The sequence below is a fragment of the Vibrio ulleungensis genome (genome assembly GCF_016900875.1).
Taxonomy (GTDB): Bacteria; Pseudomonadota; Gammaproteobacteria; order Enterobacterales; family Vibrionaceae; genus Vibrio; species Vibrio ulleungensis.
Map to the genome: position 1 here is coordinate 1 of NZ_JAFEUM010000007.1, position 57,671 is coordinate 57,671.

At 46.8% G+C, this 57,671-nt stretch carries 41 protein-coding genes (1 of these 41 running past the window's edge); 23 read left to right on the forward strand and 18 right to left on the reverse strand.

Annotation, left to right across the window (positions count from 1 at the left end; genetic code table 11):
• Positions 1-151: 151 nt before the first annotated feature.
• The 3 genes from JQC93_RS15505 to erpA all read right to left on the reverse strand — a co-directional run bounded on the left by JQC93_RS15505 (position 152) and on the right by erpA (position 4,871).
• Positions 152-3,322 (reverse strand): efflux RND transporter permease subunit, encoded by a 3,171-nt coding sequence (locus JQC93_RS15505; protein WP_205159324.1) that lies wholly within the window; start codon positions 3,320-3,322, stop codon positions 152-154.
• A 12-nt stretch (positions 3,323-3,334) separates the two neighbouring features.
• Positions 3,335-4,426, reverse strand: a complete 1,092-nt coding sequence (locus tag JQC93_RS15510) for an efflux RND transporter periplasmic adaptor subunit (RefSeq protein WP_205159325.1) — start codon at positions 4,424-4,426, stop codon at positions 3,335-3,337.
• A gap of 103 nt (positions 4,427-4,529) precedes the next feature.
• Positions 4,530-4,871, reverse strand: a complete 342-nt coding sequence (gene erpA, locus JQC93_RS15515; protein ID WP_084888303.1) for an iron-sulfur cluster insertion protein ErpA — start codon at positions 4,869-4,871, stop codon at positions 4,530-4,532.
• Between the two features lie 230 nt (positions 4,872-5,101).
• Here erpA and hemL point away from each other — a divergent pair, with 230 nt between their 5' ends.
• The 14 genes from hemL to JQC93_RS15585 all read left to right on the forward strand — a co-directional run bounded on the left by hemL (position 5,102) and on the right by JQC93_RS15585 (position 27,608).
• Positions 5,102-6,388: a glutamate-1-semialdehyde 2,1-aminomutase gene (hemL, locus tag JQC93_RS15520; RefSeq protein WP_205159326.1), complete on the forward strand. Its 1,287-nt coding sequence runs from the start codon at positions 5,102-5,104 to the stop codon at positions 6,386-6,388.
• Positions 6,389-6,658: 270 nt separating this feature from the next.
• The gene (locus tag JQC93_RS15525) at positions 6,659-7,705 is read left to right on the forward strand and encodes an AI-2E family transporter (RefSeq protein WP_328836999.1); all 1,047 of its coding nucleotides are present in this window, start codon (positions 6,659-6,661) and stop codon (positions 7,703-7,705) included.
• Positions 7,706-7,831: 126 nt separating this feature from the next.
• Positions 7,832-8,851: a 16S rRNA (guanine(1207)-N(2))-methyltransferase RsmC gene (rsmC, locus tag JQC93_RS15530; protein WP_205159328.1), complete on the forward strand. Its 1,020-nt coding sequence runs from the start codon at positions 7,832-7,834 to the stop codon at positions 8,849-8,851.
• Positions 8,852-9,028: 177 nt separating this feature from the next.
• Positions 9,029-12,412, forward strand: a complete 3,384-nt coding sequence (locus JQC93_RS15535) for an ATP-binding protein (RefSeq protein ID WP_205159329.1) — start codon at positions 9,029-9,031, stop codon at positions 12,410-12,412.
• Between the two features lie 712 nt (positions 12,413-13,124).
• Complete coding sequence (locus JQC93_RS15540) at positions 13,125-14,798, forward strand: ABC transporter substrate-binding protein (protein ID WP_205159330.1); 1,674 nt, start codon at positions 13,125-13,127, stop codon at positions 14,796-14,798.
• Positions 14,799-14,968: 170 nt separating this feature from the next.
• The gene (locus JQC93_RS15545; protein ID WP_084888290.1) at positions 14,969-15,955 is read left to right on the forward strand and encodes an ABC transporter permease; all 987 of its coding nucleotides are present in this window, start codon (positions 14,969-14,971) and stop codon (positions 15,953-15,955) included.
• 2 nt (positions 15,956-15,957) lie between these two features.
• Entirely contained in the window at positions 15,958-16,986 is a 1,029-nt protein-coding gene (locus JQC93_RS15550) for an ABC transporter permease (protein ID WP_205159331.1), read from the forward strand.
• Between the two features lie 4 nt (positions 16,987-16,990).
• A complete protein-coding gene (locus JQC93_RS15555) occupies positions 16,991-17,974 on the forward strand; it encodes an ABC transporter ATP-binding protein (RefSeq protein ID WP_205159332.1) in 984 nt (327 codons plus the stop codon).
• 21 nt (positions 17,975-17,995) lie between these two features.
• Positions 17,996-18,991, forward strand: a complete 996-nt coding sequence (locus JQC93_RS15560) for an ABC transporter ATP-binding protein (RefSeq protein ID WP_205159333.1) — start codon at positions 17,996-17,998, stop codon at positions 18,989-18,991.
• 120 nt (positions 18,992-19,111) lie between these two features.
• Entirely contained in the window at positions 19,112-20,845 is a 1,734-nt protein-coding gene (locus JQC93_RS15565) for a glycoside hydrolase family 9 protein (RefSeq protein ID WP_205159334.1), read from the forward strand.
• 1 nt (position 20,846) lies between these two features.
• The gene (locus JQC93_RS15570) at positions 20,847-21,731 is read left to right on the forward strand and encodes an N-acetylglucosamine kinase (RefSeq protein ID WP_205159335.1); all 885 of its coding nucleotides are present in this window, start codon (positions 20,847-20,849) and stop codon (positions 21,729-21,731) included.
• Complete coding sequence (locus JQC93_RS15575) at positions 21,728-23,665, forward strand: beta-N-acetylhexosaminidase (protein WP_205159336.1); 1,938 nt, start codon at positions 21,728-21,730, stop codon at positions 23,663-23,665. Before JQC93_RS15570 ends, JQC93_RS15575 begins: the two co-directional genes overlap by 4 nt.
• Before the next feature lie 69 nt (positions 23,666-23,734).
• Entirely contained in the window at positions 23,735-26,140 is a 2,406-nt protein-coding gene (locus tag JQC93_RS15580; RefSeq protein WP_205159337.1) for a GH36-type glycosyl hydrolase domain-containing protein, read from the forward strand.
• A gap of 55 nt (positions 26,141-26,195) precedes the next feature.
• The gene (locus JQC93_RS15585) at positions 26,196-27,608 is read left to right on the forward strand and encodes a phosphoglucomutase/phosphomannomutase family protein (RefSeq protein ID WP_205159338.1); all 1,413 of its coding nucleotides are present in this window, start codon (positions 26,196-26,198) and stop codon (positions 27,606-27,608) included.
• A gap of 67 nt (positions 27,609-27,675) precedes the next feature.
• Here the strand turns inward: JQC93_RS15585 and JQC93_RS15590 are convergent, their stop codons facing one another.
• From JQC93_RS15590 to hrpB, 10 genes are all read right to left on the reverse strand, one after another.
• Complete coding sequence (locus JQC93_RS15590; protein WP_205159339.1) at positions 27,676-28,707, reverse strand: ABC transporter ATP-binding protein; 1,032 nt, start codon at positions 28,705-28,707, stop codon at positions 27,676-27,678.
• On the reverse strand, positions 28,707-30,332 hold the full coding sequence (locus JQC93_RS15595; protein WP_205159340.1) for an ABC transporter permease: 1,626 nt from the start codon (positions 30,330-30,332) through the stop codon (positions 28,707-28,709). Before JQC93_RS15595 ends, JQC93_RS15590 begins: the two co-directional genes overlap by 1 nt.
• A gap of 109 nt (positions 30,333-30,441) precedes the next feature.
• Positions 30,442-31,455: a Fe(3+) ABC transporter substrate-binding protein gene (locus tag JQC93_RS15600; RefSeq protein WP_205159341.1), complete on the reverse strand. Its 1,014-nt coding sequence runs from the start codon at positions 31,453-31,455 to the stop codon at positions 30,442-30,444.
• A gap of 277 nt (positions 31,456-31,732) precedes the next feature.
• Positions 31,733-32,962 (reverse strand): ammonium transporter, encoded by a 1,230-nt coding sequence (locus JQC93_RS15605; protein WP_205159342.1) that lies wholly within the window; start codon positions 32,960-32,962, stop codon positions 31,733-31,735.
• Positions 32,963-32,980: 18 nt separating this feature from the next.
• Positions 32,981-33,319 carry a P-II family nitrogen regulator gene (glnK, locus tag JQC93_RS15610; protein ID WP_084888256.1) on the reverse strand — a complete coding sequence of 113 codons (339 nt, stop codon included), beginning with the start codon at positions 33,317-33,319 and terminating at the stop codon, positions 32,981-32,983.
• 188 nt (positions 33,320-33,507) lie between these two features.
• A complete protein-coding gene (locus JQC93_RS15615) occupies positions 33,508-33,873 on the reverse strand; it encodes a YacL family protein (RefSeq protein WP_205159343.1) in 366 nt (121 codons plus the stop codon).
• A gap of 182 nt (positions 33,874-34,055) precedes the next feature.
• Positions 34,056-36,653 carry a bifunctional aconitate hydratase 2/2-methylisocitrate dehydratase gene (gene acnB / locus JQC93_RS15620; RefSeq protein ID WP_205159344.1) on the reverse strand — a complete coding sequence of 866 codons (2,598 nt, stop codon included), beginning with the start codon at positions 36,651-36,653 and terminating at the stop codon, positions 34,056-34,058.
• Between the two features lie 314 nt (positions 36,654-36,967).
• Positions 36,968-39,235, reverse strand: coding sequence for a patatin-like phospholipase family protein (locus tag JQC93_RS15625; protein WP_205159345.1), 2,268 nt, complete (start codon positions 39,233-39,235; stop codon positions 36,968-36,970).
• A 58-nt stretch (positions 39,236-39,293) separates the two neighbouring features.
• Positions 39,294-41,657 (reverse strand): penicillin-binding protein 1B, encoded by a 2,364-nt coding sequence (gene mrcB, locus JQC93_RS15630; RefSeq protein WP_205159346.1) that lies wholly within the window; start codon positions 41,655-41,657, stop codon positions 39,294-39,296.
• The gene (gene hrpB / locus JQC93_RS15635; RefSeq protein ID WP_236009609.1) at positions 41,654-44,188 is read right to left on the reverse strand and encodes an ATP-dependent helicase HrpB; all 2,535 of its coding nucleotides are present in this window, start codon (positions 44,186-44,188) and stop codon (positions 41,654-41,656) included. The genes mrcB and hrpB overlap by 4 nt, the downstream gene beginning before the upstream one ends.
• Positions 44,189-44,283: 95 nt before the next feature.
• On the opposite strand from hrpB, the gene sfsA reads away from it, so the two are divergent.
• The 7 genes from sfsA (at position 44,284) to panC (ending at position 50,251) form a co-directional block, all read left to right on the forward strand.
• Positions 44,284-44,991, forward strand: coding sequence for a DNA/RNA nuclease SfsA (sfsA, locus tag JQC93_RS15640; RefSeq protein ID WP_205159347.1), 708 nt, complete (start codon positions 44,284-44,286; stop codon positions 44,989-44,991).
• 150 nt (positions 44,992-45,141) lie between these two features.
• Positions 45,142-45,585, forward strand: a complete 444-nt coding sequence (gene dksA, locus JQC93_RS15645) for an RNA polymerase-binding protein DksA (protein WP_205159348.1) — start codon at positions 45,142-45,144, stop codon at positions 45,583-45,585.
• 99 nt (positions 45,586-45,684) lie between these two features.
• Positions 45,685-46,575, forward strand: coding sequence for a tRNA glutamyl-Q(34) synthetase GluQRS (gluQRS, locus tag JQC93_RS15650; RefSeq protein WP_205159349.1), 891 nt, complete (start codon positions 45,685-45,687; stop codon positions 46,573-46,575).
• A gap of 85 nt (positions 46,576-46,660) precedes the next feature.
• Positions 46,661-48,007 (forward strand): polynucleotide adenylyltransferase PcnB, encoded by a 1,347-nt coding sequence (pcnB, locus tag JQC93_RS15655; RefSeq protein ID WP_205159350.1) that lies wholly within the window; start codon positions 46,661-46,663, stop codon positions 48,005-48,007.
• Positions 48,007-48,495 (forward strand): 2-amino-4-hydroxy-6-hydroxymethyldihydropteridine diphosphokinase, encoded by a 489-nt coding sequence (folK, locus tag JQC93_RS15660; protein WP_205159351.1) that lies wholly within the window; start codon positions 48,007-48,009, stop codon positions 48,493-48,495. Before pcnB ends, folK begins: the two co-directional genes overlap by 1 nt.
• 38 nt (positions 48,496-48,533) lie before the next feature.
• Positions 48,534-49,328, forward strand: a complete 795-nt coding sequence (gene panB / locus JQC93_RS15665) for a 3-methyl-2-oxobutanoate hydroxymethyltransferase (protein WP_205159352.1) — start codon at positions 48,534-48,536, stop codon at positions 49,326-49,328.
• Between the two features lie 71 nt (positions 49,329-49,399).
• Complete coding sequence (gene panC, locus JQC93_RS15670; RefSeq protein ID WP_205159353.1) at positions 49,400-50,251, forward strand: pantoate--beta-alanine ligase; 852 nt, start codon at positions 49,400-49,402, stop codon at positions 50,249-50,251.
• 69 nt (positions 50,252-50,320) lie between these two features.
• On the opposite strand, the gene JQC93_RS15675 is transcribed toward panC, so the two are convergent.
• The 3 genes from JQC93_RS15675 to JQC93_RS15685 form a co-directional block, all read right to left on the reverse strand.
• Positions 50,321-51,091, reverse strand: a complete 771-nt coding sequence (locus JQC93_RS15675) for an ABC transporter permease (protein WP_205159354.1) — start codon at positions 51,089-51,091, stop codon at positions 50,321-50,323.
• On the reverse strand, positions 51,091-52,020 hold the full coding sequence (locus JQC93_RS15680; protein ID WP_205159355.1) for an ABC transporter ATP-binding protein: 930 nt from the start codon (positions 52,018-52,020) through the stop codon (positions 51,091-51,093). The genes JQC93_RS15675 and JQC93_RS15680 overlap by 1 nt, the downstream gene beginning before the upstream one ends.
• Before the next feature lie 116 nt (positions 52,021-52,136).
• Complete coding sequence (locus tag JQC93_RS15685; RefSeq protein ID WP_408068613.1) at positions 52,137-53,831, reverse strand: SulP family inorganic anion transporter; 1,695 nt, start codon at positions 53,829-53,831, stop codon at positions 52,137-52,139.
• A 211-nt stretch (positions 53,832-54,042) separates the two neighbouring features.
• Between JQC93_RS15685 and can the strand changes: the two genes are divergently transcribed.
• Positions 54,043-54,702 carry a carbonate dehydratase gene (gene can, locus JQC93_RS15690; protein ID WP_205159356.1) on the forward strand — a complete coding sequence of 220 codons (660 nt, stop codon included), beginning with the start codon at positions 54,043-54,045 and terminating at the stop codon, positions 54,700-54,702.
• A gap of 67 nt (positions 54,703-54,769) precedes the next feature.
• Here the strand turns inward: can and hpt are convergent, their stop codons facing one another.
• Positions 54,770-55,300 carry a hypoxanthine phosphoribosyltransferase gene (hpt, locus tag JQC93_RS15695; protein ID WP_205159357.1) on the reverse strand — a complete coding sequence of 177 codons (531 nt, stop codon included), beginning with the start codon at positions 55,298-55,300 and terminating at the stop codon, positions 54,770-54,772.
• Positions 55,301-55,598: 298 nt separating this feature from the next.
• Here hpt and JQC93_RS15700 point away from each other — a divergent pair, with 298 nt between their 5' ends.
• Positions 55,599-56,240 (forward strand): TetR/AcrR family transcriptional regulator, encoded by a 642-nt coding sequence (locus JQC93_RS15700; RefSeq protein WP_205159358.1) that lies wholly within the window; start codon positions 55,599-55,601, stop codon positions 56,238-56,240.
• 82 nt (positions 56,241-56,322) lie between these two features.
• On the opposite strand, the gene lpdA is transcribed toward JQC93_RS15700, so the two are convergent.
• A protein-coding gene (gene lpdA, locus JQC93_RS15705) for a dihydrolipoyl dehydrogenase (RefSeq protein ID WP_205159359.1) crosses the window boundary here: on the reverse strand, positions 56,323-57,671 show its 3' portion. It continues 76 nt past the right edge of the window; 1,349 of the gene's 1,425 nt are visible here — the last part of the coding sequence; the start codon falls outside the window, past its right edge; it ends in the stop codon at positions 56,323-56,325.

A 57,671-nucleotide genomic window follows, 5' to 3' on the forward strand; every position in this document is an offset into this window, starting at 1 on the left:
AGCTCTTCAGATGAACCTTCGCCTTGTAGATATTGTTTAGCTATAGAGCATTTTAATGCTCTGCTGTATTTGGACATAAAAAGACCCCCAATAATTGGTGTCCAACTATTGGGGGTCAGTTCAGTTAGCCGGTTTTTTTATTACGATGTCGCTATGCCGCCTTTGGGTCGGTCTCTACCTCTTGCGCTTTTTTGCGAAACAGGCGAAAACGCTTTGGCTTTCGTTTAGCGGCTTCTTTTTCTTCCGGCGTTCGTCGACTGTACATCAACAAACACGGCGTCAATACCAAGGTCAATACCGTTGCAAAGGCCAACCCACCGGCAACCGCGGTGGCTAACTGACTCCACCACTGAGTACTTGGCGCACCCACCTGGATGTTTTGGTTAATCAGATCAACGTTGGTCTCTAATACCATTGGCATCAAACCTAAGATCGTCGTCACTGTGGTTAGCATTACTGGACGTAAACGCTGCACACCGGTACGAAGAATCGCATCTTCACGACTTAAACCGCGAGCACGAAGTTTGTTAAAGGTATCGATAAGTACAATGTTGTTGTTTACCACAATACCCGCCAGTGCAATGACCCCAATCCCTGACATAACGATGCCAAAAGGACGCTGGAAGATCAGCAGTCCAGCAAATACGCCAACGGTTGAGAACAACACCGCACTTAGGATCAAAAACGCTTGATAGAAGCTGTTGAACTGCGTGATCAAAATCATCGCCATAACAGCCAGCGCCGCACCAAAGGCATTAACCAAGAAGGCTTTAGAGTTATCTTGCTCTTCGTTTTGACCTTTGATGGCAAAGTTCACACCATCTGGAAGATCCAGTTTATCCAGTTCTTGCTGAATATTTGGCAATTCCAGCGCCAAGTTATAACCTTCTTGCAAGTCAGCAACCACCTCTATGATACGTTGACCATCTAAACGGTTAATCGTTGCTTGTTTCGGCTCTGGTGTCACTTCTGCAAAGTTGGTGAGCGGTACTAGGCCATTGCGAGTTTTAACGCGCAACTCATCAAAGCGACCGATATCGCGTTTGTCTTCAGGATAGCGAACCAAAATATCCACTTGGTCATCAGTATCATCCGGAAGGTAGTCACCAATACGTAGACCATTGGTCACAAATTGAACCGTATTACCCACAAGCGAAGCATCAGCGCCATAGCGCGCAGCATCGTCACGAGCAATGTCAATAGTCCAATCAATGCCACCCTTATTAGAGTTATCACTGATGTTGGTTAGCATCGAGTACTGATCGGCCCAGGTTCTAACGATTTTAGCACCTTGGTCGAGGTTTTCTGGATTTCTAGAGGTCATCTCGATAACCAGATCGTTATCCACCGGTGGACCTGCATCAGGGAATTTAAACTCAATTTCTACACCCGCAAATTTAGCGGTGTCTTCTCTAAGATCGGCGATGATCTCTTTGATGGGACGACGCAATGTCCAATCTACAGGGGTAATTTGAATAGAGCCAATCTCATCACGACCGCCTGTTTTGGTGTACACACTTTCAAGCTCTGGGTGACCGACTATTTCCATTTCGATTTGACGCATGATCGCGTCTTTTTCTCTAATCGATAGATCGCCATTTGAACGCGCTTTTACCGTGAAGAAAGACGGGTCAACCTCTGGGAAAAACTCCGCCCCTAATTCCGCCTTGTTGTATGCGTAAAATACGCCACCCGCAAACACGATAGCCGATATCAGCACTAAGATCGGTGCTTTGATCGCGATGGCTAAGGTTTTGTAGTAGAGCCAGGTAATGCCTCGAGCTTTTTCAAAGTCGCCTTCATGAAGTGCCAGCATTCGCTCACGTGACTCTTCATTTTGGTATTGAGGTTTACCCATAATACCACCGAGCACAGGGACAAATAACAGCGCCATAACCAATGATGCGGTCAATGTGGCGATTAGCGTTAACGGTAAGTACTTCATAAACTCGCCCGTAACATCGGGCCAGAATAGAAGTGGAGCAAACGCTGCCAAGGTCGTCGCAGTTGATGCGGTAATTGGCCACGCCATACGTTTGGCTGCGTCTCGGTATGCCTCTTTACGCGGCATCCCTTCTTGCATACGTCTGTCGGCAAACTCGGTTACCACGATCGCGCCATCAACTAACATGCCCACTGCCATAATCAGTGCAAACAGCACAACGATGTTAACGGTTAAGCCAAACAGAGACAGCACTAAAAGGCCGGTTAGGAATGAACCAGGAATAGATATCCCCACCAACAGCGCCGTGCGCACTCCAAGGATCGCGATGATGACAATAACCACTAGAATAATCGCAGACAACACGTTGTTTTGAAGATCCGTCAACATCATATCGACGTCTTCAGAGCCATCATAGGTGTACTTAACTAATAAGTTTGTTGGCCAGTCTTCGCGGGCTTGCGCGGCTTCAATGACGGCTTTAACAATTTCCACCGACTCAATGATGTTTTCACCGGCGCGTTTTTTCACATCCAAAACCACCGAGCTTTCACCGTCTAAGCGAGCAAAGCTTTCAGGGTCGCGAAACGCTCTGCGCACGGTTGCGACATCGCCAAAGGTAATGATCTGTTTGCCATCCACTTTAATGGGTAGCTCTAAGACATCTTGCAGCGATTCGAATACAGACGGCACTTTTACGGAAAAGCGCCCGTAGCCCGTATCGACAAAACCTGCTGCTACCACTCGGTTGTTGGTGGCAACTAGATTGTAGATGTCCCCTTGGTCGAGGCCGTAGCTTTCCATAAGCAGCGGATCAACAATGATCTCGACAATGTCTTCACGGTCGCCAGCAATGTCCACTTCCAGAATCTGCTTAAAGCCTTCCAGCTTATCTTGAAGTTGACGTGCAATTTGAACAATCGAACGCTCTGGGACGGTGCCGTATAGAGCGACAGATAATACTGGTTGCATTGAGGCAAAAGTCACCTCATTAACCGTAGGATCATCGGCATCTGCCGGTAATTTTGACTTAGCCAAATCGACCGCTTCACGTACGTCCGCCATCGCTTTATTTAGGTCAGCACCAGCAACAAACTCTAACGTTACCGAGCCATGTCCTTCGCCCGCACTGGCCGTCATTTTCTTCACACCTTCAATTGAACGAAGTTCTTGCTCAACTGGACGCACCAAAAGTCGCTCCGAGTCACTCGGCGAAATACCTTGCTGGCTGAGCGATACATAGATGATCGGAATGGTAACGTCTGGGCTAGATTCTTTCGGAATCGTAATGTAAGTAGAGATACCTGCGACCAATAACATGATCAGCAGCGTCATCATCGTCCGAGAACGTGACAGAACTGCGTCTATCAAAGTAAGCATAGTCCCGTCTCCCTATTGACGAACTGCGGTGACTTGGTCACCACTGCGAACAAACCCTTGCCCTACCGTGATCACATCCACCTGCTCACCCAAGCCCGACAGCCAAACGCCGTCTTGCTCCGCTTTCACAATTTGGATTCCAACGAATTCGACATGATCGTCGCGCAAGGTTTTCACGCCTAAGTTGCCGGCTTCGTCTAGGGCAAGCATAGCTGGTGTTAGCTTCACAGCCATGCGGGTGTCGAGCTCAAGCTCGACTTCAGCACTAATGCCAGCCGGTACTGCTAAGCCTTTGTTTTCTATTTCGACTTCAATTGGGAAGGTGTTAGTGGTGATTGATGACGTTTTAGAGACATAACGTAAAACACCAGCTAATTGTTGACCGTTAAGCAAAGTGACTTTCGCCACTTGACCTTTCGCCACTTGTTGAATGTGACGCTCACTGAGATCCGCCTGAATGACCAGTTTTTCTAGATCAAGAATTTTGGCTACTCGGTCACCACGTGCCACAAAGTCACCTTCTTCAACATGCAACTCATCTAAAATGCCGTTGAACGGTGCCTTGATAACGGTATCGTTAAGCGCCGTCTGTGCACTGTCTACCGTTGCTTTGGCGTCAGCCAATGACGCTTCTGCATTAGCAAACGCAACTTCACCTTGAAGACCACGTGTTTTCAAAGATTTGGCTGCATCGTACTCTTTCTGCTTCACTTTGAGCATCGCTTTCGCGCGGTCCATCTGCACGGTCAGATCCGACTTATCAATCGATGCCAGTAACTGGCCTTTTTTGACATACTCGCCTTTGCGAACATTGAGAGATATGATTTTTCCACCTGTTTCTGCGCTGACATTAACAACGCGATCTGGAGCGGTACGGCCGTAAAGGTCGATTTTCTTAGCGACAGGTTCTGCGTTAAATGTTGTCACCACAACTCTGGCAAGAGGGATTTCAATCTCTTTATTTTCTTGGGCTTTCTTGTTCTGAGTTTCTTCCTCAGCTTTCAAAACGCCCATCCCCATCCATAGGCTAAGCCCAATGAACAGGACGAGTGAGATTATCCACGGACGTTGCGCGAAGAAGCCGCCGACTCGAGATGTTGGCATAATTAAGTCCTTTTAATAATGTTATAGTTCTAGAAATTTTATTTACGTAATAGGCTCTAAATACAAGCAGTTGACCCTTATACTGCTTAATACTGAGATTGGATCACACGCTAAATGAAGCGCCACAGCCACAAGTGGTCGTTGCATTAGGGTTATCGATGAAAAAGCGCGCGCCTTCTAGGCCTTCTGTGTAATCAACCGTTCCACCCATCAAATACTGTAAACTCATTGGATCGACAACTAGCGTTACTTCGTCTTTAACGATCACTGCATCGCCTTCGTTGACCGCTTCGTCAAAAGTGAATCCATACTGAAAGCCACTGCACCCGCCGCCTGTGATGTAGACACGCAGCTTAAGTTCTGGGTTTTCTTCTTCGGCAATCAGAGTCTTAACACGGCTTGCCGCAGCATCCGAAAAGTTAAGTGGTACATTCATCTCGCTCACACTAGCCTCACATTCTATAAATCACCTTAGAATACACTGTAACCTAAGGTCGGTTGTTTTGATCCATGAATTATCTATTACCTGACCGTTTCGTTCAAGTATTACCCCGCTTTGACTTAGATCTATTTTATCTAGGAAATTCGACTAAACACTATTCTGCGATCTCAAGGCTCGACTATTCGTCATTGCTCGCTACAATGCGTTCATTAATAAGAACAAGGAACCTAATCATGAGTCGTTCTTCCGAGCTCTATCAACAAGCCCAAGCGATTATCCCTGGTGGTGTTAACTCTCCCGTTCGTGCCTTCAATGGTGTCGGTGGCGATCCCCTGTTTATTGAAAAAGCAGATGGGGCTTATATTTTTGATGCCGACGGCAAACAGTACGTCGACTATGTGGGCTCGTGGGGGCCAATGATTCTTGGCCATAACCACCCGGCAGTCCGCGATGCTGTGATTGAGGCTGCCCATCGTGGCCTAAGCTTTGGTGCGCCAACCGAGCTTGAAATCACTATGGCAAACTTGGTGTCAAAGCTGGTTCCTTCAATGGAACAGTTGCGTATGGTGAGCTCTGGTACGGAAGCGACCATGAGTGCGATTCGCCTAGCCCGTGGCTACACTGGACGCGATAAGATCCTTAAGTTTGAAGGCTGTTATCACGGTCATGCCGACAGTTTACTGGTTAAAGCGGGCTCTGGTGCATTGACGCTTGGTCAACCAAGTTCGCCTGGTGTGCCTGCAGACTTTGCCAAACATACACTGACCGCAACGTTCAATAACCTTGACTCTGTTCAAGCGTTATTCGATGCCAACCCAGAGCAAATCTCGTGCATCATTGTTGAGCCGGTTGCTGGCAACATGAACTGCATTCCACCTGAACCAGGCTTTTTGGAAGGTCTTCGCTCTATTTGTAACGCGCATGGTGCACTATTAATTTTTGACGAGGTGATGACTGGCTTTCGCGTTGCCCAAGGCTGTGCGCAAGCACACTACAACATCGTGCCAGACCTAACTACACTGGGTAAAGTCATTGGTGGCGGTATGCCTGTGGGTGCCTTTGGCGGTAAGAAAGAAGTGATGCAGCACATCGCGCCAACGGGTCCTGTTTATCAAGCGGGTACTCTGTCGGGTAATCCTATTGCGATGAGTGCGGGTTTGGCTTGTCTAACCGAGCTGTCTAAAGCAGGCAACGAAGAAAAACTGGCTAGCATGACCAAAAAACTGGCCGACGGTTTTAAAGCTGCAGCCAACAAACACGGTATCCCATTACTGGTTAACCAAGTGGGTGGGATGTTCGGCTTCTTCTTCACCGAAAGAAGCTCAGTAACCTGTTACCAAGACGTGGCGGAATGCGACATTGAGCGCTTTAAAACGTTCTTCCACTTAATGCTGGAGCAGGGTGTGTATTTGGCTCCATCGGCATTTGAAGCAAGCTTTACGTCACTGGCGCATTCTGATGCAGACCTTGAAGCCACTCTCAAGGCTGCTGACGCCTGTTTTGCTCAACTCGCAAAATAGAGTGCTAGGTACGCCGAGAGTCGTTTAACGACGATAGCAATTAAGCCAGCCTATGTGCTGGCTTTTTTATATTTGCAAAGGCCAGCATTCAGTATGACTGAACGCTAACTCACCTACTTCTTTTAGATGAAAAACAGAACTTTAGTCGTTTTAGTCTGTCTCAAAAGTAGATTTGCACGCAGGGTGTTTTACCGCCATTATGTACCCAACAAGCTCAATAAGGACGCTACCTTGAATACCCCATTTAAGTTCCATCCTAGTCACGGATTGATGATTGCAGCACTGTTAGCCAGTGCCGTTGCCTGCTACTTTTTGCTAGAGCCTTACATTAACTCGATTGTCATGGCATTTATCATTTCGCTATTAATTAACCCCATTCATGAATGGATTGAATCTAAGATGCCAAAATATCGAAATACCGCTGCGGTATTGTCGTGCTTGGTGCTCATTTTTATCATTGTTATGCCGGCACTGACGGTGGTTGCGGCCATCGCTCAACAAGGTGTGGTATTCACCCAAGGCCTGTTTGATTGGGTAGGCAGCGGAGGCGTTAATACCGCTTTTGAAAGCGACATGGTGGTAAAAGGTCTTGCCTTTATTAACCAATACTCTCCCTTTGATGCCATTACCGTTGAGTCTATTACTGTTAAAATCACTGAGTTTGCCTCGACCTTAGGTTCAACCCTACTCACTATCAGTACCAAAATACTTGGCGACGCCACCAGCTTTTTAATGGACTTTTTCCTGATGCTGTTTGTGCTGTTTTTCCTACTGCGTGATAACGACAAAATCATCTCTACAATGCGTCATATCCTACCGTTCTCGCGCAGCCAAGAAGACCGCCTATTGGGCGAGATCGAAAACGTATCTAAGTCCGCTGTTTTAGGTTCGTTTTTAACCGCTATCGCACAAGGCTTAGCGGGCGGCTTTGCCATGTGGCTTGCGGGATTTCCTGGTCTGTTTTGGGGCACGATGATGGGATTTGCCTCGTTTATTCCTGTCGTTGGCACCGCCCTTATCTGGGTACCAGCCACCATTTACCTATTTGTTACAGGTGATACCACATGGGCTATTTTCTTAGGTATTTGGTGCGTACTTGTAGTGGGTTCGATAGACAATATTTTGAGACCGCTATTGATGCAAGGCAGCGCAGGCATGAACACCATTATGATCTTTTTCTCGCTACTAGGTGGGATTAACTTATTTGGTCTACTTGGGCTTATTTATGGGCCGCTTATTTTTGCTATATCAATTGTGCTATTCAAGCTCTATGAAGAAGAGTTTGAAGGCTTTTTGAACCAGCAAGATAGAAGCTAATCAGCATCCCAGATTAGCCATAGAAAGGGCGCTACATCGGCGCCCTTTTTGCTGCGTAGGTTCTTTGTATAACCGATCGCTTTGTGCCACAATCCCCCCTACTGACCACTGACTGCTCCTGACCTTATGTATACTGCTCCAAGCCAAATCGCTGAACGCCAAATTGCCTACTTCGAAAACACCCAATTACTTATTTTGGGCGAGATAGAAGACACGTTTGCTTTGGAACTGTCCAAGACCTGTCAGCAAGTCACTGTGGTGACAAGTAACTTTCTTACCTATCAATCATTGGTACAGCATGAGCAACTCGATGTGCACTTTTCAGTCACAGTGCCAGAGCATGTAAAAGCCGATACTCTAATGCTTTACTGGCCTAAAGCGAAAGCTGAAGCCAAGATGCTGCTTGCTGCTGCTCTGCCCCATCTTGAGGGTGACAAAGAAGTATGTGTCGTCGGCGAGAATCGCTCTGGAGTAAAAAGTATTGAAAAGCAGTTTGAACAGTATGGAAGTATCAACAAATTCGACTCTGCCCGTCGCTGCTCATTTTACTGGGGGCGTGTAACACAAGAGGTGCCTAAGTTTGATTTATCACAGTGGTACACCACGTTCACCGTTTCAGCTGGCGATACGGACATTATCGTAAAGAGTTTACCTGGGGTGTTTAACCACGGACAGCTTGATGAAGGTACTAAGTTACTGCTCGCTAACCTGCCGCAACTTAACGGTAAGGTATTAGATGTGGGCTGTGGCGCAGGCATTATTGGGTCGATCATTGCCAAACGTAACCCCCAAGTCACTGTGCACCTGTGCGATATTAGTGCGTTTGCCATAGAGTCCTCAAAGCAAACCCTAAAGGCCAACCAACTTGAAGGGACCGTGTTTGCCAGCAACGTCTATTCTGACGTCGCACACAATTACGATGCTATCGTCTCTAACCCTCCGTTTCATGCTGGTTTAGATACATTTTATGAGGCTGCAGAGACTTTACTTGGGCAAGCAAGTGCACACTTACATGCGCAAGGGCATATCCATATTGTGGCCAACAGTTTCCTTAAGTACCCACCGATTATTGAAAAATCCTTTGGCCATTGCGAGACTGTTGATAAGAATCGCAAGTTCGCTATTTACCACGCTCAACGTTCGTAAACCTGATTTGCGTCATAAAAAAAGTGTTGCCCAGATCCAGATCTGGGCTTATTGCTACTTACATTGATGATTAAAACCGCTACTCTCAAAGTTACTCTATGAGCTAATTGTCGCGGTTTGTCTTCCTACACAAGAGTACCGCATTGTTCTAGTCACTATTGTTGTCAAAGATTGTCGATGCCTCAAATTCGCCGAAAACCTAAATTTAAACGACTTAAAAACACTCTCACACTGGCCTTTTTACTCGTCAGTCTAGTGCCGTTGACGGTCATTGGACTGTTTTTTTTGCAGTCTCACAGTAATGACCTGGAGGCACAAAGCAAAGCTCACCTTACCTCGGTGAGAGATAACGCCGCCCAACAACTCAATGACTATTTTAAGAATCTAAAATCTGAATCTCTCGGCTTTGTTCGTTCTGAGCTTGCCTATGCCAGCGGTGGACGATTTTATGGCCTAATTAACGCCTTTCGCTCTCTTGGCGACGATATTGAACAAGCACGTAAAAACGCTCAACAGCGTTATAAAAGAGACTCTAGTGACCAACTCGCCACCCAAATAGCCCGAGACTCAGCTGAGTTTGATGGCAGTGAGCGGTATAGGCTCATGCATCTTCGTTACCACTCTACCTATCTTGAGCTGGTTAATCGTTCAGAATTCGATGATATTTTGCTGGTGGATATTAATGGTAACGTCGCCTATTCGGTGTATAAGCGGGACTACTATGGGACCAACCTTACTGACAAAAAATACTCGGGCACACAGCTTGGCAAAACCTTTGACCGAATAAAGCAGCGCAGTAAGGGCATAGACAAAGACGAAACCACCACAATACCTGTGGTGTATTCAGATTTTGACCTTAACGCATCCCAGCCCCATGCATGGTTTGCCGCACCTATCGTTCAGCAAGGGTATTTGCACAGTTATGCACTGTTTCGCTTGCCGAAAGAGGGGATCGACTCTCTACTCAACAATATGCATTCTCCAGAAATGGAAGCACTGCTGCTAAATCAACAACGTCAAGTTGTGTCGAGCAATTTAAGTATTCCTTTCGATCAAGACGACGCATTACTGGATGACACTGTATTTAGTGGTATTAGTGCGATAGATACACTCACCAGCGACATCGGAAACAGTTATTTGGTGGCGTACGAGCCGATTGCTCAAGACACTTTTACCTGGACACTAGCATTCGCGCTTCCAGAGAACGTCGCCTTTGCCAATGTGCACAACTTGCAAACGATATTCCTTGCCATCATGCTCACCGGAATATTGATCGTTACCTTAACGGCCCACTATCTTGCTAACTTCATCACAGCACCGCTGCTTAAGCTAACTTGGGCTGCTGAACGGGTGTCGGGGGGCGAGCTCGATACTCCGCTATTCAACACCGATCGAAAAGACGAAATTGGACGACTTGCCGTTAGCTTTGAGCGCATGCAGCGATCCATTCGAGATAAGATAAATACCATTGGCGAACAAAATGCCGCACTTGAGGCTAATCTCGCGACCATTTCCAGGCAAAACATCGAGTTAAAGCAAGCTGATAAGCTAAAAGATGACTTCCTAGCCACCACCTCACACGAATTACGCACCCCATTACACGGTATGGTTGGGATTGCAGAGGCACTCATTGCCGGTGCCAATGGACCAATATCAGCCAGTCATAAATATCAGCTCAACATTATCGTGAGTAGCGGCCAACGACTGTCGAATTTAGTGGATGATCTATTGGATTATCACAAAATGCGCTATGGGCATGTAGAGATTCAGCGTTGCGCCGTCAACATCAGTAATTCTACAAGCCTGGTATTAGAGCTCTCGTCGCACCTCATTAAAGGCAAAAATATTCGCATCATCAATCAAATTGATAGTTCGACACCCATGGTGTTTGCGGATCCAGAGCGCAGTGAACAAGTGCTTTACAACCTGGTGGGTAACGCTATTAAGTACACCAACGAAGGTAAAATTGTACTGACCGCCACCCATGTTGATGGCATGTTGCGCATACAAGTCTCCGACTCCGGCCAAGGGATCCCCGCCGAAAATCTAGAGCAAATTTTTGAGCCCCTAACTCAAGTCAGTAAAGGTACCCAGCGCTATCAGCAAGGAGCGGGATTAGGCTTATCCATCAGTCGACAATTGGTCGAAGTGATGGGTGGAACTCTTTACGTGAGTAGCCAACCGCAAGTCGGAACCACATTCAGTTTTACCCTCCCATTAGCCACCCAGCAACAGATTGAGCAAAGGCCCACTCACTTTGAGAGTCATTTCCAATCGCCAAAAGTGAGTGAAGCACTCCCAGAAACCCTAGAAGAGGTTGAAGAAAGCCTTGATGGCAAGCTAATTTTAGTGGTCGATGATGAGCCAGTGAACATTCAAATTTTGACCAGCTTTTTGCGCCTTGAAGGGTATCGGGTTATTACTGCACAATCTGGACAACACGCGTTAACGTTGATTGATAGCCACCGCCCGCAATTGGTGCTGCTCGATATCATGATGCCAGAAATGAACGGATTTGATGTCTGTGAGGCCATTCGATTACAGTTCGACCGCGCTCAACTACCTATCATCATGCTCACCGCACTCAGCCAGGCCGAAGACAAAGTCGCTGGATTTACAGCCGGTGCAAACGACTTTTTATCGAAACCCTTTAACAAGCAAGAACTCGCGGCACGTCTACGAGCCCACTTTGATGCAAGTGATGCTGAATTACAGCGAATTGCCAATCAGCAGCTTAATGAAGAACTTAAATACCGTGAGCAGGTTGAAGCGAATCTACTGGAGACACAAGGTCAGTTATTAGAACAACTCGACACGGCTCCGGAAGCAATGGTCGCCATCGACCATGAAAAACGCGTAAAATTTGCCAATCAGTCAGCATGTAAATTGTTTAAGCGCCACATTGAGCAGCTTAAACGATCTAAAGCCGACGAGCTGTTTGCGCCTCGCTTTTTAGACACCGATAGACAGCATTGGGTTGGCGAAATCGACATTTTTGTAGAAGACACCCGCCAACATATTTCAGGGGATATTCTACGTCTAGCTGAAGGCTCAGGATTGCAAGCGCTGTTTATTTTAAGTCGCGGCGACGGTGCAAACACCGAACGAGTAGAAAACCTTGAAATGGCGGTAGAAGCTCTTTCCGACTACGCGTTTGCTGGCGACAAGCAGCAACTGCAAAAACTGAAAGAACTCGGCGGTGAATTTACCCGACTGGCAGATAAAGTGTCGGGAGAGAGTCATGATAAACAATATATGATGCGTGAACTCTTAGTCGACACTATGAATCACGCTTTGGACTACTGGGAAAGCGAACAAGGGCAAACCAAGTTTACCTTTGCAGAGCAAAGTGGCCTTTGGCGTGTTTACTTAGACCGCAGCACATTGCAAACGCGAACCTTAGATAAATACCTGCGTATAGAAACTTTACCTAAGACGCCTCGCTGGAGAACCGTCCTAGCATCCATTGACTATATTCTTGAGCACGCCCAGAACCAAGGTTCGCAGCGTTACCAACTAGAACAGCTAAGAGAGAAACTCCAGAAACTGTTAACGGGCTGACAAGACTAGTACTCCGGAATGATGACTTAGACTCAAAGCCCAGCCATACCAGTGACTGGGCTTTGTGTATTCGCACCATATTAACTGCCCGAGTATGCTCCGTCATCGAACGATCCCCATAATTGATTTCTTTCGCAGAGCGTTTAAAGCTCAAGCTACTTTTTTCACGATGAAAATTAACCATCAGATATTACCGAGTGCACTCTGTATAAATGGCCAAATAACCCCCTAGCTGTGCAGTTTTTAATCCAATATGCGAAGGGACTCACAACATTTCGCCAGAAATAATAATCGACGTAAAATTAACGTAACCTCCATGGAGTGATCATGGTCACAGCCAGTAATACAATAGAAAAATGACTTTATAACTAGAGCACTAATAAGTAAGTGAGCGCTAACAAACTAAGTGGGTGCTCATCACTGAATGCATAGTAACGTCAATTTAGCTGATTAAGATCACAGCAATTCTCAGTGCTAATTTGACGGTTTTAACGTGAAAACTATGGATATTGACGGTTTTAACGGAACGCGAAATTGACCAATTCCCCTATAAAGTAAATTCTTGTTTCGAAGGCGGCCAAGTCACCCTCTGAACGATAAAGAGACCGACACCATTACCCCCGTTTTGATGTCGACATAAACAACAAGACTTGGTCAAATTGAGAGCGCAGTGCTCTCACCCTGTGAAATAAAGCAAGAGTAAGGATAAGCTATGCTTTCTAAAATGAAAAAAACCATCGTCGCTTCCGCTGTAGTTGCAGCAGCTGCAACATCGTTGTCAGCACCCGCAATGGCACGTGTTGAATTGACAGTGGTTCCTGATTTTTACCCTACTATGGTACGTAACTTTAACCCGTACCTAGCCACTAACCTTCGTACAACCACTGACTTCATCTACGAACCGCTCGTTGTATTTAACGAAATGCACGGTAACAAGCCTGTCATGCGTCTTGCCGAAAACTTCTCAATGTCAGACGACTTGATGAGTGCAACGTTTGATATTCGCAAAGGTGTTAAGTGGTCTGATGGAGAAGCGTTCACTGCAGATGATGTGGTTTTTTCATACCAAATGCTAAAAGATAAGCCTGCTCTTGACCAACGTGGTATCAATAAGTGGGTGACTAAAGTAGAGAAGTTGGGTGAGCACCAAGTACGTTTCCATTTAGCAGAAGCTAACTCTAATGTTCCTTATGAAATTTCACTAGTGCCTATCGTTGCCGAGCACGTATGGTCATCTGTTGAAGATCCAACGACGTTTACCAACGAAAACCCTGTAGGTACGGGTCCATTTACAGAGATCGACACCTTTACACCACAGCTTTATATCCAGTGTGAGAACCCTAACTACTGGGATGCAGCGAACCTAGATGTTGATTGTCTACGTGTTCCACAGATTGCAAATAACGATCAGCTGTTGGCAAAAATCCTAAACTCTGAACTAGATTGGTCTGCATCTTTCATTCCTGATATTGACCGCACTTACGCTGCAGCAAGTCCTAATCACGGCTACTGGATCACTCCAGGTGGTACAGTATCGTTTGTAATGAACTTCAACAGTAATGATGCTGCGAAAAAAGAAGCACTCTCTAATCTTGATTTCCGCCGCGCATTCTCAATGGCGATTGACCGTGAAACCATTATCGACATTGCTTACTACGGCAGTGGCAGTGTGAACGACTTCGCATCTGGCTTAGGTTACGCGTTTGAAGCTTGGTCTGACGAAGATGTGCACAACCAATTCAAGAAGTATGCGACCTACAATGTTGATGGCGCCAAAGAGCTGCTAGCGAAAGCAGGCTTCAAAGACACTAATGGCGATGGCTATGTAGATACTCCATCAGGCAAGTCGTTTGAGCTAAACATTCAATCGGTTAACGGTTGGACTGACTGGAACAACTCTGTGCAGCTTGCAGTTGAGAGCCTAGAAGAGGCGGGTATCAAAGCGAAAGCACGTACTCCAGAGTTTGCGGTTTACAACCAAGCGATGCTTGAAGGTAACTACGATGTCGCCTTTACCAACTACTTCCACGGTGCGGATCCTCACACTTACTGGAACAGTGGTTACAACTCAGCGCTTCAAAGTGGTGAAGGTATGCCTCGCTTTGCGATGCACTTCTTCCAAGATGCACAGCTTGATAACTTACTCGATAGCTTCTACAAAACGGCAGACCGCTCTGAGCAGATGAACATCGCTCACGGTATTCAGAAGATCATTGCTGAAAACCAAGTAACCGTACCGGTTATGTCTAGTGGTTACCCATACCAGTACAACACAACTCGCTTCACGGGTTGGTGGACAGAAGACAACGCGAAAGGTCGTCCACAAATCTGGGCAGGTTTCCCTGAGCGTCTACTGCACGTTCTTGACCTTAAACCAGTACAGTAACACCTAAATGCGGCGCGCAAGCGCCGCTCACCAACCCCGCCCCATCGACAATTCACTCCTTGAATGAACGATGCTTTGCCTCACAGTCAAAGCGTTAGGGGTTGGTGCGCTTAATTTTCGCTAGTTTCCTTTTAATGTTGGGTCCATTTTTTCGGTAAGTAAGGTGTGTTATGGGCTATTTTCTAAGACGTTTGTCGTTCTACCTAATTGCGTTAGTAGTGGCTGCCACTATTAACTTTATCATTCCAAGAGCCATGCCTGGCGATCCGGTGACTATGATGTTCGCCAACGCAACGGCGCAAGTAACACCAGAGCGTATTGCGGCGATGAAAGAGCTGCTTGGTTTTGTTGATGGCGGTTTGTGGGTGCAATACTTCACCTACATTAAGAGCATCCTAAGCTGGGAGCTCGGTACCTCTATCAAATTTTACCCTTTGTCCGTTAATGAGCTTCTAGGAAGCGCGTTTGGCTGGTCACTGTTTTTAGCGGGTAGTGCCGTACTATTATCATTCTCTCTGGGTTCCATCTTAGGTATTTTTGCAGCGTGGAAACGTGGCAGCAAATACGACACCTTTATTACTCCAGGGATGCTCATCATCCAAGCGGTTCCTCAGGTCGTCATCGCGATGTTAGCCATGTTTATTTTTGCCATTGGGCTTAAGTGGTTCCCAACAGGTTACGCTTATACCGCCGGAACGACTCCCGACTGGACCAGCTGGGCATTTATTAAAGACGTCGCTTACCACGCTGTACTTCCTCTTGCCTGTGCCTCTATCGTTCAAGTGGGCGGCTTCCTAGTCAACATGCGAAACAACATGATCAACCTACTGGCCGAAGATTACATCACCATGGCTAAAGGCAAAGGGCTGAGCGAAAACCGCGTGGTATTTAACTACGCCGCTCGAAACGCAATGCTACCAAGTGTGACCGCATTATCCATGTCTCTTGGCATGGCAATCGGTGGACAGCTGATCATCGAGATCATCTTTAACTACCCTGGCCTCGGTACTGTTTTATTCAATGCTATTACCTCTCGCGACTATCAGGTTCTGCAGGGTCAGTTGCTGATAATGACGCTATTTATGCTGTTCTTTAACCTCTTGGCCGACATGCTATACGTCGTTCTAGATCCTCGCCTGCGTAAGGGAGGCAAATAATTATGCTTAATATCCTAAAACTCGTTCGCGGTAACACCGTTGCTATGATTGGTGTGACCATACTGGCGTCATTCTTATTCATCGCCATTTTTGCACCACTACTTACGGCCCATGCACCAGACAAACGCTCGGGCAAACCACACGAATACCCATCGTTTGTGGTTAAAGCAGCGCAAAACAACCCAGAAGGTTGGGTTTCAGAAAATTTAGCCACTGACTCTCGCACTTTACGTATGTCAAAAGATGCAGAGCACGTATTGGGAACAACCCGTATGGGGCGTGATGTTTGGGCTCAAGTTGCGTACGGTGCACGTGTTTCTTTGGCGGTAGGGTTTGGCGCAGGGTTGACTGTGTGCTTCTTGGCGACGGTTATCGGTGTTTCGGCTGGCTACTTTGGTGGCAAAGTTGATGAGATATTAACCGCTGCAATGAACATTATGTTGGTTATCCCTCAGTACCCTCTGCTGTTTGTTGTGGCTGCATTCATTGGCGAGGCAGGGCCATTGACCATTGCGTTGATAATTGGGGTCACGTCCTGGGCGTGGGGTGCAAGGGTTGTTCGTTCACAGACATTAGCCCTAAGAGAGAAAGAATTTGTAAAAGCGGCCGAAGTGCTGGGCGAATCTTCGTGGCGCATCATTTTCGTCGAGATACTTCCTAACCTAATCTCTATTGTTGGCGCGAGTTTCATAGGTTCAGTAATGTACGCCATCATGATGGAAGCGACCATCTCCTTCTTAGGTTTGGGGGATCCAAACACCATCAGTTGGGGCATCATGTTGTATAACGTTCAAACCTCATCGTCTATGTTGATTGGCGCCTGGTGGGAGCTACTTGCACCATGTTTTGCACTAACACTATTAGTGACAGGTCTTGCTCTACTGAACTTTGCGGTCGATGAAATTGCTAACCCACAACTGCGCTCTCATAAAGGACTTAAACGCTGGAAGAAACTTGCTAAGCAAGAGAAGCAGCAGCGCCCTGCTGAGAAAGTAGCCGTTCAACCCCACCCTATTATGCGCGGAGAATAACACTATGAGCGAACCTTTGATTTCCATTCGCAACCTGTGCGTAGACTACATTACTGATGCGGGCGACGTGCGAGCATGTAACGACGTTAGCTTTGACATCGCGCCTGGCGAAGTGTTTGGTCTAGCGGGTGAATCTGGCTGTGGTAAGTCTACTGTAGCAATGTCTTTGATGCGCTTGCACAAGCCGCCTGCATTTATAACCAGTGGTGAAGTGATCTTTAATGGTGAAGATATCCTTCAATACAGCGATGACCGCATGCAAGGTTTTCGCTGGAGCGAAATGTCGATGGTCTTTCAAAGTGCAATGAACGCACTTAACCCAGTGTTAAACATGGAAGAGCAATTTTGCGACGTGATCATGCGCCATACCAATATGACCCGCGAGCAAGCGATCAAACGCGCTGAAGGTCTATTAGAAATCGTCGATATACACCCAAGCCGTTTGCAAGACTACCCTCACCAGTTTTCTGGTGGTATGCGTCAACGTCTGGTCATTGCTATTGCACTCGCACTAAACCCTAAAATGATCATCATGGATGAGCCGACAACCGCTCTCGATGTTGTGGTTCAGCGTGAAATTTTGCAAAAAATCTATGCACTTAAAGAAGAGTTTGGGTTTGCGATTTTATTTATCACCCATGACCTTTCATTGATGGTGGAGTTCTCAGACCGCATCGGGATCATGTATTCGGGCGAGCTGATTGAAGTCGCTCCGTCAAAAGAAATTTTGCAAAGCCCTTTCCACCCTTATACCAAAGGGCTGGGCAGTTCATTCCCTCCATTGATTGGCCCTAAAACCAAGCTTACGGGTATCCCAGGTAATCCGCTCAATCTACTCGAAATCCCACAGGGGTGCCGCTTTCAAGCACGCTGTGAACGAGTCGAAGCGCAATGTCGCGAGGTCCCTACTCAGCTGCGTCAAATTGAGCACAATCGTTTTTCAAATTGCCACCTTTTTGGTGAGCCTATTGCCGCTGTCACAGTATAGCTTTTGAGTCGGGAGAGAATTATGACAACTCAACGTGGAGAACTTCTGATTGAAGGAAAAAATCTCATCAAAGATTTTGAAGTCAGCAGTCACTCATTAAAAAATCCAATGATGCGCGCAATCAACGATGTATCATTTAAAATGTACAAGAGCCGCGGCTTGTCGGTTGTAGGAGAATCCGGTTCTGGAAAGTCCACTACCGCAAAAATGATCGCAAAAATGTATGCACCTACGGGTGGGCAGATTGAATATCGCGGACGTGATATTCAAACCATTAGCAAGAAAAAAGAGCTAATGACCTACCGAGAAGGCGTGCAAATGGTGTGGCAAGACCCGTTTGGCTCGCTCAATCCAACACACAACATTTTCCACCATATCGCACGACCACTTTTGATCCATAAGAAGATCAAACCAGGCAATAAAAAAGAGCTAGAAGAGCGTGTGTACGACCTTTTAGAGCAAGTCGGCCTCATCCCGCCTAAAGAAACTGCGGCAAAATTCCCGCATCAACTGTCTGGCGGTCAACGTCAACGCGTCAATCTAGCACGCAATATCGCTGTCGGTGCTGAGGTTGTATTGGCGGATGAGCCTACCTCAATGCTTGATGTTTCGATTCGCGCTGGCGTTCTTAACCTTATGGAAGAGATGAAGTTTGAGAAACAGATGTCGCTTTTGTACATCACTCACGATATCGCAACCGCTCGATACATTGCTGAAGATCTCGCCGTTATGTATGTCGGACACATGGTGGAGTGGGGAGATACTGACGAAGTGATCGCCAATGCTCAACACCCTTATACCCAACTACTGGTGTCAGCGGTTCCGGATCCAAGCAAATCGATTCACGAAAAATTGAAAGGCAACAAAGGGGAAATACCGTTATGGACCCCAGAGTCCGTAGGTTGCCCATTTGCAGGTCGCTGTACTCATGCGACCGACAAATGTACTGAACGTTTGCCGGGTGTTACCCAGCTGGCTGAAAACCATTTTGTTCGCTGCTACCTGCACGGAGAGTAGCGTTATTACAGTGTTCCTTATGTAGTGAAATAGCGGTTACACGCTGATTAGGGCAGGCTTGCCTGCCCATTTTTTTTCACTCACCAACATTGCCATCACGATAAAATAAGAGCGATGCCCATGAAAATCACCACTAACCAGATTGGATTCAGACCGCACGATCCTAAAACTGCCGTCATCACTTTTACTTCGCTCGAAGCTCAACAGAGTGCTCAGCTTGAGCTGTCAATTTATTGCGACCACCAGCTCGTCACACGCTTACCAATTCCTCAAGCTGTCGCAGTCGAAGAGTGGCACCACGGTCTGTTTTCTCGTGTTGATATCAGTCAGCTAACTGAAATTGGCTCCTATACATTAGCTTGTGGGGATTCGGTATCTCACTCTTTCGAAATTGCCGAAAACCTACTGATCAAAAAGACCTTTTCGGATCTATTGCACTACTTTAAATCGCAACGCTGCAGTGGAAGATTTGACGCTCATGATCGCAACGCACAGGTCGTGGGCAGTACTAAAAAACTGGATGTACACGGCGGTTGGTACGATGCGTCTGGCGATGTAAGCAAATATCTAAGTCACCTCTCCTACGCCAACTACCTCAACCCTCAACAAATTCCGATGGTTGTTTGGAATATGTTTAAGTCTGCCGAACTCAATCAGCAGCGTCAGTACCTACCCGAATTTAGCGTTGTGCGGTTACTGGACGAAGCCTATTATGGCGCTGATTTTCTTGTTCGAATGCAAGATGAGCAAGGCTTTTTCTATACGACTCTGTTTGATAAATGGAGCAAAGATACAGAGCAACGCGAGCTATGCGCCTACGAAACACAACTTGGCCATAAGTACGACAACTACCAAGCAGGTTTTAGACAAGGTGGAGGCATGGCCATCGCTGCTCTTGCTATCGCATCGACACAGGACAATCAGGGCGAGTACACCAATGCCCAGTATCTAGACGCTGCGCAGCAAGGCTATCAGCATCTAATTGAACACAACCTTGGCTATCTCGATAATGGGCAAGAAAATATCATCGATTTTTACTGTGCTTTACTCGCCTCTGTGGAGTTGTATCGAGCAACAAAACTTGACCAATATTTGCTTGAAGCCAGAGCTTGGTGCGACAAATTGTGTGCCCTGCAACGCAGTGATGATCAACACCGACACTATTGGTCTGCCAATGTCGACGGAACACGTCCGTACTTTCATGCAGCTGAAGCGGGCTTACCGGTCATTGCGCTTTGCGCTTTTTTGGAGATCGAAACTAACCAAGTCGCACGGCAACATGTTCAGCAGATTGTGAGCAATGCAGTCAATTTTGAGCTGTCTATGCAGGTAGAAGGCAGCAACCCATTTGGCTACCCAAAGCAAGTGGTGCAAGGGGTTGAGTCAGAAAAGCGCTCCTCCTTTTTTGTGGCGCAAGACAATGAGTCTGGCTATTGGTGGCAAGGTGAGAATGCCCGTTTAGGCTCACTCGCGGCTATGGCTTATTACGCAAAACCTTGGGTCACTCAAACTCAAGCGATAGCGTTAGAGGTGTTTGCCTGTGATAGCTTGAACTGGATATTGGGCAACAACCCCTACGACATGTGCATGCTCGATGGGCATGGGCACAATAACCCTGACTATTTGCCTGAACTTGGATTTATAAATGCCAAGGGTGGGATTTGTAATGGCATTACCGCTGGGTTCGAGAATGCCAACGACATTGCCTTTAATCCCACGCCTCATAAAGACGATATGCTACAAAACTGGCGCTGGGGCGAGCAATGGATCCCTCACGCAGCTTGGTTCTTACTTGCTGTGTCTACTCAAGCCTTTGATGCGGTTTCCTCAAACGATGCAACGACGGAGTTCTGATATGTATTTAGTTGGAATTGATGGCGGCGGCACCTCATGCCGAGCAAGGATCCGCACCAGTGAGGGTGCTTTAGTCGGTGAAGGTGTATCAGGAAGCGCTAATCTATTGTTAGGCGTTAATATCGCGATGAGTTCGATCATCGAAGCCGTCACTTTGGCTGCTCAACATGCCAACTTAGGTAAGCAGCACTTCTCGCTTATGCACGTAGGCGCGGCCCTTGCGGGAGCGGAACAGAAGAGTGCATGGCAAGCCTTTATGTCACTGCCACACCCTTTTGCCAGCATGACCCTAAATACAGACGCCTTTGGCGCCTGTTTGGGCGCACACAATGGTCGCAATGGCGCCATCATGATAGGTGGTACCGGTTCTTGTGGGTTGCTACTTAATAATGGTGAGCAGTTTGTCGTTGGCGGCCGGGAGTTTCCTATTTCAGACCAAGGTGGCGGCGCCGTGATGGGACTTCGTTTGATTCAACAGGTGCTGCTTGCGGAAGATGGCATCAGGAAAAAAACCGCCCTATGTGAACATGTCATGACGCACTTCAATCACGATGTGGATGCCATAGTTGAATGGTCAAAAACAGCCATTCCCGCAGAGTACGGACAGTTTTCCAAAAAGATATTTGAGCTTGCTTATCAAGGTGATGGCCTAGCCAACGAATTGTTGAGGCAAACCGCCGCAGATTTAGATATGTACATTCGCGCCTTAATCAACAAAGGGGCGCAACGCATCTGTTTGATGGGTAGCATCGCCGAACGTTTGCATGAGTGGCTTGGCGCCGATGTAAAACGGTGGATCGTAGAGCCCGAGTTCGATGCCATAGAAGGGGCAATTATGTTTGCAGGAAAGCCAGAGCACAACCTCTACCTTAAGGACGTAGCATGAGCATCAGTGTACAACTTCAAGTCATCAATGAAACCGATCCTCGCTGCCAGTTTAGAGTTGAAATCGTCAATCAAACTCAGCACGCGTTGGTCGACTGGTCGCTGCATTTTACCTTTGACCGTTTTATTCAGCCTGATTCCATCGCCGAGCACAAACACACTCAAGTGGGCAGTTACTGCGTAGTCACACCCAATAAGCCCTTGTCTAAAGGAGAAACCTTTGAATTTGAATTTGCTGCCAATAGCGCCAAATTTCGTTATTTGAGCGATAATTTTGATGACGCATTTGTTCGCAGCAATGGTGAGATGATTGCTGTTGATCTAAAGCCGATTATTCTTGCCTCGCCTTATTCCCAGCGCACGCAGGTTCCAGTAGTCAGTGCCGCCGATATTGCGATTATTCCTAAACCGAACAGCCTTTCGCGCTCGCAAGGTCAGTTTCACTTATCAACCTCGCCGATAATTGCCGTGCAAACCGAGTTCGCGGGAAATGCCGTTGATTGGCTTTTTGAGGAAACTCAGCAGTTACTCACCTGGCAACGAGACGATTATGCCGAAACCGCCGATCTCTACCTGTCGCTTAACGCCAATTTAGCACCGCAGGCTTACCAGCTATCGGTTACTCATGACAATATTACGATATGCGCTGCCAGCGCTGCGGGGTTTGGGCACGCTATTGCCAGCCTTTTACAGCTTTTTCCTGTCGACGCTGGCGACGCCATCGTACTTCCTTTGGTCAATATCGACGATACACCCGCGTATTCGCTTCGCGGCTTTATGTTGGATTGTGCACGTCACTTCCACACAATAGAAACCATTAAAACTCAGATTAATCAATGTGCTAAGTACAAGATAAACACCTTTCATTGGCACCTTACCGATGATGAAGGGTGGCGCGTAGAAATTCCCTCGCTGCCTCAATTGACACAAGTCGGCGCATACCGAGGCGTAGACGACGCGATAGAGCCACAATTTACTCAAATAAAACAAAAGCACGGCGGGTTTTACTCCACATTACAGGTTAAAGAGATCGTCGAGTTTGCACGGGTACGCGGGATCACCGTGATCCCAGAAATCGATATTCCCGGTCACTGCCGAGCAGCGATTAAATCACTTCCAGAATTGCTGGTTGAGCCTAGCGATCAGTCTCAATATCGCAGTATTCAAAATTACACCGATAATGTCTTAAATCCCGGCTTAGCAGGGACCTATCAGTTCTTGGACACTGTTTTAGACGCGTTAGCCGATCTGTTTCCTGCCCCCTATGTCCACATTGGAGCGGATGAAGTTCCTGAAGGGGTATGGCTGCACAGCCCTAGTTGTCAGGCATTGATGCGGGCTGAGGAATACACAGACGCCAAAGAGCTACAAGGTCATTTATTACGCTACGCAGAGCGCAAGCTCCATGCCCTTGGAAAGCGGATGCTCGGCTGGGAAGAAGCCCAGCATGGCGATAAAGTTAGCACCAATACCGTCATTTACTCGTGGCTAAGCGAACAAGCTGGACTCGAATGCGCGCAACGTGGGCACGACGTGGTACTGCAGCCCGCTCAATATACCTATTTAGATCTCACCCAAGATTACGATCCTCAAGAATATGGTGTGGATTGGGCGTGTGTTTTACCACTTGAAACAGTGTACAGCTACCAACCTTTGGCACAGCTGAAACCCTCAGATCCGCTTAGAAACAAAATTCTTGGTATTCAGTGCGCAGCGTGGTGCGAGTTAATCAATCATGGAAGCCGTTTGGAGTACATGATTTACCCACGGCTACAAGCCGTTGCTGAAGCGGCTTGGACTCAACCGCCGCACCGTGACTGGCGATGCTTCCTCTCTCGATTAAAAGTCGATTTACCTCGCTTAGATCGAACTGGGATCCACTATAGAGATCCATGGCTCGCCAAGCCATACGACCGACAACCTCAACAGAATTAGCTCGCAAAAAGCGAGATAGAACCAACAATTGATTGGCTGAGCAATCAGCTTGATAAAGGAATATGACAGATGAAATACGGCTATTTTGATAACCAAAATCGTGAATATGTGATCACTCGCCCTGACACTCCAGCGCCATGGACAAACTATTTGGGTACCGAAAAGTTTTGTACTGTAATTTCACACAACGCTGGTGGGTATTCATTCTACAACTCACCAGAATACAATCGCGTGACGAAGTTTCGTCCCAATGGCACCTTTGACCGTCCTGGGCACTATGTTTACCTGCGTGACGATGAGAGTGGTGATTACTGGTCTATCTCATGGCAACCTGTAGCGAAAAGTCTAGAAGAAGCCAACTACGAAGTGCGTCATGGGCTTTCTTACTCAAAGTTTAAATGTGAATACAACGACATTACCGCCACGAAAACACTGTTTGTCCCTAAAGGTGAAGATGCGGAAGTTTGGGATGTCGTCATAAAGAACACCTCCGATAAGCCTCGTACGATCTCAGCATTTTCATTTGTCGAGTTTTCGTTTTCTCACATTCAATCAGACAATCAAAACCACCAAATGTCGTTGTACTCTGCAGGCACGCAGTATCGTGACGGTGTTTTGGAGTATGACCTTTACTACAACACCAACGATTTTGAAGGCTTCTACTACCTAGCCTCCACCTTTGATCCTGACTCCTTTGATGGTCAGCGAGACAGTTTCCTTGGCGCCTATCGCGACGAGGCAAACCCGATAGCCGTCGAGAAAGGCCGCTGCTCTAACTCCGCGCAGACTTGCTACAACCACTGTGGCTCCTTGCATAAGCAGTTTACACTGGCACCTGGAGAAGAGGTTCGTTTCGCGTATATATTGGGCATTGGAAAAGGCAACGGTGAGCGCCTTCGCAACAAATATCAAGATCTAGCCAATGTCGACGCCGCCTTTCAGGAAATCATTGAGCACTGGGACAGCCGATGCCGTAAATTCCAAGTTACGTCTCCTAATCAAGGGTTGGACACCATGATCAATGCTTGGACACTCTATCAAGCTGAGACTTGCGTAGTGTGGTCAAGATTTGCGTCATTCATTGAAGTCGGTGGACGCACCGGATTGGGATATAGAGACACCGCGCAAGACGCAATATCAGTGCCTCATTCAAACCCAGCAATGACCCGTAAGCGCATTGTCGATTTGCTACGTGGTCAAGTGAAGGCCGGGTACGGACTGCATCTATTTGATCCAGACTGGTTCGATCCTGAAAAAGCCGATGTTGAGCCGTCTAAATCACCGACAGTCGTTCCTACCCCTTCCGACGACGATAAGATCCACGGTATCGAAGATACCTGCTCAGACGATCATTTGTGGCTGATCCCAACCATTTGCAACTACGTCCTAGAGTCTGGCGAATCAGAATTCTTTAACGAAGTGATCCCATTCGCGGACGGTGGTGAAGCGACCGTGTATGACCATTTAAAAGCGGCGCTAGACTTCTCGGCCAAGTACGTTGGACAAACAGGGATCTGTAAAGGGCTACGCGCTGACTGGAACGACTGCCTAAATCTGGGCGGCGGCGAGTCATCAATGGTGTCGTTTTTGCATTACTGGGCGCTTGATGAGTTCATCAAGTTGGCTAAACACCTTGGAAACCACCAAGACGTTGATCATTACACCAACATGGCAAATGGGGTGCAAAAAGCCTGTGAAGAGCACTTATGGGATAGTGAAGGCGGTTGGTACATTCGCGGGCTAACTAAAGATGGTGACAAGATTGGCACTGCCCAGCAAACCGAAGGTCGCATTCATTTGGAATCTAACACTCTAGCCGTTTTATCCGGTGCGGTCTCGGCAGAGCGCGGCGCACGCGCGATGGACAGTGTGGATGAGCACCTTTACTCCGAGTATGGCTTGCACCTAAACGCACCTTCGTTTTCGACCCCTAATGACGATATTGGTTTCGTTACGCGTGTTTACCAAGGGGTTAAAGAAAATGGAGCAATCTTCTCGCACCCCAACCCATGGGCGTGGGTGGCAGAGGCCAAACTAGGTCGTGGCGACAAGGCGATGAAATTCTACGATGCACTCAACCCATACAACCAGAATGACAACATTGAACAGCGTGTGACAGAGCCCTACTCATACGTTCAATTTATTATGGGTCGCGACCATCAAGACCATGGGCGCGCAAACCACCCATGGCTTACAGGCACAGCAGGTTGGGCCTACTATGCTGTGACCAACTTTATTCTTGGGGTCAGTGTCGATTACGACGGACTTGCGATAAACCCGTGTATTCCAAATGACTGGCCTGGATTCAAAGTAACGCGTGAATGGCGTGGTGCTACTTACAACATTACTGTGGAAAACCCACAAAGCGTCAGCAAAGGAATCGCTTCGATTACAGTCAACGGTCAGCCACATGAAGGCTCGATACCTGCAGCAAAGCAAGGCAGCAGCATTGATGTTGTTGTGATTATGGGTTAATGCGTGTCGCCCGCAATAAGCAACATTGCGGGCCCAATGGATGAGGAGTCCAAATATGATTAAGTTCGGAACCGGGGGCTGGCGCGCGTTTATTGGCGAAGAGTTTACCAAAGATAATGTACGACTCGTAGCTCAAGCGGTGGCCAATATCACTAACGCAGAACAGGTCGCTGACAAAGGCTTTATTATCGGCTATGACCGCCGTTTTCTATCTGATAAAGCGGGGCGTTGGTTTGCTGAGGTGATGGCGGCCAACGGCATCGTAGTCCATTTTATCGATAAGTTTGTCCCTACTCCAATTGTGATGTTTCAAGCCAAAGAAATGGGCTGTGCGTACTCAGCTTGCATTACCGCATCGCACAACCCTGCAGATTACAACGGCGTCAAAATATTCATAGAAGGGGGAAGAGACGCCGATGAAGTGATCACTGAAAAAATCGAAACTCAAGTTTCTCAACTCACTGCAAGTGACGTAAAGTCCGTTGATTTCGAACAAGCATTGGCCGATAAACAGATCCAAATCATTAACCCAATGAACGCCTTTGTCGATTCGATCATCAATTTTATTGATATTGAAGCGATCAAAAAAGCCAACCTACGAGTGTTGGTCGATCCAATGTTCGGTGTCGCAAAGAACGCATTGCAAACCGTATTAATCAATGGCCGGTGTGACGTCGATGTGATCAACGATGGCAAAAACCCAGACTTTGGTGGACTGATGCCGTCGCCGAGCGCCGCGACCTTGTATCGCCTTAAACATTTAGTAGCTGCTGAAGGGTATGACATTGGCATTGGTACTGATGGAGACGCTGACAGGCTTGGGATCATCGATGAAAAGGGCAACTTTATACACCCTAATGAAGTGCTCATGCTGCTGTATTACTACCTACTGGAATACAAAGGCTGGACTGGGTCGGTCGTGCGTAATATCGCCACCACACATCTGCTTGATAAGATTGCCGTTGACCACGGAGAAAAGAGCTTTGAGGTTCCTGTAGGCTTTAAGCACATCAGTGGTCAAATGGAAGCTGACGACTCTCTTATTGGCGGGGAAAGCTCTGGTGGTTTAACCATTCGAGGGCACATTAAAGGTAAAGACGGTGTATTCGCCTCTAGCCTTTTAGTCGAGATGATTTCGGTCACTGGTAAAAAGTTGTCTGAACTGCTCGATGAAATCTACAGCAAATATGGGTATGCCTATACCGCAGAAGGAGATTGCACCTTTAAGCCAAGTGAGAAGGAAGTGATTTACAATCGCTTGTATGTTGCCAAAGAGCTGCCTAAGTTTGACTACGCGATTGAACGAGTCAGTTATGAAGATGGCACCAAGGTTTACTTCAAAAATGGCGGCTGGGTAATAGCACGTTTTTCTGGAACCGAGCCTCTATTACGCATCTTTGCCGAAATGGAAGATCAACCGACTGCCGAGGCGGTGCGTGACCAAATGAAAGCTTTCTTGGCGCTGTAATTCGCAAACCAACCAATGGGACACTACCGTTTCTTGATAGCTGAAGCGGTAGTGACAAAGTGGAGCTTTAGGCGAACGCCTGCAAGCCCGCTGTTTCAACTTTAACCGATACTGCATCGCCAACTTCCAGCGGCTCCTGTGATGTAGCAATAAATCGCTGGTTGCCTGATTCAATAATGTATCGGCAATGATCGCCCATGAACTCCATCTCTTTAACTACAATTGAGCTTTCATCACTTCTTTCTAAAATGATCTGCTGAGGTCTTAACAGTAGCTGACAAGCGCCACCGTTCTCAATATCGTTTCGAGACTGCGCTTCTACAACGCCAAACGAGGTATCAAACCCGCCATCCGCCAATTTAGTTGCGTCTAAATAGCTACCGCCACCTAGGAAGTCGGCGACAAATCGAGTAGCCGGCTTATGATAAAGCTCGCCGGCTGTGCCAAACTGCTCAATCACTCCGTTATGCATCACCGCCATTTTATCGGCAAACGCAAACGCTTCTTCCCGACTGTGGGTGACAAAAATGGCTGTGACACCTTGGCGTTTAAAGATCTTGCGAATTTGAGCAATCAACTCATGACGAACCTGAGTATCGATATTGGAGAACGGTTCATCTAAGAGCAGTAAATCAGGCTTATAGGCCAACGAGCGTGCTATGGCGACACGTTGTTGCTGTCCACCAGACAACTGATGAGGATAGCGCTCTCCGAGGTCGTCAAGGTGCACCAACTCTAGCATGCTCTTTACTCGCTCTTGCTGCTCTTTTTGGCTCAAGTGGGTTAACCCAAAGGCAACGTTTTTTGCTACAGTAAGGTGAGGAAATAACGCATAGTCTTGAAAGATCATGCCGATATTTCGTTGCTCGGGTGGCATCCACGCTTTACCGTCATCCAGCAACTTATTGTTTAGACTCATGGTGCCCTGACTAAGAGGAACCAGCCCTGCAATAGCTTTGAGCAAAGTCGTTTTTCCGCAGCCACTTGCCCCCAATAAGCAAACAATTTCGCCTTGTTCCACCTCAATGGACAGCGATTGCAATATCGTTTGCCCCTCGTAACCGCAAGTTAGGTCTTGAATGGTAAGTGCGTTTTTCATCAGTGAGTTTGCTCCAATGAACGGTTAACAAGGATAAGAGGAATTAACCCAACCACTACTAATAACATCGCGGGCAATGCCGCCACTTCAAGCTGCTCATCAGAGGCGAAGTTGTACACGTAGGTAGCCAGGGTTTCGAAGTTAAATGGTCGCAGCAGCAATGATGCGTTCAGCTCTTTCATCGACTCAATGAACACCAATAAGCCTGCAATGAGCGCTCCACGCTTTATTAATGGAATGTGGACGCGTTTAAGCATTTGATTACTGTTGCAACCCATAGTTCGTGCTGCCAAATCTAATGAGGGCGGCACCTTTTGCAAGTTACTTTCGACACTGCCAATTGCAACGGCTGAAAAGCGCACCACCATGGCAAATATGAGTGCGAACATACTGCCCGAAAAGATCAAACCAGGACGCCCCCATTCAAAAAACTTAGCCACATCATTAACCCAGTGATCCAGTGCCATGATGGGAGCGATCACACCGATCGCCAATACCGTACCAGGCACAGCATAGCCTAACGATGAGATTCGCAATGATAACTTGCTACTCACGCTAGGTTGCAGTCTATGATAAAAGTTGACCAGCACCGCAATCGCAACAGCAATAACCGCTGAAATGGACGAGATGGTGAAGCTGTTTATTGCAAACTGTCTGAATTCAGGTGTCCAGCTTTGCTCCCAATACACCATAGCAAAGCTGCCAAGTTGCAGCATAGGTAAGATAAAGGCGGTTAGCAGCAGTCCCCAGCACCAAGTCAGCGCCAACCATTTTTTCCAACCTGTGGGGTGATAAAGCTTCTCTTCTTGCGACGAAAACTGGTTCTGATACTGCTTCTGCTTACGCCGACTAAAGCGTTCAGCGCTTATGAACAAAATGATCACCAGCAACATGATGGACGAAATTTTGGCCGCCGCGGTAAGGCTGGAATAGCCTAGCCAGGTGTCATAGACAGCAGTGGTTAAGGTGTTTACCGCAAAGTAATTAACCAGTCCAAAGTCTCCTACGGCTTCCATTGCGACTAGCGATAAGCCAACAGCAATTGCGGGTCGAGCAAGTGGCAGTGATACGCGTAAAAAACTCTGTTTTGGTGAGCATTTCAGTAGCCGTGCCGATTGCAACAGCGACATATTCTGCTCCATAAATGCAGCACGGGCTAACAAATAAACATAAGGGTAAAGGACTAAGGATAGTACCCAAATTGCCCCGCCTAAGGTGCGAATATCGGGAAACCAATAATCACCAGCCTGCCACCCCATGATATCCCGTAATAGGCGCTGGATTGGGCCAGCAAAATCAAACCACTCTGTAAACAGATAGCCGACAATGTATCCAGGTATGGCGAGCGGTAGCACCAACATCCACTGCAAATATTTATCGCCAGGTAGACGACACATCGCCATTAACCAGGCCGTAGGGACTCCCATTAGAGCACTAAGCAACATCACACCGATGACGAGAGCAAAGGTATTGTATATATAGGTTGGCATTACCGTAGACATTAGATGTGAGAATATCTCTCCATCGTCACCCAATGCTAAGTAAAACACAGCGAGAATAGGTAGGGCTAAAATGCCCGCAATACCAACACTACTCCACTTCCAACGACTTACTCTTTGCTTCATGAACGGCTATAAAATCTCAATCAGATAAAACGACAAAAACATCCTACTCGAAAGCAGGATGTTTTACAGGGTTTAGTGCTTAATAAATTTGAACTTAGTAAGCTTAGGCTTATAGGTCAAACTTCACTTCATCGAGAAGACGAACAGCAGCAGAATGGTTTTCTGCCACTTTTTCTAGAGGCAGAGCATCAGCGGTGAAATCACCCCAAGAAGCAACCAACTCAGAACGTTTAACGCCTTCTTTCACAGGGTACTCGTAGTTGACTTCAGCGTACATTTGCTGAGCTTTTTCAGCTGTCAAAAACTCCATAAGTTTTAGCGCATTTTCGTGGTTAGGCGCGTATTTCGCCATAGCCATGCCACTCACGTTTACGTGTGTCCCGTTAGACTCTTGACCAGGGAAGTTAATGTATACAGATTCTGCCCATGGCACTTGCTCTGGATCGTTAACCATTTTACCAAGGTAGTAGCTGTTACCCAGTGACACATCACATAGGCCTTCTTTGATCGCTTTCACTTGAGCACGATCGTTACCTTGTGGTTTACGCGCTAGGTTGGCTTTTACACCTTCAAGCCATGTTTGTGTTTCTGCTTCACCGTAGTGAGAAATCATCGATGCAACAAGTGATACGTTGTATGGGTGTTTGCCGCTACGAGTACAGATTTTACCTTTGTATTCTGGCTTCGCCAGATCAGTGTAATCAAAATCGTTGCCTAGCTTGCCTACACGATCACGTGAAGAGTAAACATTACGGCTACGTAGAGTAAGTGCGAACCACTCACCTTCATCATCACGGTATTGAGATGGAATGTTGCCATTGATGGTGTCGCTGTTTACAGACTGAACCACTTCTTTGTCTGCTAACTCAACCAAACGACTGATGTCGGTCGTGAGTACCACATCTGCCGGGCTGTACTCGCCCTCTTGTTTAATTTTCTCAGCCAAACCTTTATCAGAAAACATAACATTAACTTTAATGCCCGTCTCTTCAGTAAACGCTTTGAACATAGGTTCAACTAAGAAAGGTTGACGGTAAGAGTAGACGTTGACCTCTTCTGCAGCCATTGAAGGTGCAGTGAAAGCGGCGGTAGCTACGGCGGTTAATGTTAACAACTTTTTCATTTCTTATCCTTAATGAAAGTGATAATGGTTATCAATAGCGTTATTGTATTCATTTGGTTAACAAATGCAATGATCTACAACAATTTTTTTTCAGTTATTTTCGTGCCACAGCGCACTCACTATTCGCTACCAATTGTGCATCACCAATATCGACTCACCGGTCATTTTCTTGTCCCCATACGCTTAGTGATAGCTATAGATACAAAAAAAATAACCCCGCCGTAAAGGCGGGGTTATCGTTAATCAAAGCCCTAAGCACAGGGCTCAATACTATTTATTATTTAACCGTTACGAACTCTGGGTAAGCACCAACACCACAATCGTGCATGTCCATACCTTCTTGCTCTTCGTCACTGGTTACGCGGATACCCATAGTTGCTTTCAAGATACCCCAAACCACTAGGCTTGCACCGAATACCCAAGCAAAGATAACTGCTGCACCCAATAGCTGAGCACCAAATGTTGCGTCGCCATTGCTTAGAGGAACAACCATTAGACCAAAGAAGCCACACACACCGTGTACAGAGATAGCGCCTACTGGATCATCAATCTTGATTTTGTCAAAGCCGATGATTGAGAACACAACTAACGCACCTGCTACTGCACCAATACTTACTGCTGCTAGTGGCGATGGAGATAGTGGGTCTGCCGTGATAGCGACAAGACCAGCCAACGCGCCGTTAAGAATCATAGTTAGGTCAGCTTTGCCCCAAGTCGTCTTACATACTAGTAGCGCAGCGATAGCACCTGCAGCTGCAGCTGCGTTAGTGTTTAGGAAGATTTGACCTACTGCTGTTGCGTTTTCAAAATCAGATACCATTAGCTGAGAGCCGCCGTTAAAGCCGAACCAACCAAACCATAGGATAAATGTACCTAGCGTTGCTAGAGGCATGTTAGAACCTTGAATCGGGTAGATTTCACCGTTCTTACCGTATTTGCCTTTACGAGCACCCAGTAGGATTACACCTGATAGAGCTGCTGCTGCACCCGCCATGTGTACGATACCAGAGCCAGCAAAGTCACTGAAACCTGCTTCTGATAGGAAACCGCCGCCCCAAGTCCAGTACCCTTCAATTGGGTAGATGAATCCTGTTAGAACTACAGTAAACACTAGGAAAGCCCATAGTTTCATACGCTCAGCAACGGCACCAGATACCACTGACATTGCTGTTGCTACGAATACTACTTGGAAGAAGAAGTCTGACTCTAGCGAGTGGTCAGCACCTTCACTTTGCGTGCCAATCAATGCGCCCAAAGAAGGTAAGAAACCGCCTTCTGGGTTGTCAACGTACATGATGTTGTAACCAACAACTAAGAACATCGTACATGCAATAGCATAAAGCGTGATGTTTTTAGTTAAAATTTCAGTGGTGTTTTTAGAGCGAACAAGACCCGCTTCTAACATGGCAAATCCTGCTGCCATCCACATTACCAACGCACCTGAGATTAGAAAGAAAAAAGTATCTAGTGCGTAACGAAGTTCTGTTACTGTTGCTGAAAGTTCCATATCCAATTACCTCAATCCTTAAAGCGCTTCTGTATCAAGTTCACCAGTACGAATACGTACCGCCTGACTCAAGTCATAAACGAAAATTTTACCGTCACCGATTTTTCCGGTGTGTGCGGCTTTAGAAATAGCTTCAACAACACGATCAACATTGTCGGCGTGTGTTGCGATTTCTAGCTTCACTTTAGGAAGGAAGTCGACCTGGTACTCAGCACCACGGTATAGTTCAGTGTGACCTTTCTGACGACCGAAGCCTTTGACTTCAGTAACAGTCATCCCTTCGATACCTGCGTCTGAAAGTGCTTCTCGAACGTCGTCGAGTTTAAATGGTTTAATGATGGCGTTTATCAGTTTCATTGCATCCCCTTTGCCTGATAGTCCTTTAACACTTATCTACTATCCAAGGAGCGTGCCATGTTTTTAAGCTGTTGTTTTTTAAAGGCTTACTTATTTTAATGAAGGGAGCGAGAACGTCGACGCACTAATTCGGTGCATCACATTCACTAAAACAGCGCAGATATTCCATAAATGAGTGCAAAAGGTTGCTATTTTGTAAAAAACGCTCTCCAAGAGTGCAACATTGCCTCGAAATCTTCGATACCACATTCCGCAATGCTTTCGCTTTGGTACAGGTCCATGTCTTGCTCCAGTTCAAATTCTTGCTCTGAAAACAAGTCGTTAGACTGAATAACAACTTCGTTATCCTCGATCGTTAACGTCATCTCTGGCCCACGTTGCTCTATTGTAGTGCCATTGGCTAAATGCGCTTCAATATGGTTCAACAGGGTACTAATTCGAGCGTCATCCGTTCCAAGATCTTCAATCACCCAGCGGGCTATAAATTGATGCTCCATTGAAAATCGAGCGCTATAGCCGCCTTCGATAAGATTTTTGCGAAATTCGTAATCCATAAGGAAACACATGTAGTGGGAGTTGAGCGCATTGTAATCGATGAGTGACGGTTCGGAAAGTTCAGTTCGCCTTTCTCCTCACCTCTCGCTGCACAGCGTCATCGCTACTAGTTCCCTATCCCACAATAAACAAAAAAGGCTAGGGTTTCCCCTAGCCTTTTCATTTCATTCCCAGTTAACCGTTATGCTGGCTCTTGGAAAATCACCGTATCCGCTTTCTCAGTGTACTGTCCCATCAAGTGGAAGTTGAGGTAACGGTAGGTATCAGACGCTGTTGCATCAATTTGGCTCATGTACTCTAGGTACTCTTCGCGATTTGGAATGCGACCTAGAATTGCGCCCACTGAAGCAAGCTCTGCTGAAGAAAGGTACACATTGGCACCCGTACCTAAACGGTTCGGGAAGTTACGCGTAGACGTAGACATCACTGTTGCTTTATCGGCAACACGAGCCTGGTTACCCATACACAGTGAACACCCTGGAGTTTCGATTCGAACACCAGCGCGGCCAAAAATGCCGTAGTAACCTTCTTCAGTCAGTTGGTCTTTATCCATCTTGGTTGGCGGTGCCACCCACAGACGCGTATCCAATTGACCATTGAACTTCTCAAGCAATTTACCTGCTGCGCGGAAGTGACCAATGTTGGTCATACAAGAGCCGATGAATACTTCATCAATCTCTGTACCTTGAACATCAGATAACAAACGAGCATCGTCTGGATCGTTTGGCGCACAAAGGATTGGCTGATCAATCTCAGCAAGATCAATTTCAATCACGTGTGCGTACTCAGCGTCAGCATCGGCTTCCATAAGCTCTGGGTTCGCTAGCCACTCTTGCATCGCAACGACGCGGCGCTCTAGTGTACGGCGATCGCCATAACCTTCAGAAATCATCCACTTAAGCATGGTGATGTTCGAATTTAGGTACTCTTCGATTGACTCTTTAGACAGCTTAACAGTACAACCTGCAGCAGAGCGCTCTGCTGATGCATCAGATAATTCAAACGCTTGCTCAACGGTCAGGTGCTCAACACCTTCAATTTCTAGTACGCGACCAGAGAATTCGTTGATCTTACCAGCTTTTTCAACAGTAAGTAGACCTTGCTTAATACCGTAGTAAGGGATCGCATGCACCAAGTCACGTAGAGTGATACCTGGCTGCATTTCACCTTTAAAGCGCACCAAGATAGACTCTGGCATATCAAGAGGCATAACACCTGTCGCCGCTGCAAACGCCACCAAACCAGAACCGGCAGGGAAAGAAATACCCAACGGGAAACGAGTGTGTGAGTCGCCGCCTGTACCTACAGTATCAGGTAGCAGCATGCGGTTTAGCCATGAGTGGATGACACCATCCCCCGGACGTAGCGAAACGCCACCACGGTTCATGATGAAATCAGGCAATGTATGGTGAGTGTTGACATCAACAGGCTTAGGATATGCTGAGGTATGACAGAACGACTGCATTACTAGATCTGATGAGAACCCAAGACACGCAAGATCTTTCAATTCATCACGAGTCATAGGGCCTGTAGTATCTTGCGAACCAACAGTGGTCATTTTAGGCTCACAGTACGTACCAGGACGAATACCCGTTACGCCACATGCCTTACCGACCATTTTCTGAGCCAGTGAGAAGCCTTTACCTGTATCCGCAACTTCACCAGGAAGACGGAATACTTCTGATGGAGCTAGTCCCAGTGCGGTACGTGCTTTATCAGTAAGACCACGACCGATGATCAGTGGAATACGGCCGCCTGCGCGAACCTCATCAACTAATACGTCAGTTTTTAGGCCAAATTCTGCCAATGTCTCGCCAGTTTCGTGGTTAGTAACTTTACCTTCAAACGGGTACACATCGATGACATCGCCCATGTTTAGGTTGGTCACATCAACTTCGATTGGGAGTGCACCGGCATCTTCCATAGTGTTAAAGAAGATTGGGGCAATCTTGCCACCCAGCACGTAACCACCAGCACGTTTGTTCGGTACATTTGGAATGTCGTCACCCATAAACCAAAGCACTGAGTTAGTCGCAGACTTACGCGATGAACCCGTACCGACAACATCACCCACATACACCAGTTGATGGCCTTTTTCTTTTAAGGCTTCAATCTGTTGAATCGGACCGATTTCACCGGCCTTGTCTGGGTTAATGCCTTCGCGTTCGTTTTTCAGCATCGCTAATGCGTGTACTGGAATATCAGGGCGCGACCATGCATCAGGCGCAGGTGATAGATCATCAGTATTGGTTTCACCCGTCACTTTAAATACGGTTAGAGTTACTTTTTCTTGCAGTTCAGGCTTAGACAGGAACCACTCAGCATCAGCCCAAGACTGTAGGACTGTTTGTGCGTATGAGTTGCCTGCTTTTGCTTTTTCTTCAACATCGTAAAACGCATCAAACATCAGCAATGTATGCGATAGCGCTTTTACTGCAATTGGAGCCAGTGACTCGCTGTCCAAAAGCGAAATCAATGGTTCGATGTTGTAACCACCTTGCATTGTGCCAAGCAGTTCAGCGGCTTTTTCTGGAGATACGATAGGTGAGCTTTCCTCACCTTTAGTGATAGCGGTAAGAAAACCCGCTTTAACATAGGCGGCTTCATCTACGCCTGGTGGAATACGATTTTCGAGCAGATCCAAGATGAAGTCTTCTTCACCTTGAGGTGGTGTTTTTAACAGTTCGACCAGTTGCGAGACCTGCTCAGCATCCAGTGGTTTAGGTACAACACCTTGTTGAGCACGTTCTGCGACGTGTTTGCGGTAGGCTTCAAGCACGACTTCATTCCTCTTTTTGCGGTCTACCCACACTTATGGTGTGCGGTGTAAACATCCTTGGAAAATTGGTCAGCTGGCGGTTTTTATTTTGAATATCTATGTGACAATTCTTAATAATCAACACAGGCTAGCTGCCAAACTGTGGGTGGCGATCATAGCAAATTTAACCAACGATTAAAATCTCATCATTTTGACCAACATAGCAAGTTAAGCCAAAACACGACAAATTGTGGTTTGCTAAAGGGTGAAAAAGACTCAATAAAACAGAGATATTACATACAATCGCCCATTCTTTGTTAGTGAGTCAACGAATTCTAAAACGAGTTTCCGACAATAAAATACACCGAACTCATTGAACTTTCAGCAAGTCCATAGGCCAGTATGATGGGTCCAAGTGGTGAATCGATTCCCATAAAGACAGAGCCCGCAACAAACAGCGGCGCTTCATCTATTTGAGTTCTAGGATCAGACCAAACTCCACCATACTCGATGGAGCCACCAAGATACACTGGTGACTTAAATAGTCCAAAGTCGTTATCCATTAGTTTGTAACGATATACAATATCGCTAAACAGCTTGTTGCGGCCAAAGTTACTGTTACGGGGCGTACCCGACAGGTTGAGAAACCCACCAATCGAATAAGGGTTTGAAGGTATCGCAGCCTGACTGGCATCTATGTAAGCGATTTCGGCTCTCGCCGACAAAGTGTGCTTACCGAAGCTTTTCGCGCCTGCCCACTCCCCAAGGTACTCGTAGACCACTTCATCACTGCCGCTAACTTCCCTCGTTTCACCAACGTAGTCATCAACAACCGCATACTCTAGATTTAGGTACCACCCTTTGGTAGGTAATGAGTAGCTGTCTAAGGTATCAAACACATACCGAACAAATATGGACTTGGTTTCAAAATCCACTTCGTCAACAGAGTTGGTAATGCTGTAGGCTGCATCGCCTTTGGTATATCGTAGGCCAACGCTCAAGTCCGCCCAAAGCTCAGGCTGAAACCCAGCAGAAACCTCGGTTTTGAATTTGGTGTAGGTAACTGGCAGATAATCTTCAATTTGGCTTAAATCTTCAATATCTCCGAGCGTAAACAGACGGCGGCGTTCTTCCTCGGTGTACTGAACCAACAGGTTGCCAAATATGGCTTGGTTGTCGAGTAACGGCGAATAGAAATCGAAACCAAGTGATTTATCGGTACCGATATCACCCGCCAAAAGTAACTCGCCCCCTAAATCATTGAGCCCTGTAAAATTCACAGCGACACCTAAACCATATTGGCTGTTTGAATTAAAATCTTCTTCCACGAAAAAGCGGAAATCTAAATAGTTGGGACCCCACTCTTTTTCAGTGACATCAATGACCAATGTGCCATCATCTTTTTCACCCTCGAAGCGATAAGTCACTTTTTCAAAGCGATCTAATGCGTAAAGCCTATCGATACTGCTTTCCAGCTCTTCAATCGACAAAGCATTGCCAGTTTCAATATCCAAACGATGCTTGAGTAAGGGCTCGTTATAGTTACTGTTGTTTTCAAGACTTATGTTTTCGACTACGACATCTTCGCCAAAAATCAGACGACTCTTCCCGGCTTCTATCACTTGTCGGTGTGCTGCATACTCTTCTTTAGACACACGATAGCGAAGCAAGCGTGCTTTCTGTTCGTAAGCAGCAATATAGCCTTGACGATAGGCGACGGGCATTTGCGAAAAGTCGGTGGTTCCTATGCCTTGAATAGCGGGTTTGAGGTAGGTGTCTTGCTCTGTCATTTTCGAGCGTTGATCTTCGGTTGTTCGACGAACCAAATAATTGGACAATTGGCCACCTACAGAAAAGTAACTATTGAGATTTTCTTCTTTTAGGTAGTCAGAACTGATGTCGACCGCTATTACAATATCCGCGCCTAACGAGCGGGCCACGTCTACGGGCATATTGTTGGTTACACCACCATCGACTAGCAACCTTCCATCGAGTTTGTAGGGAGGCAAAGCTCCGGGAACCGACATGCTGGCCATCATCGCATCAACGAGGTAGCCATCTTTAATGACGACCTGTCTCAGTTTCACGATATCGGTTGCCACCGCTCGATATTTGATTGGGAACTCGTCAAAGCTGTTAACAGGAAGCGGGTTCTTAGATGTTTGCCTAAGAATCTGCAACATCCCTTGTCCTTGAACCACACCTTTTGGAGACTTGGTTCCCGATAAACTCACCCCAAGATCAGTGTTGATCTGGTAGTAATCTTGATACTCTTTTTCACGGCGGCGTCTGTCACTGCGTTCTATTTGATCTTGGTAACCGAGGTTCCAATTTACAGTGTCGAGGTAGTACTCGATTTCATCGGCGGTTTGTCCTGTAGAATACAACCCACCAACATACGCACCCATTGAGGTACCTGTGATGATATGAACAGGGATCTGCATTTCTTCTAACGCTTTGAGCACGCCGATATGAGCGGCCCCTTTTGCCCCGCCACCGGCCAAGACCACACCGATGGTTTTTCCGCTGCCTTCGTCAGCACGCAATACCGCTGAGTACGCTAAAGTTGTGCTGAGTACAATGTAAAGCAACGCTTTGATCATTCTGTTAAATCCTTATAACAAGCAACGTATTTAAGTTAGCATAAGATTGTCGTCAGCGTTACCAATCCACCAGCTTTTGCAGCATTGATTTGTCACAAACTTTTTTAAATACACCATTAGGATCCCACACAGGCGTTTTGACGCTAGAGCCACATTGCCACTTCACTGATCCTGAGTCATTCCATTGATAGCCCAAGGTAATTAGATTTTGCGGCCAAGAGAGCTGTAGAGTCTTGGGTGAGCGTTGTTCGATATAGGACTTGTATATTGGTAGTGCACCTGACGACCCAGTTAGAGAGGTTTTACCATTATCGTCACGGCCAACCCAAATGGTGGTAACTTCTCGACCATCAGCACCAACAAACCAGCTATCTCGTCCATCATTGGTCGTCCCTGTTTTGCCGGCTAAGCCGTACTTTGAATATCCACTCAGCGAACGTGCGGTGCCCTCATTGACTGTTTTCTTTAACACATAAGTCGTTAGCCATGCAGCTTGCTCTGGAACTTGTTGTTTGGCTCGTGGCAACGATTTATAAAGTACTTCACCTTCTTCATCCATAACCACTCGTAAAGACGACAGCGGAGACCTGCGCCCTGAGTTTGTTATGGTTTGATACATTTGAGTCACCTCATAGGGAGTCAAACTAAAGGCGCCCAAAAACATTGATGGAACGGGACGAATTTCTTGGCTATCGACCCCAAGCTCAATCAGGGTTTGGGTGACCTCTTTAATCCCAACTTTCATTCCTATTTTAACCGTGGGTACATTCAACGAATGGGTCAAACCTTGGTACATAGGTACCGCGCCACGAAACTCTCTATCATAGTTTCTGGGCTCCCACACTGTACCGTTGCTTCCCTTTAAGCTCACTGGTGAATCAATGATCGGTGTGATCAGTTGGTAACGATTGGGGCTTTTCCAAGCCGTCAAATAGACCGCAGGTTTCGCCAACGAGCCGATTGGCCGACTGGCATTAAGTGCTCGGTTATAGCCTTCGTATCCGGTGCGTTTACCACCAACCATTGCGCGCACTTCACCTGTAATCCTATCAACCGCAACGCCCGCAGCCTCTAGGTCCGCGCCACTGCGCTTCTCTAGATTAGGGATCGTTTCAGTGATTGCTGAAACCAAACTGTTTTGCGACACAGGATCTAAACTAGTAAAGAGCCTTAGACCAACAAACTCGTGGTAGTTTTCACCCACTTTTTGTTTAAGTTCTTGTTTTAGAAGCTCGAAGTAAGCGGGTTGTCGCGGAGCGATTCGGGGGTTCGCTTGTAAATCGATATCGCGACTAACCGCGACTTGATACTGGTTCCCCGTTAAATACCCTTGCTCCATCATCAAACGTAAGATGAGGTCGCGACGCTGTTTCACTCGTTCCGGGTGACGAAGAGGATTGTAGTACGACGGTCCTTTGACCATGCCGACAAGTAGAGCTTGCTGATCGATTCGCAGTTCTTGTAATGGCGCACCAAAATAGTATCGAGCTGCTAACCCAAACCCATGGATGGCTTGTCTTCCCGATTGTCCTAAATACACTTCGTTAAGATAGCCTTCAAGGATCCTATCTTTGTCGTAAAGGTAATCAATCATGACTGCGATGTACGCTTCTCGTACTTTACGCCATAAGGTTCGTTCACTGCTCAAAAACAGGTTTTTACTTAACTGCTGAGTTAATGTACTGCCGCCCTGAACAGCTCTTCCCGCTTTAACGTTCACTGCAAATGCTCGTAAAATAGCGGTAGGGGAAACGCCGTCATGCTGATAAAAGTCCCTGTCTTCTGTCGTTAAAAGAGCATCAATCAAAAACTCTGGTGTTTCTTCTCGGGGTACGAACAATCGGTGCTGCTCAACATTTTTTTCGAGCATCCCTAACATCTTAGGTTCCAGTTTTAGAAAACCGAGCTCCGCCTGACGCTCCATCGAATAGATTCTTGACAACCCACCTCCAGAAAAGTGCACCATCACATGACGATCGGGCTCTGGTCCGTCTTCAAACTCAAAGGGTCTTCGGATCAATTCAACCTTGCTGCTGCTCGCTGCGTACTCACCAGGAAAACGTGGGTATTCAACTTTGCGATAGTTTAACGCATCCAACTCAGTTCTTAACTCTTTGTTGGACATCTGCATACCCGGGCTCAAGGTTAATACTCGCGCATAAACAATGGTCGGTAAGTCAAATAACTGTCCTTCAAAGCGCCGCTCAACCAAAGAGTAAAGGTACAAACCGACGAGCAATAAAACCGCCGCCGCGACCAAGCCTAACTTCCAGGTTAATCCCCACAGTATTTTACCCCAGCCACGTCGTTTCGAGTTGTTTTTGGATACTCTACGTGAGGTCGCAGTTTTCTTGCCTGCCGGCGCTTTATTCGCAGTTGTACGCTTTGCTGGAGTCCGTTTTGTAGGCTGCTTTTTACTCATCGATTTAATTGCCGTTTTGTTTTAGTTGTTGCTTGATGATGTTGGGGTTCGTCGGGCCAAACATGTTTTGGGTATCGTCCACGCATCTCTTTTTTCACTTCGTTGTATGCACCTCGCCAAAATCCTGCAAGATCTTGTGTTACTTGCAATGGACGTTGCGCGGGTGACAATAGCTCCAAAGTCACTTTGATTCGACCATGAGCAATACTTGGCGAGTCACATTCACCAAACATTTCCTGCATTTTCACCGCTAAAAATGGTGACTTACCGAACTGATACGTCAGCCGCTTTCGAGAGCCTGCGGCAGTCGTTAAGTGGGTGGGCAGCTGTTTATTTAGCAACTGCATATTTTCCCAGCCTAAGTAGGCTTGCAGTAGTTCGCTAACCGATAATGAACGAAGCTGCTTTGCATTCACAATGTTAGCCAAATATGGGGCAAGCCACAGATCGACGGACTGAAGTAGTGAGCTTGGTTCAAAATCTGGCCAAGTATGTTCATCAAGCCATTGTGCAGCGCAGCGCGCTCGCTCAATAAGCTGCAAGTCTTGCTCTGTAGGCGCCAACACCTTTAGGCCTTTACTTGCCACATACTGCAATAAGGCTTGCTCAATATCCTGTCGGTCAGGTGAGGTATTTGCACGTCGCGACACCACCAGCTTCCCCCAGCATAATTGGGTTTCGGCTAGCAATTGCCCACGTTCATCACTCCACTTCGCCAGTGATTTCTTCTCGAAATGGTCAGCTCTCAAAGTCTGCAATAAATCAATATCTACACCCATTGCAGCGGTTATGGTACTGGCTGATTGCGTTGCGGTGATCAGGTCTGCACACACCAAATATGCTTGTTGCGCCAGCTTCTCATCGGAGCGCATCTGAGCGCCGTGGCCGTTCGCCAATTGATAGTTTTGCCATTGATTATTGGTTGAACCGCTACGGGCTTTGGCTACGCGGTCAGGAAAGGCAAAGCTTAAAGCAATGCCTAAATAGGCAGGATCTGGCTCCCCATTTAAAGTGCAGCGCAGCAGCCCACTGAGCTGCTGAATTCGTTTGCCCATTAACGCCTGTTTAGGGTGACGGTTCGCCGCGAGAAGTGAAACCCATGATTGGATATCGACACCTTGCTTTACGGGTTCATCGAGTAAGGCGGCCAACCAAATCGCACCGTGCAGCAGTTTTTGTCCCACTTGGTCATGGTGTGGATTTTTGGCAACCTGCTGAGCAGATAACAGCATCGATGCTATCCGAGGTGATGAGCCAAATTGATGGGCAGTCGCGAGCAGCTCAGTAGGCTTGTGTGCGCCATCTAGCAAACCTAATTCTTTAAGCAGCGCTGTAGCATGCGCCCAATGAGTAGCCAGTGGCGGTGTTAACCAAGCTAAGTCACAGAGTTCGTTTGCCCCCCACACTTTCATTTCTAACGCCAACGCCGATAAATCGCTACGCAGGATTTCCGGTACAGCATTACTCGCCATCTGGTTAAACTGAGTTTCACTGTATAAACGAATGCACTGGCCAGGCCCTAGTCGTCCGGCGCGACCCGCACGCTGAATGGCCGACGATTGATTGGTCCACTTTTCCTCGAGCTTAGTGATCCCCGTGTTGAGATTAAAACTGGCTTCACGCTCGAGTCCACTATCAATAACCAGGGTGACGCCTTCAATCGTTAGAGAGGTCTCTGCCACATTGGTGGTTAACACTATCTTGGTCTTTACATTGCCATCGGCTTTAATTGCCTGTTGCTGCTGCGAGAAAGGAAGGCGACCATGCAATCGACATACGGAGACGTCCGTTGGCGCAGATAAATCGTGAGAGAGTTCGCTGAATACACGCTCTATAGCCGACACGCTGGGTAGAAAGACTAAAATGACACCTTGATGTTGGGTATAAACTCTTTGAATGGTCTGGATAACATGAGGCAGCCAATAGCGGCTTTGCGGTACTGGAGCGTACTGCAACTCAACGGGATAACTCTTCCCCTGACTTTGTAGGAACGTCGCTTCCGGCATAAGAGTGGTAAAGCTCTGTTCATCTAACGTGGCTGACATTACCAATAAGGCTAAGTCATCCCTTAACGCGGCTTGAATTTCTAAGCAAAATGCTAGCGCCGTATCTGCGTGTATGCTGCGTTCATGAAACTCATCCAAGATCACCATCCCGATACCAGAAAGCTCTGGATCACTTTGGATCATGCGGGTCAAAATAGCCTCGGTGACTACTTCAATGACGGTATCGGCAGAGACTTTAGTCTCACCACGAACTCGATACCCGACGCGCTGCCCTATAGGCTCGCCGAGTTGCTTGGCAAGAAAGAGCGCAATGTTTTTTGCTGCGAGTCTTCGCGGCTCTAACAACACGATTTTCCCGACAACGGCCCCACGCTCCAACAGCGCTTTCGGTAAATAGGTGGATTTACCAGCGCCTGTGGGGGCTTTTAACAGAACCTGATTAGATTGCCTCAATGCTTCAAGCAGATCAGGCAATACCTCAGCCACAGGAGGGGTGTTAGCAAGCGGCGTTGGGGAGTTTGACATAAAGAAAACGACTAAACGGTGTTGAATAGCGAGATAGTGTACCTTAGTCTCCCCTATTCGTCTTTGCTTAGCCACGTCTTTAAAGGATCTTAAACATGGAGTTTCACCCACCACTTCAATCCGCCACTTTAATCAAACGCTATAAGCGTTTTTTAGCCGACGTGACGTTAGACGATGGAACCATCACGACGATACACTGCGCCAATACAGGGGCAATGACGGGCTGCGCAGAGCCTGGTGATACCGTGTGGTACTCCACCTCACACAATCCGAAGCGCAAGTACCCATGCAGTTGGGAACTCACCGAAACCGCTAAGGGCGATCGTATCTGTGTGAACACTGCCCGAGCCAATCAGTTAGTGATTGAAGCCATCACCCAACAAACCATACCAGAGCTCACAGGCTACGAAACGCTACGAGCAGAGGTGAAATATGGACAAGAAAACAGCCGGATTGACATTCTGTTACAAAATGACGGTCGACCAGATTGCTACATTGAAGTTAAGAGCGTGACCCTATTAAGCGAGAATGGGCAAGGCTTCTTTCCCGACACGCAGACCGTTCGTGGTCAAAAACATTTGCGGGAGCTCACAGAAATGGCACAACAAGGCGCCAGAGCGGTGCTTTTTTATTCAGTGCAACATTCTGGCATTGAAAACGTCTCTCCTGCACACCATATTGACCCTACATATTCAACGTTGTTAAAGCAGGCTATAGCAGCTGGTGTCGAAGTAATTTGTTACCAAGCCACACTTACTCATAAGTCGTTAAAATTGGACAATCCGATTCAATTCACACTTTGAATAAATGGTTATCCGAAACTACAACTCCCCTCACAGAGAGTGGAATTAGAGAAAAAGAGTGTTTGCCACTCCATTCGGTTTTTGCTATAGATACCCGCCTTAAAAATTAACTGTCCGACAGTTGGTTTGGTGTATTTTAGGAGATGCGGTATGCCAGAAAAGAAAAAAGCGCTAGGAATTCTAGCCATTGCAGGGGTTGAGCCGTACCAAGAAAAAGCTGGTGAAGAGTACATGTCACCAGAGCAAATGGCTCATTTCACTAAGATTTTAGAAGCTTGGCGCGACCAGTTGCGCGAAGAAGTAGAACGCACCGTTGTGCACATGCAAGACGAAGCAGCAAACTTCCCAGATCCGGTTGACCGTGCTTCGCAAGAAGAAGAGTTCAGTCTTGAACTACGCAACCGCGATCGCGAGCGTCGTTTGATTAAGAAGATTGAAAAAACACTCAACAAAATCGTAGAAGATGACTTTGGCTTCTGTGACTCTTGTGGTGTAGAAATCGGTATTCGTCGTCTAGAAGCTCACCCTACAGCTGATCTATGTATCGACTGTAAAACATTAGCAGAGCTAAAAGAAAAGCAGATGCAAGGCTAAGTTCTACACGCCTAAATCTTAAAAGGGAGCGAAAGCTCCCTTTTTGCTTTTTCATCACTGGTTACACTTACCTATCTTCTCGGTTAGTACACATAGAATATGCACAACGTCATTGGTCGATTTGCCCCTTCTCCTTCAGGGCCGCTCCATTTTGGTTCTCTTGTTGCCGCTTTAGGCAGTTACTTTCACGCCCGCTCACAAAACGGGCAGTGGTTGGTGCGAATCGAAGATCTAGACCCACCGCGCGAAATGCCTGGTGCCGACACGATTATTTTAAATGCGTTAGAAGCCTATGGCTTACATTGGGATCAACAAGTTTTATATCAAAGCCAGCGCTTAGAAGACTATCAAGCTCAAATTGACGCATGGCTTGAGCGTGGCGAAGCTTACTATTGCCAGTGTACTCGTAAACAAATCAAGCAATCAGGTGGGTTCTACCTTGGAACGTGTCGTACGCTAGGGTTACCTGAAAAAGAGTGTTCTGTTCGAATCAATGTAGACTCGATCATTGACCATTTTAACGACCTCCGACATGGAAAGATTTCCATACCTGCCCCCCTTGCTAAAGAAGACTTTATCATCAAGCGAAGAGATGGCTTGTTTGCGTATAACTTGGCGGTAGTACTTGACGATATTTACCAAGGGGTAACGCAAGTTGTTCGAGGGGCTGACCTTATAGAACCAACAGGACGCCAAATTCATCTGTATAGCGTTTTGGGGCAGAGGGTACCCGACTACTTACATTTACCACTCGCGATGCTACCAACGGGTGGAAAACTCTCTAAGCAGAATCATGCTCCAGCCATTTCAACCTCAGATGTCGTTCCAACATTGTGCTCTGCAATGCAGTTTTTGGGTTTTTCGCTGCCCAAGGACGTACAACAGAGCAGTACGGACGAAATCGTCGCCTGGGGAGTGTCACAATGGCGCATTTCGCAACTGCCAGACGAGATAGAAGTCATAACTCCATTCTCAATTGGCTCAAGCTAAGCTATCATTAGCGCAAATTAATCTTTGGTAAGTAACTTCAACGAATTAGCTTATCAAAATGTTCACCGACAAGTAGCTACGGGTAATGAATACACAAACTCAGTCACCAAATAAGAACGCACCTTTGATCGCCACTCATGTTCCTAGAGATCAACACCCTATATCTCGCGACATGATCAGTGACAACGCACTTAAGGTTCTCTACCGTCTGCACAAAGCTGGTTACAATGCGTACCTAGTCGGTGGCGGCGTGCGAGACTTGCTACTTGGCCAAAGTCCAAAAGATTTTGACATCGCCACCAACGCTACGCCAGAGCAGATTAAATCTCTATTTAGAAACTGCCGCCTCATCGGTCGCCGTTTTCGCTTAGCGCACATTATGTTTGGTCGCGATATCATTGAAGTTGCTACCTTTCGCGGTCACCATGAAGAAGGTGAGAAAGAGACAGGCAAGCAAATTTCAGCGCAGAATCAAGAAGGTATGCTGCTTCGCGATAACGTTTATGGCAGCATCGACGAAGATGCTCAGCGCCGTGATTTCACCATCAATGCGATGTATTACAACATTGCAGATTTCTCCATCGAAGATTTTGCCAATGGTATTGAAGATCTCAAGCTAGGCATGGTGCGATTGATTGGTGATCCTGAGGTTCGCTATCGTGAAGATCCTGTTCGCATGCTGCGCGCCATTCGATTCGCCTCAAAACTTGATTTTGATATCAGCTTTGAAACTGCCGATCCCATTAACACTATGGCGCCGCTGCTGCAAAGCATTCCATCTGCACGCCTCTATGAGGAATCCCTTAAACTGTTGCAGTCTGGGCACGGATTAGATACGTACGATTTGCTGCGTGAATTTAGCCTTTTTGAACAGCTATTCCCGATCATCGCAGAGCAATTTACCGAGGAAGAAGAGTCGAATACCGAACGTATGATCGAATTGGTTTTGGAATCGACCGATGCACGCATTGCAGAAGGTAAGCGCATCAATCCAGCATTTATGTTTGCGGCTATGCTCTGGTACCCACTTGAAGCCTACGCTTATCGTTTGATGGCTAAGCGTGACATGAGTTATTACGACGCTATTTTATCAGCCAGTAATCATATTTTGGACGAACAAGTTCGCTCAACGGCAATACCGCGTCGTCATACTGCAACCATACGCGAAATTTGGCAGCTGCAACTTCGCTTGCCTCGCCGTCAAGGAAAGCGCGCTTTCAGACTACTTGAACTGAACAAGTTTAGAGCTGGATTTGACTTCCTCGAAATGCGTGGCGAAATTGAAGGTGGAGAAACCGAAGAGCTCGCTAACTGGTGGGACACCTTCCAGCAGGCTGGGCGCGATATGCGCCAAGCGATGTCAAACGATGTTGATGGTGCCAAAAAACCGCGCCGCCGCAGTAAGAAAAAGCGCAAGCCAAAGGCTGATTAATGAGCATTGTATACATTGCGATTGGTAGTAACTTAGGGGATTCAATCGCGACGGCTAAGCTTGCGATTGAAGCACTTAGAGCCTTACCCCACTCACAGTTTATAGGCTGCTCATCGCTCTACTCTAGTTCACCTATGGGGCCGCAAGAACAACCCGATTACGTCAACGCCGTGGCCAAAATCGACACGCAACTTTTACCGCTAGAGCTGTTGGATTTGACCCAAAAAATCGAACTCGAACAAGGGCGAGTACGCAAAGATGAACGTTGGGGCCCAAGAACTCTAGATTTAGATTTGTTGCTGTTTGGCGACCAAGTGATTAATACAGAGCGTTTAACCATTCCGCATTACGGAATGAAAACCAGAGAATTTGTTTTGTATCCTTTAATGGAAATAGAACCTCAATTGCAGCTGCCCGATGGCACTGCTATTGCGTCACTCATTACACACATTGATAAAAATGGACTGGAGATCTTAGCCAACGCATAACCCATGCGCGTGCCAATGCTCCACAGATAGGTAACACAATGAAAAAAGTCACCACTTCAACCTTAATGAAATGGAAACAAGAAGGGAAAAAATTCGCTTCTTCAACAGCTTACGACGCCAGCTTTGCTCAGTTATTTGAGCAGCAAGAAATGCCTGTTCTGCTGGTAGGCGATTCATTAGGTATGGTGCTGCAAGGCAAGCCCGATACTCTCCCCGTGACCGTAGACGATGTTGCCTACCATACTCGCTGCGTACGTGCGGGCAGTCCAAACTCTCTATTGATGGCTGATATGCCCTTTATGAGCTACCCCACTCCCGAAAAGGCGTGCGAAAGTGCTGCTGCGTTAATGCAAGCGGGTGCCAATATGGTGAAGCTAGAAGGTGGCGCGTGGCTTGTTGAAACTGTAAAAATGCTGACAGAGCGAGCTGTACCTGTGTGTGCTCACCTAGGCTTAACACCGCAGTCTGTAAACATTTTTGGTGGTTTTAAAGTACAAGGCCGCGATCAAGAACAAGCAGAGCAAATGGTTAAAGATGCGCTGGCGTTGCAACACGCTGGTGCGCAAATCGTATTGCTAGAATGTGTTCCAATGGCTCTCGCAGAGCGCATTACCAATGCCCTTACCGTTCCTGTTATCGGCATCGGTGCGGGTAACGTCACTGACGGTCAAATTTTGGTGATGCACGATATGTTTGGCATCGCCGCAAACTACATGCCTAAATTCTCGAAGAATTTCCTAGCTGAATCTGGGGATATGCGTCAAGCCGTTTCACAATATATTACCGATGTTGAATCAGGTGTTTTCCCTGGACCTGACCACACTATTGCTTAGCAATAAGTGCATAGTTTGAAAGTACCTAGCAAGAAAGTACTTAGACACCGTAATGAAATAAGGAAACTCGCATGAAAACATTTAACGATGTGCAGTCAATACGTGCGCGTATCAACATGCTAAAACAGCAGGGCAACAGCGTTGCCTTTGTCCCGACGATGGGCAACCTGCACGATGGGCACTTATCTCTCGTTAGCCTAGCCAAACAACGCGCTGATGTTGTGGTGGTGAGTATTTTCGTCAACCCGATGCAGTTTGAAAATGCCAGTGATCTAGACAACTATCCAAGAACTCTAGAACAAGATTTGGCAAAGCTTACCAGCGCAGGCGTTGATATTGTGTTTACTCCTACACCAGAAATCATGTACCCAAATGGACTGGATCAACAAACCTTCGTTGAAGTCCCTGGGTTATCGCATATTTTGGAGGGTGAGTCTCGTCCAGGTCATTTTCGTGGCGTGGCAACAATCGTGGCCAAGCTATTCAATATCGTAAAGCCCGACATAGCGTGTTTTGGTGAGAAAGACTTCCAACAATTGGCGATTATTCGTCAAATGGTCAACGATCTTGCTTTGGATATCCAAGTACTGGGCGTCCCGACCATGCGTGAAAACGATGGCTTAGCAATGAGTTCTCGCAATAATAGGCTTACCGAGCAACAGCGTATTCTTGCACCTAAAGTCGCGCTAGTGATGAACGAAGTTGCAAATCGCATAGCCAACGACAGAAATAGCGTGGCTGACGCTTTAGAACTTGCGCGCCAAGCGTTAGTGAATACTGGCATGCAGCCTGATGAGTTGTTTGTTGTTGATGCAGACCGACTGATAGAGATTGATGCTCAGTCTAAGCGAGCAGTAGTGCTTATGGCGGCGTTTCTAGGCGATGTTCGCTTGATTGACAATGTGGTGGTTGAATTAGACTAGTCAACCTTTTCCAAAGACCTCAAGTAAAAAGACCAACACGTTGTGTTGGTCTTTTTTGATTTGGTCACGTTAGCTTCTAATTCCTCGCCCACTGGTAATTAAATAGTGGGCGACGGCATAAAGAATAACAACAAAAACCGATAATACACCGAAAGATGTGGCAATTGAGACATCAGAAATGCCTAAGAAGCCGTATCGAAATGCATTAACCATATATACGATAGGATTGATCTTAGACACCCCCTGCCAAAACTCCGGCAACAGGCTGATGGAGTAGAACACCCCCCCTAAGTACGTCATTGGCGTAAGTACAAACGTGGGGATGATTGAAATGTCGTCAAAGGACCCCGCGAATACCGCGTTGATCAAACCGCCAAGCGAAAAGACAATTGAGGTCAATAAAACCGTTGCGACAATAATGCCCCAGTGTTGGACCTGCAAATCAACAAAGAACAGCGACACAATCGTTACAATGATGCCTACCAGTATTCCTCGCGTCACACCCCCCATGACATAACCCAAAATGATCACATAGTTAGGGACCGGAGCGACCAGCAGCTCTTCGATATTTTTTTGAAATTTTGCACTATAAAAAGAAGAGGCAACATTAGAATAAGAGTTGGTGATCACCGACATCATAATGAGGCCAGGAACAATAAACTCCATGTAACTAAAGCCTTCCATGGTGCCAATACGCGAACCAATCAAACTGCCAAATATCACAAAGTACAATGTCATAGTGATGGCTGGCGGAACCAGAGTTTGCACCCAAATGCGCATAAAGCGGTGAATTTCTTTGCCAAGTAAACTCTTAAAGGCCGTCCAGTAGATGCTATACATTATGCTGTCTCCCTGTTTTTTTCGCCTTCACGAACAATGGTGACAAACAACTCTTCCAGTCGGTTGGCCTTATTGCGCATCGACATCACTTCAATTCCTTGCTCGGTCAATTGTGAAAACAGATGGTTGAGACTTTGTGTTTTCTCGATTTCTATTTCAAGTTGTCCATTGTGATGACTGACGACTTTAATTCCATCCAGTTTTGGTGTGGCTGCATCTAGCGCTAGATCCAATAGAAATGTTTCTACATGCAACTTGCTCAATAGAGACTTCATACTGGTATTTTCAATCAACTCACCTTTATTGATGATCCCAATATTTCGACAAAGCATTTCTGCTTCTTCTAAGTAATGCGTCGTCAAAATGATGGTGACACCCTGCTCATTAATCTCTTTTAGAAAATCCCACATAGAGCGGCGAAGTTCGATATCAACACCAGCAGTCGGCTCGTCCAATATTAACAGCTCAGGCTCATGGACTAGCGCACGAGCGATCATTAGGCGTCGTTTCATGCCGCCGGATAATGCGCGTGCTTGATCGTGACGCTTTTCCCAAAGATCCAGTTTCGATAGATATTTTTGAGTGCGTTGTTTGGCGACATCGCGGGGTACGCCGTAGTAACCGGCTTGCTGCAAAACGATCTGCTCGACGGTTTCAAACATACTAAAGTTAAATTCCTGAGGAACCAGTCCCAGTTTTTGCTTTGCGTGCTCTAAGTGGGTATCGATATCAAAATCAAACACTTTTACGCTGCCTTCACTTTTATTGACCAGTGAAGATATGATGCCAATGGTGGTCGATTTACCTGCGCCATTTGGCCCTAAAAGCGCATAGAAGTCGCCTTTATTGACAGTAAGGCTTATTCCTTTAAGTGCCTCAAAGCCGCCCGCGTAAGTTTTACGTAGGCCCTGAATCTCCAGTGCGTGCATGATTCGATTCCTTAATACAGACAATGCACCTTATGTTGTAGCGGCATAGTCGTTTTTCAAGTCAATAACTTAAAAGTCACTGACTTGATTTAGCTATTGCTGATTGTCGTTACTGCTTACACGGACAACACGTCTGCTTTATTGCTCGCTTGTTCACGTTGATCTGCAGATTTTTGTACTTGCTTTACCGCATGCTTTAATGCTTCATAACGAAAGCCAAACAGATTCTCTTGTGAAAGAAGATCGATAACATGGAGTTTTTCCAACTGCTCCTTGGTCTGCTGGTTCGGGCAGAGTAAAAACACCTCACAGTTGGTTTCATAGGCATCCTTAATGGCGTTTTCTATGGCCAGGCCAACGGTTACATCAATCATTGGAACGTCGGTTAGATCGATGATCATCGACTCATATTCAGCGATATGGTTGTGCTGCCTAGAAATGGCTTTGGACACACTGAAAATCATTGGCCCTGATAAGTATAGGAACAGTACTTTGCCATTGGCTTTATCCAACAACGCTCGCTCACTATCGCTTAGGGGAACATCATCATCGTCCGCGTCACTAATGGATTTCACATGCTGCTCTTGAACCCGACTTAAGCGCTCGATAATGATGATGTTGGAAATAAAGACTCCCAAGCCAACAGCGACAATCAAATCCACAAATACGGTCAGCAGCATTACACCGTACATAACTGCCATGCCCGGAAGGCTTACCTTGTGCGCACGCTGGATAAAGCTCCAATCCAGAATATTGAATCCTACGTACATGGCAATACCCGCTAACACGGCCATGGGGATGGGCTCGGTGAGGCCTCCGGCTACAAGGACCACCAGCGCGAGTACCAATGCGCGCATAATCCCCGATAAGGGTGAGCGCGCGCCAACTTGAATATTGGTTACTGTCCCCATGGTCGCACCGGCACCAGGAAGCGCACCAAATAGGCCCGCGAGCATGTTTGCAATGCCCTGCCCAACCAACTCCTTATCAGAGTTGTGTTCCTTTCGCGTTAGAGAGTCTGCAATAACTGCGGTAAGCAAGGTATCGATACAGCCAAGTGTTCCCAGAACCAAAGCATCTATGACCATTTCAACCACAATATCAGCACTAAAGGTTGGCATAATGATCGAGGGTAATCCAGCAGGTATCTCTCCGATACGACGAATGGATCCGTCATTAAACAAGATCACCGAGATCAATGTCACCACCACCAGCGCAACCAGTTGGGCAGGAACATACTTTTTGTATTTCTCTGGTAAGAAGAACAAAATCCCTAGCGTTGCTAGCCCCAACAGCAACTCTTTGAAATCCAGAGCAGCGATGGTTTCAGGCAGCGCTTTAAGCGTACCAATTACACCACCAGAGGGGGCTTCATGACCCAGCAATGGGGACAATTGCAATATGATAAGAATGACACCAATACCGGACATGAACCCTGAAATCACGCTATAGGGCATGAGCGTGACATACTTACCGAGTTTGAGTGCACCTAGTAACACCTGAAATGCCCCTGCCATGATCACCACAGTGAAGGTCATCGCTAGGCCACTTTCTGGGTATTTCGCCATCATGCTGGTTAGTACAGCCGTCATGATCACCGTCATAGGGCCGGTTGGTTCAGAGATTAGGGTGTTTGACCCACCAAACAGTGCGGCAAACAGGCCGACCATGATCGCTCCCCATAAGCCTGCCTCGGCGCCTGCACCAGATGCCACACCAAATGCCAAAGCTAAGGGTAATGAAATGATCGCAGTGGTGACACCACCGAAGAGATCACCACGAAGGTGGATATTTTTAAAACGTTGATCCATCAAACTACTGTCCATGTACTTCTGTCTTGAAAGGTAAACGCTGCGATATTACCAACTTTTTAGCACGATGTTGATGGAGAGTTAAATAATAATTGGTCACCCGACCAGTTTCTTCTATCGATGCTCCGATGAGTATAATCCCTTATAAGAACTAGTGATTTTTGGTAAGCAATCGTTTAGCATCAAGCTATTGTTCATGTGAGTATCCACTATGCCAAAGCTAAAACAACTGATTGAAAACAATGCCAAATGGTCAGAATCGATTAAGAAAGAAGATCCTGCGTTTTTTGAGCAGCTTGAAAAAGGCCAAAATCCAGACTTTTTGTGGATTGGTTGCTCGGACAGCCGTGTACCAGCGGAGCGCCTAACAGGCCTTTACTCTGGCGATCTGTTTGTACACCGAAATGTGGCCAACCAAGTAATCCATACCGACCTAAACTGTTTGTCTGTGGTTCAATACGCGGTAGATGTATTGCAAGTTAAGCACATTATTGTCTGTGGGCACTATGGTTGCGGCGGTGTTCAAGCCGCTATTGATAACCCAAATCTTGGGTTAATCAATAACTGGATATTGCATATTCGCGACCTTTTCTTGAAATACAAAGATTGGCTCACTCAGTATCCAGAGCAAGAGTGGGCAAACAAACTGTGCGAAATCAATGTCGCCGAGCAGGTCTACAATCTAGGCAACTCGACCATTTTACGCAGCGCATGGGAGCGCAAGCAAAAGGTTGAAGTGCACGGCATGATTTACGGAATCGGAAATGGGAAGTTGCGTGACATTGGCATAAACGCATCCAGCCACACCGCACTTGAAGCTGCGTACCAAAAGTCTCTAAAGCTAATATTAGCGGACAAGCTTCAAGACTAAAAAAAGGGACGCAAACGCGTCCCTCTATGTTTTTTAACCTCTGGAGAGAGGCTCTACGCTCTGCAACTTAATCCAGAGGTACCACTTTACCGATGTATGGAAGGTTGCGATATTTCTGAGCGTAATCGATGCCAACACCGACAACAAACTCATCTGGGATTTCAAACCCAATCCAAGCCACATCCACTGGCACTTCGCGGCGTGATGGTTTGTCGAGTAACGTCGCTATCTTGATTGATTTTGGTTCACGAATAGAAAGAATCTCACACACTTTACTGAGTGTATTACCGGTATCGATAATATCCTCAACAAGCAGGACATCTTTTCCTTTAATATCATCGTCGAGATCTTTGAGGATACGAACGTCACGAGAGCTTTCCATGGTGTTCCCATAGCTCGACGCAGTCATAAAATCGACACTGTGATTTACCTTCAACTGACGAGAGAGGTCTGCCATGAACACGTATGAACCGCGCAGCAAGCCCACAATGACTAGGTCGTCACTTCCGCTATAGTGCTCGCTAATAGATTGCCCTAATTGATTAATACGCTCTGTAACGTCCTGTTCAGAGATCATTACCTCTACTGTATGCTTCATTTGTCTCTCATCTTTTTGGGTGACGTGACCTTATGTTGGCCATAGAAAGTGTAACTATAGCCGACCAAATATCACTACGTATAGAAAACTCAATTATTCTAGCACTAGCGATTGCATAATGAGGCAAACTTTCTTAACAAAATTGAGCAAGACTATTTGACAGACAAATATGCATCAATACACTTATTAAGGCACTATACAAAATAAACTATTGATAATAATAAACTTGTTTTAGCAAACACTAATAAAGATAAAACATCATGTTGCTAATCAAGTCATACCGTTGGCAGGTAACACTATGAATTCTATCGAGGTCAAAGCAAAACGCACTCGATTGACACCTCATAAGAGAAAGCAAGATCTCCTTGAGCAGTCAATGCGCGTGTTTGCGATGCAGGGCATTGGTCGTTGTGGCCATACAGAAATTGCACAAGCGGCAGGGGTTTCAGTCGCCACTGTCTTTAATTACTTCCAAAGTCGAGAAGATCTTCTCGATCAGGTGCTGCAACAAGTCGTTCAGCGCTTTGAGCACTTCATTGTCGATTCCATTGATGAGCGAGCGACGGCACGCAAAAACATTGATCGCATCTCAAATGGCATTCTCAAACTGGTCAAGAACGAACAATACTGGCTGCATGTCTGGTTTGAGTGGAGCGCATCCGCACGTCACGATTTAGGACCACTGTTTGTGTCGTCGAATAACGCTGTTTCTCAACACTTAGAGAACATGTTTGAACGCGCTATGGCTCGTGGTGAAGTCTGTGACCAACACCAAGCTAGCGACCTGGTGAATATGTTGTATGCACTGGTCTACATGTTATTTACACAAGCCAACCGAAACCTGAGCCAACGCGAGTTAAAGCGGATGCGAAGCAGTGTGTTTGATATGCTTTGTATCTATCAGCATGCGCCAAACGCGTCGCGGTTTGTCCGATTCTAGTACCGCTTTAGGGACATTTTAGAGCGCTATGGCAAAAAAAAGACCAAGCATAATGCTTGGTCTTTTTAACAATTTTTACCGGTTACTTTTTCTTAACCGCTTTCTTGTTTGGAAGGTCGGTAATTGAGCCCTCAAACACTTCTGCCGCTAGACCTACAGATTCGTGTAGGGTTGGGTGAGCGTGAATGGTCAGTGCGATATCTTCTGCATCACAGCCCATTTCAATCGCTAAGCCAATTTCACCCAGCAGTTCACCACCGTTGGTACCTACTACAGCACCACCAATGACACGGTGAGTGTCTTTATCAAAGATAAGCTTGGTCACACCGTCTGAACAGTCAGAGGCGATAGCACGGCCTGAAGCAGCCCATGGGAATGACGCTGTCTCGTAATTAATGCCTTCAGCTTTGGCTTCTTTCTCAGTTTTACCTACCCACGCCACTTCTGGCTCGGTGTACGCAATGGATGGGATTACTTTAGGATCGAAGTAGTGTTTCTTACCTGCAATAACCTCAGCGGCTACGTGACCTTCATGCACACCTTTGTGTGCAAGCATTGGCTGACCAACGATGTCACCAATAGCAAAGATGTGGTCAACGTTGGTGCGAAGCTGCTTATCAACGTTGATGAAACCACGCTCATCCACTTCAAGGCCTGCTTGTTCCGCGTCAAGCATCTTACCATTTGGAACACGGCCGATAGCAACAAGCACTGCGTCGTAACGCACTGGCTCTGCTGGGGCTTTCTTACCTTCCATTGATACGTAGATACCGTCTTCACGCGCTTCTACAGCGGTTACTTTGGTTTCTAGCATCAAGTGGAACTTGTTCTTAATGCGCTTGGTGTAGACTTTAACAATGTCTTTGTCAGCTGCTGGGATCACTTGGTCGAACATCTCAACCACTTCCACTTTTGAACCTAGAGAGTGGTACACAGTACCCATTTCTAGACCGATGATACCACCGCCCATGATGAGCAGTTTTTCTGGTACTTCGTTAAGCTCAAGAGCGTCTGTAGAGTCCCAAATACGTGGATCTTCATGTGGAATAAATGGCAGTTTGATTGGGCGTGAACCCGCTGCGATGATCGCGTTATCGAAGGTCACTGTTGCGGGATCGATGCCTTCAACAGCGATAGTGTTAGGGCCAGTAAACTTACCGTAACCGTTAACCACAGTCACGTTACGCATTTTCGCCATGCCAGAAAGACCACCGGTTAGCTGATCAACCACTTTGTCTTTCCAGATACGGATCTTGCTGATGTCGGTTTGAGGCTCACCAAATACGACACCGTGGTCGGCCATTGCTTTGGCTTCTTCGATCACTTTAGATACGTGAAGAAGGGCTTTCGATGGAATACAACCAACGTTTAGACAAACACCACCTAGGGTGCTGTAACGTTCGATAAGTACAGTTTCTAAACCAAGGTCTG

Bases quoted from the DNA above. Each gene is read 5' to 3' on its own strand.
- JQC93_RS15565 (WP_205159334.1), top strand. From the start codon at position 19,112: ATGAAAATCACCACTAACCAGATTGGATTCAGACCGCACGATCCTAAA.
- glnK (WP_084888256.1), bottom strand. From the start codon at position 33,319: ATGAAACTGATAAACGCCATCATTAAACCATTTAAACTCGACGACGTT.
- dksA (WP_205159348.1), top strand. From the start codon at position 45,142: ATGCCAGAAAAGAAAAAAGCGCTAGGAATTCTAGCCATTGCAGGGGTT.
- gluQRS (WP_205159349.1), top strand. From the start codon at position 45,685: ATGCACAACGTCATTGGTCGATTTGCCCCTTCTCCTTCAGGGCCGCTC.
- can (WP_205159356.1), top strand. From the start codon at position 54,043: ATGCCAAAGCTAAAACAACTGATTGAAAACAATGCCAAATGGTCAGAA.
- rsmC (WP_205159328.1), top strand. From the start codon at position 7,832: ATGTATACTGCTCCAAGCCAAATCGCTGAACGCCAAATTGCCTACTTC.
- JQC93_RS15600 (WP_205159341.1), bottom strand. From the start codon at position 31,455: ATGAAAAAGTTGTTAACATTAACCGCCGTAGCTACCGCCGCTTTCACT.
- JQC93_RS15550 (WP_205159331.1), top strand. From the start codon at position 15,958: ATGCTTAATATCCTAAAACTCGTTCGCGGTAACACCGTTGCTATGATT.
- hpt (WP_205159357.1), bottom strand. From the start codon at position 55,300: ATGAAGCATACAGTAGAGGTAATGATCTCTGAACAGGACGTTACAGAG.
- JQC93_RS15535 (WP_205159329.1), top strand. From the start codon at position 9,029: ATGCCTCAAATTCGCCGAAAACCTAAATTTAAACGACTTAAAAACACT.
- JQC93_RS15700 (WP_205159358.1), top strand. From the start codon at position 55,599: ATGAATTCTATCGAGGTCAAAGCAAAACGCACTCGATTGACACCTCAT.
- JQC93_RS15580 (WP_205159337.1), top strand. From the start codon at position 23,735: ATGAAATACGGCTATTTTGATAACCAAAATCGTGAATATGTGATCACT.
- JQC93_RS15510 (WP_205159325.1), bottom strand. From the start codon at position 4,426: ATGCCAACATCTCGAGTCGGCGGCTTCTTCGCGCAACGTCCGTGGATA.
- hrpB (WP_236009609.1), bottom strand. From the start codon at position 44,188: ATGTCAAACTCCCCAACGCCGCTTGCTAACACCCCTCCTGTGGCTGAG.
- JQC93_RS15625 (WP_205159345.1), bottom strand. From the start codon at position 39,235: ATGATCAAAGCGTTGCTTTACATTGTACTCAGCACAACTTTAGCGTAC.
- JQC93_RS15675 (WP_205159354.1), bottom strand. From the start codon at position 51,091: ATGTATAGCATCTACTGGACGGCCTTTAAGAGTTTACTTGGCAAAGAA.
- JQC93_RS15560 (WP_205159333.1), top strand. From the start codon at position 17,996: ATGACAACTCAACGTGGAGAACTTCTGATTGAAGGAAAAAATCTCATC.
- panB (WP_205159352.1), top strand. From the start codon at position 48,534: ATGAAAAAAGTCACCACTTCAACCTTAATGAAATGGAAACAAGAAGGG.
- JQC93_RS15605 (WP_205159342.1), bottom strand. From the start codon at position 32,962: ATGGAACTTTCAGCAACAGTAACAGAACTTCGTTACGCACTAGATACT.
- JQC93_RS15555 (WP_205159332.1), top strand. From the start codon at position 16,991: ATGAGCGAACCTTTGATTTCCATTCGCAACCTGTGCGTAGACTACATT.
- JQC93_RS15595 (WP_205159340.1), bottom strand. From the start codon at position 30,332: ATGAAGCAAAGAGTAAGTCGTTGGAAGTGGAGTAGTGTTGGTATTGCG.
- JQC93_RS15570 (WP_205159335.1), top strand. From the start codon at position 20,847: ATGTATTTAGTTGGAATTGATGGCGGCGGCACCTCATGCCGAGCAAGG.
- sfsA (WP_205159347.1), top strand. From the start codon at position 44,284: ATGGAGTTTCACCCACCACTTCAATCCGCCACTTTAATCAAACGCTAT.
- JQC93_RS15525 (WP_328836999.1), top strand. From the start codon at position 6,659: ATGATTGCAGCACTGTTAGCCAGTGCCGTTGCCTGCTACTTTTTGCTA.
- pcnB (WP_205159350.1), top strand. From the start codon at position 46,661: ATGAATACACAAACTCAGTCACCAAATAAGAACGCACCTTTGATCGCC.
- JQC93_RS15615 (WP_205159343.1), bottom strand. From the start codon at position 33,873: ATGGATTACGAATTTCGCAAAAATCTTATCGAAGGCGGCTATAGCGCT.
- JQC93_RS15590 (WP_205159339.1), bottom strand. From the start codon at position 28,707: ATGAAAAACGCACTTACCATTCAAGACCTAACTTGCGGTTACGAGGGG.
- JQC93_RS15680 (WP_205159355.1), bottom strand. From the start codon at position 52,020: ATGCACGCACTGGAGATTCAGGGCCTACGTAAAACTTACGCGGGCGGC.
- JQC93_RS15685 (WP_408068613.1), bottom strand. From the start codon at position 53,831: ATGGATCAACGTTTTAAAAATATCCACCTTCGTGGTGATCTCTTCGGT.
- JQC93_RS15540 (WP_205159330.1), top strand. From the start codon at position 13,125: ATGCTTTCTAAAATGAAAAAAACCATCGTCGCTTCCGCTGTAGTTGCA.
- mrcB (WP_205159346.1), bottom strand. From the start codon at position 41,657: ATGAGTAAAAAGCAGCCTACAAAACGGACTCCAGCAAAGCGTACAACT.
- folK (WP_205159351.1), top strand. From the start codon at position 48,007: ATGAGCATTGTATACATTGCGATTGGTAGTAACTTAGGGGATTCAATC.
- JQC93_RS15585 (WP_205159338.1), top strand. From the start codon at position 26,196: ATGATTAAGTTCGGAACCGGGGGCTGGCGCGCGTTTATTGGCGAAGAG.
- hemL (WP_205159326.1), top strand. From the start codon at position 5,102: ATGAGTCGTTCTTCCGAGCTCTATCAACAAGCCCAAGCGATTATCCCT.
- JQC93_RS15505 (WP_205159324.1), bottom strand. From the start codon at position 3,322: ATGCTTACTTTGATAGACGCAGTTCTGTCACGTTCTCGGACGATGATG.
- JQC93_RS15545 (WP_084888290.1), top strand. From the start codon at position 14,969: ATGGGCTATTTTCTAAGACGTTTGTCGTTCTACCTAATTGCGTTAGTA.
- panC (WP_205159353.1), top strand. From the start codon at position 49,400: ATGAAAACATTTAACGATGTGCAGTCAATACGTGCGCGTATCAACATG.
- JQC93_RS15575 (WP_205159336.1), top strand. From the start codon at position 21,728: ATGAGCATCAGTGTACAACTTCAAGTCATCAATGAAACCGATCCTCGC.